General features: G+C 46.4%; 51 protein-coding genes (1 of these 51 only partly in view). 21 read left to right on the top strand and 30 right to left on the bottom strand.

The features are described 5' to 3' along the window. Window positions 1-95: 95 nt before the first annotated feature. The 4 genes from lysA to GGU45_RS19125 all read right to left on the bottom strand — a co-directional run bounded on the left by lysA (window position 96) and on the right by GGU45_RS19125 (window position 3,519). Complete coding sequence (lysA, locus tag GGU45_RS19140) at window positions 96-1,307, bottom strand: diaminopimelate decarboxylase (protein WP_435227502.1); 1,212 nt, start codon at window positions 1,305-1,307, stop codon at window positions 96-98. 64 nt (window positions 1,308-1,371) lie between these two features. Then, a complete protein-coding gene (gene scpB, locus GGU45_RS19135) occupies window positions 1,372-2,259 on the bottom strand; it encodes an SMC-Scp complex subunit ScpB (protein ID WP_435227501.1) in 888 nt (295 codons plus the stop codon). 76 nt (window positions 2,260-2,335) lie between these two features. Continuing rightward, window positions 2,336-3,217, bottom strand: a complete 882-nt coding sequence (gene atpG, locus GGU45_RS19130; protein ID WP_435227499.1) for an ATP synthase F1 subunit gamma — start codon at window positions 3,215-3,217, stop codon at window positions 2,336-2,338. 140 nt (window positions 3,218-3,357) lie between these two features. Next, window positions 3,358-3,519, bottom strand: coding sequence for a phosphodiester glycosidase family protein (locus tag GGU45_RS19125; protein ID WP_435227497.1), 162 nt, complete (start codon window positions 3,517-3,519; stop codon window positions 3,358-3,360). A gap of 168 nt (window positions 3,520-3,687) precedes the next feature. Here GGU45_RS19125 and GGU45_RS19120 point away from each other — a divergent pair, with 168 nt between their 5' ends. Then, window positions 3,688-4,287 carry a hypothetical protein gene (locus GGU45_RS19120; RefSeq protein WP_435227496.1) on the top strand — a complete coding sequence of 200 codons (600 nt, stop codon included), beginning with the start codon at window positions 3,688-3,690 and terminating at the stop codon, window positions 4,285-4,287. On the opposite strand, the gene GGU45_RS19115 is transcribed toward GGU45_RS19120, so the two are convergent. Further along, window positions 4,277-5,311: a hypothetical protein gene (locus GGU45_RS19115; protein WP_435227494.1), complete on the bottom strand. Its 1,035-nt coding sequence runs from the start codon at window positions 5,309-5,311 to the stop codon at window positions 4,277-4,279. The two genes, GGU45_RS19120 and GGU45_RS19115, sit on opposite strands and share 11 nt — an antisense overlap. 199 nt (window positions 5,312-5,510) lie before the next feature. Here GGU45_RS19115 and GGU45_RS19110 point away from each other — a divergent pair, with 199 nt between their 5' ends. Both GGU45_RS19110 and GGU45_RS19105 read left to right on the top strand, forming a co-directional pair. Beyond that, on the top strand, window positions 5,511-6,116 hold the full coding sequence (locus GGU45_RS19110) for an ankyrin repeat domain-containing protein (protein ID WP_435227492.1): 606 nt from the start codon (window positions 5,511-5,513) through the stop codon (window positions 6,114-6,116). A gap of 53 nt (window positions 6,117-6,169) precedes the next feature. Then, window positions 6,170-6,556, top strand: coding sequence for a hypothetical protein (locus tag GGU45_RS19105; protein ID WP_435227490.1), 387 nt, complete (start codon window positions 6,170-6,172; stop codon window positions 6,554-6,556). Between the two features lie 166 nt (window positions 6,557-6,722). On the opposite strand, the gene GGU45_RS19100 is transcribed toward GGU45_RS19105, so the two are convergent. The 6 genes from GGU45_RS19100 to GGU45_RS19075 all read right to left on the bottom strand — a co-directional run bounded on the left by GGU45_RS19100 (window position 6,723) and on the right by GGU45_RS19075 (window position 17,911). Then, window positions 6,723-7,157 (bottom strand): DUF3467 domain-containing protein, encoded by a 435-nt coding sequence (locus GGU45_RS19100; protein ID WP_435227488.1) that lies wholly within the window; start codon window positions 7,155-7,157, stop codon window positions 6,723-6,725. Beyond that, on the bottom strand, window positions 7,114-8,685 hold the full coding sequence (locus GGU45_RS19095; RefSeq protein ID WP_435227486.1) for a SusD/RagB family nutrient-binding outer membrane lipoprotein: 1,572 nt from the start codon (window positions 8,683-8,685) through the stop codon (window positions 7,114-7,116). Before GGU45_RS19095 ends, GGU45_RS19100 begins: the two co-directional genes overlap by 44 nt. Window positions 8,686-8,711: 26 nt before the next feature. Next, window positions 8,712-11,873: a SusC/RagA family TonB-linked outer membrane protein gene (locus tag GGU45_RS19090; protein WP_435227484.1), complete on the bottom strand. Its 3,162-nt coding sequence runs from the start codon at window positions 11,871-11,873 to the stop codon at window positions 8,712-8,714. Window positions 11,874-12,428: 555 nt separating this feature from the next. Then, window positions 12,429-13,238 carry a hypothetical protein gene (locus GGU45_RS19085; RefSeq protein ID WP_435227482.1) on the bottom strand — a complete coding sequence of 270 codons (810 nt, stop codon included), beginning with the start codon at window positions 13,236-13,238 and terminating at the stop codon, window positions 12,429-12,431. A gap of 16 nt (window positions 13,239-13,254) precedes the next feature. After that, window positions 13,255-14,754, bottom strand: coding sequence for a RagB/SusD family nutrient uptake outer membrane protein (locus tag GGU45_RS19080; RefSeq protein ID WP_435227480.1), 1,500 nt, complete (start codon window positions 14,752-14,754; stop codon window positions 13,255-13,257). 22 nt (window positions 14,755-14,776) lie between these two features. Continuing rightward, window positions 14,777-17,911 carry a SusC/RagA family TonB-linked outer membrane protein gene (locus tag GGU45_RS19075; RefSeq protein WP_435227478.1) on the bottom strand — a complete coding sequence of 1,045 codons (3,135 nt, stop codon included), beginning with the start codon at window positions 17,909-17,911 and terminating at the stop codon, window positions 14,777-14,779. A gap of 287 nt (window positions 17,912-18,198) precedes the next feature. Here GGU45_RS19075 and folD point away from each other — a divergent pair, with 287 nt between their 5' ends. Both folD and GGU45_RS19065 read left to right on the top strand, forming a co-directional pair. After that, window positions 18,199-19,167, top strand: coding sequence for a bifunctional methylenetetrahydrofolate dehydrogenase/methenyltetrahydrofolate cyclohydrolase FolD (gene folD, locus GGU45_RS19070; protein WP_435227476.1), 969 nt, complete (start codon window positions 18,199-18,201; stop codon window positions 19,165-19,167). A 239-nt stretch (window positions 19,168-19,406) separates the two neighbouring features. Further along, on the top strand, window positions 19,407-19,988 hold the full coding sequence (locus GGU45_RS19065) for a 7-carboxy-7-deazaguanine synthase QueE (RefSeq protein WP_435227474.1): 582 nt from the start codon (window positions 19,407-19,409) through the stop codon (window positions 19,986-19,988). Between the two features lie 123 nt (window positions 19,989-20,111). On the opposite strand, the gene ruvX is transcribed toward GGU45_RS19065, so the two are convergent. The 4 genes from ruvX to GGU45_RS19045 all read right to left on the bottom strand — a co-directional run bounded on the left by ruvX (window position 20,112) and on the right by GGU45_RS19045 (window position 22,917). Beyond that, a complete protein-coding gene (ruvX, locus tag GGU45_RS19060) occupies window positions 20,112-20,528 on the bottom strand; it encodes a Holliday junction resolvase RuvX (protein WP_435227472.1) in 417 nt (138 codons plus the stop codon). Window positions 20,529-20,594: 66 nt separating this feature from the next. Beyond that, window positions 20,595-21,530: a UbiA-like polyprenyltransferase gene (locus GGU45_RS19055; RefSeq protein ID WP_435227470.1), complete on the bottom strand. Its 936-nt coding sequence runs from the start codon at window positions 21,528-21,530 to the stop codon at window positions 20,595-20,597. 197 nt (window positions 21,531-21,727) lie between these two features. Beyond that, a complete protein-coding gene (locus tag GGU45_RS19050; RefSeq protein ID WP_435227468.1) occupies window positions 21,728-22,255 on the bottom strand; it encodes an RNA methyltransferase in 528 nt (175 codons plus the stop codon). A 92-nt stretch (window positions 22,256-22,347) separates the two neighbouring features. Beyond that, complete coding sequence (locus GGU45_RS19045; protein WP_435227466.1) at window positions 22,348-22,917, bottom strand: putative outer membrane beta-barrel protein; 570 nt, start codon at window positions 22,915-22,917, stop codon at window positions 22,348-22,350. Window positions 22,918-23,027: 110 nt separating this feature from the next. Between GGU45_RS19045 and mutS the strand changes: the two genes are divergently transcribed. The 6 genes from mutS to GGU45_RS19015 all read left to right on the top strand — a co-directional run bounded on the left by mutS (window position 23,028) and on the right by GGU45_RS19015 (window position 29,549). Next, window positions 23,028-25,655, top strand: coding sequence for a DNA mismatch repair protein MutS (gene mutS, locus GGU45_RS19040; RefSeq protein ID WP_435227464.1), 2,628 nt, complete (start codon window positions 23,028-23,030; stop codon window positions 25,653-25,655). 60 nt (window positions 25,656-25,715) lie between these two features. Further along, window positions 25,716-26,423, top strand: a complete 708-nt coding sequence (locus tag GGU45_RS19035; RefSeq protein ID WP_435227462.1) for a hypothetical protein — start codon at window positions 25,716-25,718, stop codon at window positions 26,421-26,423. A 248-nt stretch (window positions 26,424-26,671) separates the two neighbouring features. Next, window positions 26,672-26,959, top strand: coding sequence for an HTH domain-containing protein (locus GGU45_RS19030; protein ID WP_435227460.1), 288 nt, complete (start codon window positions 26,672-26,674; stop codon window positions 26,957-26,959). 142 nt (window positions 26,960-27,101) lie between these two features. Next, window positions 27,102-27,845, top strand: coding sequence for a bacillithiol biosynthesis deacetylase BshB1 (gene bshB1, locus GGU45_RS19025; RefSeq protein ID WP_435227458.1), 744 nt, complete (start codon window positions 27,102-27,104; stop codon window positions 27,843-27,845). A 99-nt stretch (window positions 27,846-27,944) separates the two neighbouring features. Continuing rightward, the gene (locus GGU45_RS19020) at window positions 27,945-29,027 is read left to right on the top strand and encodes a fatty acid desaturase family protein (RefSeq protein ID WP_435227456.1); all 1,083 of its coding nucleotides are present in this window, start codon (window positions 27,945-27,947) and stop codon (window positions 29,025-29,027) included. A 99-nt stretch (window positions 29,028-29,126) separates the two neighbouring features. Further along, the gene (locus GGU45_RS19015; protein WP_435227454.1) at window positions 29,127-29,549 is read left to right on the top strand and encodes a VOC family protein; all 423 of its coding nucleotides are present in this window, start codon (window positions 29,127-29,129) and stop codon (window positions 29,547-29,549) included. A 254-nt stretch (window positions 29,550-29,803) separates the two neighbouring features. Here the strand turns inward: GGU45_RS19015 and ruvA are convergent, their stop codons facing one another. Next, window positions 29,804-30,391: a Holliday junction branch migration protein RuvA gene (ruvA, locus tag GGU45_RS19010; RefSeq protein WP_435227452.1), complete on the bottom strand. Its 588-nt coding sequence runs from the start codon at window positions 30,389-30,391 to the stop codon at window positions 29,804-29,806. Between the two features lie 101 nt (window positions 30,392-30,492). On the opposite strand from ruvA, the gene GGU45_RS19005 reads away from it, so the two are divergent. Next, a complete protein-coding gene (locus tag GGU45_RS19005) occupies window positions 30,493-31,500 on the top strand; it encodes a beta-ketoacyl-ACP synthase III (protein ID WP_435227450.1) in 1,008 nt (335 codons plus the stop codon). Window positions 31,501-31,971: 471 nt separating this feature from the next. Here the strand turns inward: GGU45_RS19005 and GGU45_RS19000 are convergent, their stop codons facing one another. The 4 genes from GGU45_RS19000 to GGU45_RS18985 form a co-directional block, all read right to left on the bottom strand. After that, complete coding sequence (locus GGU45_RS19000; protein WP_435227448.1) at window positions 31,972-33,105, bottom strand: lipoprotein N-acyltransferase Lnb domain-containing protein; 1,134 nt, start codon at window positions 33,103-33,105, stop codon at window positions 31,972-31,974. A gap of 13 nt (window positions 33,106-33,118) precedes the next feature. Further along, the gene (locus GGU45_RS18995) at window positions 33,119-33,655 is read right to left on the bottom strand and encodes a YceI family protein (protein WP_435227446.1); all 537 of its coding nucleotides are present in this window, start codon (window positions 33,653-33,655) and stop codon (window positions 33,119-33,121) included. A gap of 52 nt (window positions 33,656-33,707) precedes the next feature. Next, the gene (locus GGU45_RS18990) at window positions 33,708-34,070 is read right to left on the bottom strand and encodes a CoA-binding protein (RefSeq protein ID WP_435227444.1); all 363 of its coding nucleotides are present in this window, start codon (window positions 34,068-34,070) and stop codon (window positions 33,708-33,710) included. Window positions 34,071-34,150: 80 nt separating this feature from the next. Next, window positions 34,151-35,770, bottom strand: a complete 1,620-nt coding sequence (locus GGU45_RS18985) for a pyruvate dehydrogenase complex dihydrolipoamide acetyltransferase (protein ID WP_435227442.1) — start codon at window positions 35,768-35,770, stop codon at window positions 34,151-34,153. A gap of 126 nt (window positions 35,771-35,896) precedes the next feature. Between GGU45_RS18985 and GGU45_RS18980 the strand changes: the two genes are divergently transcribed. After that, window positions 35,897-36,544, top strand: a complete 648-nt coding sequence (locus GGU45_RS18980; protein ID WP_435227440.1) for a hypothetical protein — start codon at window positions 35,897-35,899, stop codon at window positions 36,542-36,544. A gap of 78 nt (window positions 36,545-36,622) precedes the next feature. Here the strand turns inward: GGU45_RS18980 and GGU45_RS18975 are convergent, their stop codons facing one another. The 5 genes from GGU45_RS18975 to GGU45_RS18955 form a co-directional block, all read right to left on the bottom strand. Beyond that, complete coding sequence (locus GGU45_RS18975; protein ID WP_435227438.1) at window positions 36,623-36,931, bottom strand: rhodanese-like domain-containing protein; 309 nt, start codon at window positions 36,929-36,931, stop codon at window positions 36,623-36,625. Window positions 36,932-36,951: 20 nt separating this feature from the next. Continuing rightward, on the bottom strand, window positions 36,952-37,794 hold the full coding sequence (locus tag GGU45_RS18970) for a PASTA domain-containing protein (protein ID WP_435227436.1): 843 nt from the start codon (window positions 37,792-37,794) through the stop codon (window positions 36,952-36,954). 175 nt (window positions 37,795-37,969) lie between these two features. After that, complete coding sequence (locus GGU45_RS18965) at window positions 37,970-38,959, bottom strand: D-alanine--D-alanine ligase (protein WP_435227434.1); 990 nt, start codon at window positions 38,957-38,959, stop codon at window positions 37,970-37,972. Between the two features lie 9 nt (window positions 38,960-38,968). Further along, entirely contained in the window at window positions 38,969-39,346 is a 378-nt protein-coding gene (locus GGU45_RS18960; RefSeq protein ID WP_435227432.1) for a DUF5618 family protein, read from the bottom strand. Window positions 39,347-39,362: 16 nt separating this feature from the next. Then, complete coding sequence (locus tag GGU45_RS18955) at window positions 39,363-39,710, bottom strand: 4Fe-4S dicluster domain-containing protein (protein WP_435227430.1); 348 nt, start codon at window positions 39,708-39,710, stop codon at window positions 39,363-39,365. Window positions 39,711-39,780: 70 nt separating this feature from the next. On the opposite strand from GGU45_RS18955, the gene GGU45_RS18950 reads away from it, so the two are divergent. The 3 genes from GGU45_RS18950 (at window position 39,781) to GGU45_RS18940 (ending at window position 43,604) form a co-directional block, all read left to right on the top strand. Continuing rightward, window positions 39,781-40,824 (top strand): acyl-CoA reductase, encoded by a 1,044-nt coding sequence (locus GGU45_RS18950; RefSeq protein WP_435227428.1) that lies wholly within the window; start codon window positions 39,781-39,783, stop codon window positions 40,822-40,824. A gap of 131 nt (window positions 40,825-40,955) precedes the next feature. Next, a complete protein-coding gene (locus GGU45_RS18945) occupies window positions 40,956-42,521 on the top strand; it encodes a trypsin-like peptidase domain-containing protein (protein ID WP_435227426.1) in 1,566 nt (521 codons plus the stop codon). Window positions 42,522-42,734: 213 nt separating this feature from the next. After that, entirely contained in the window at window positions 42,735-43,604 is an 870-nt protein-coding gene (locus tag GGU45_RS18940; protein WP_435227424.1) for a universal stress protein, read from the top strand. 132 nt (window positions 43,605-43,736) lie between these two features. Here the strand turns inward: GGU45_RS18940 and GGU45_RS18935 are convergent, their stop codons facing one another. From GGU45_RS18935 to GGU45_RS18920, 4 genes are all read right to left on the bottom strand, one after another. Beyond that, complete coding sequence (locus GGU45_RS18935; protein WP_435227421.1) at window positions 43,737-44,390, bottom strand: alpha/beta fold hydrolase; 654 nt, start codon at window positions 44,388-44,390, stop codon at window positions 43,737-43,739. Window positions 44,391-44,505: 115 nt separating this feature from the next. Next, window positions 44,506-45,828: an aspartate kinase gene (locus tag GGU45_RS18930; RefSeq protein ID WP_435227419.1), complete on the bottom strand. Its 1,323-nt coding sequence runs from the start codon at window positions 45,826-45,828 to the stop codon at window positions 44,506-44,508. Between the two features lie 107 nt (window positions 45,829-45,935). Further along, a complete protein-coding gene (locus tag GGU45_RS18925) occupies window positions 45,936-47,015 on the bottom strand; it encodes an Ldh family oxidoreductase (protein WP_435227417.1) in 1,080 nt (359 codons plus the stop codon). Between the two features lie 123 nt (window positions 47,016-47,138). Continuing rightward, window positions 47,139-47,552: a single-stranded DNA-binding protein gene (locus tag GGU45_RS18920; RefSeq protein WP_435227415.1), complete on the bottom strand. Its 414-nt coding sequence runs from the start codon at window positions 47,550-47,552 to the stop codon at window positions 47,139-47,141. Between the two features lie 213 nt (window positions 47,553-47,765). On the opposite strand from GGU45_RS18920, the gene mnmA reads away from it, so the two are divergent. Genes mnmA through GGU45_RS18895 form a run of 5 tightly spaced genes read left to right on the top strand, consistent with a single transcriptional unit; the run spans window position 47,766 to window position 51,494 of the window. Further along, window positions 47,766-48,884, top strand: coding sequence for a tRNA 2-thiouridine(34) synthase MnmA (gene mnmA / locus GGU45_RS18915; RefSeq protein ID WP_435227413.1), 1,119 nt, complete (start codon window positions 47,766-47,768; stop codon window positions 48,882-48,884). Between the two features lie 22 nt (window positions 48,885-48,906). Continuing rightward, window positions 48,907-49,674 (top strand): hypothetical protein, encoded by a 768-nt coding sequence (locus GGU45_RS18910; RefSeq protein ID WP_435227411.1) that lies wholly within the window; start codon window positions 48,907-48,909, stop codon window positions 49,672-49,674. Between the two features lie 50 nt (window positions 49,675-49,724). Further along, window positions 49,725-50,057 carry a DMT family transporter gene (locus GGU45_RS18905; RefSeq protein WP_435227409.1) on the top strand — a complete coding sequence of 111 codons (333 nt, stop codon included), beginning with the start codon at window positions 49,725-49,727 and terminating at the stop codon, window positions 50,055-50,057. Then, a complete protein-coding gene (locus GGU45_RS18900; RefSeq protein WP_435227504.1) occupies window positions 50,029-50,394 on the top strand; it encodes an NUDIX domain-containing protein in 366 nt (121 codons plus the stop codon). The genes GGU45_RS18905 and GGU45_RS18900 overlap by 29 nt, the downstream gene beginning before the upstream one ends. Window positions 50,395-50,420: 26 nt before the next feature. Then, on the top strand, window positions 50,421-51,494 hold the full coding sequence (locus GGU45_RS18895; RefSeq protein WP_435227407.1) for a glycoside hydrolase family 18 protein: 1,074 nt from the start codon (window positions 50,421-50,423) through the stop codon (window positions 51,492-51,494). A gap of 117 nt (window positions 51,495-51,611) precedes the next feature. Here GGU45_RS18895 and GGU45_RS18890 read toward each other — a convergent pair whose 3' ends face one another. After that, window positions 51,612-52,448: the 3' end of a choice-of-anchor Q domain-containing protein gene (locus tag GGU45_RS18890; RefSeq protein ID WP_435227405.1), read on the bottom strand. 1,611 nt of this gene lie beyond the right edge of the window; 837 of the gene's 2,448 nt are visible here — the last part of the coding sequence; its start codon lies beyond the right edge, outside the window; the stop codon is at window positions 51,612-51,614.

Below are 52,448 nucleotides of genomic sequence, written 5' to 3'. Positions count from 1 at the left end.
GAAATCAGAAATCAGAAATCAGAAATCAGAAATCAGAAATCAGAAATCAGAAATCAGAAATCAGAAATCAGAAATCAGAAATCAGAAATCAGAAATCAGAAATCCACCACCACCTGGTTACGGGTCAGGTCTTCCAGCGTATCGCTTTTGCGGATCAGTTGCGCCTTCCCCTTACGAACGATTACTTCAGCGGGACGGAATCTCGAATTAAAGGTAGAAGCCATTTCATATCCGTAGGCGCCGGCATTATAGAATACCAGCAGGTCGCCCTCCCGTACTTCCGGCAATGGCCGGTCCCAGGCAAATGTATCCGTTTCGCAAATATTGCCCACAACAGAATAAGGTTTCACCGCACCACCAGGATTACCCAGGTTTTCAATCCGGTGATACGCATCATAAAACATAGGACGGATCAGGTGATTAAAACCGCTGTTGATGCTCACAAATGTAGTAGCCGCTGTTTCTTTCAACAGATTAACGGAAGTAATCAGGTATCCCGATTCACTTACCATAAACTTACCCGGCTCAAACCATATTTCCAGTCCGCGGGCAGTATCATGGGCGTCAAAGGCTGCCAAAACCTTTTGAGAAAGTTCTTCAATATTAATAACCGGATCACCTTCCCTATACCCCACTTTAAATCCACCGCCCAGGTCGATCGACTTCAGGTCCGGAAAATGCGGAATAATGTCAAACAATACATCTATTCCTTTTATAAAAATGTCGGCATCTTTTATGTCGCTTCCGGTATGGATATGCAGATTCTGGATCCGGATACCATAGATTTTTACAAGCTCCTGCAATTGGGGCAACTGCTCTACAGGGATCCCAAATTTACTGCGGTCGTGTCCCGTTGATATTTTGAGATTACCGCCGGCCATAATATTCGGACGCAGCCTTACTCCCACCGGGTATTGCCCACCATATTTTTCACCCAGTTTTTGAAGATTATAAAGACTATCAATATTTACAAATACACCCAGTTTTAAAGCCTCTTCAATTTCAGAAAAATGAATACCATTGCTGGTATATAATACCCTTGAAGGCTCAAAACCCGCTTGCAGGGCCAGTTTTACTTCATTGATAGAACTACAGTCAACATTTGCTCCCAGCCTGTGAATAAACCGAAGCACACTCAGGTTCGTGAGCGCCTTTGCCGCATAAAATATTTTTACCCGCCCGCCTTCAAAAGCAGTACACAATCGCTGGTACTGTTTTTCGATCTTATCCGCATTATACACATATACGGGGGTCCCAAATTCTTTTGCAATTTGGATCAGCTGTTCGTTTGTTAATTGTTCGCTCATAATGGTATTTACAAAAAAAGCAGTAAAAATACTGCTACATAAAAATAATATTCCGGGGCAGCAGTTATTCTCCCTCCGGCTTTTCCGAATCGTCTGCCTTTTGCTCTTCGTCATCTGCCGCTTCCCCGGTTGTTGCCTCACCTTCAGCCGGTGATTCATCCTCCCCGGCTCCAGCGGCTTCCGTTATCCCGGTTTCCGGCGTTCCCCCCTGCCCGTCTGACATCGTTTCGTCTCCGACTTCAGGGAATGCAGCCGTTTCTACAGTTGTTTCGGCGTCTGTTCCTGCGGTTTCGATCAACTCGCCATTCCCGGCAACAACAAGCGGATGACCGCCATCACCGGCTAAACTGCCCGGTGCAATGGCATTACCTTCCTCATCCACCGGTGTTGGCAAAATCTCCTGTTCTGCCAGCACTTCCTTTATTTTGGGCAATTCTTCTGCTGAATTGATACCAAAGTAATCCATGAACGTTTTTGATGTGGCATATACCAGCGGATGACCGGGCAGCTTTTCGTTACGACCGCTGATAATGACCAGTTCCTTCTCCAACAGTTTCTGAATGGCATAATCGGCGCTTACGCCCCTGATGGCTTCAATTTCTCCTTTAGTTACCGGTTGTTTGTAAGCAATAATCGACAAAGTTTCCAGCGCTGCCGGCGACAGGCGTTTCATAAACTTGTCGCCATTGATTTGTGCCACCGTTTTATGATACTCTTTTTTGGTAAGGAACTGCCAGCCGCCGCCGCTCACACGCACTTCGAACGGATAAAACTCCGAATCATATTTTTCTACAATGCCCCCGATCGATGCTTCCACCTGGTCCAGCGTGATCTTGTCTTCCATAAAGCCAAAAGCGCTGTTAAGCAGATCCGTTAACTCCAGCGGGGTCAGCGGCTTGTCGCTTGCAAAGATCAACGCTTCAATATGGGGGATCAGGCCGGTAATTTCCATGACGAGAGTTTGATGTTAAAAATTTGAAGTTTGAGATTTTGAACATCAGACCAAAAACTTCAAACCTCAAACCTGATTATCCCTGCAATGCAGCAGCGCCGCTTACTATTTCCGTTAACTCGGTAGTAATAGCAGCCTGCCTTGCACGGTTATAAGAGAGCTTAAGATTACGCAACATTTCATTGGCGTTCTCTGATGCCTTATCCATCGAGGTCATCCGCGCTCCGTGCTCCGAAGCATTGGAATCCAGCACCGCCTTAAACAGCTGTGTATTCAGGATCTTGGGCATCAGTTCTGCAATAAGGTCTTCTTTATTGGGATCAAAAACAAAGTCGGCCTTTGCCACCCCCTCCTTTTTCTCCACTTTGGGAATCGGCAAAAACGGCTCCACCGTAAAAATCTGAGTAGCCGCATTCCGAAACTGGCTGTACACAATTTCAACGGCGTCAAATTGCTTTTCTTCAAAAGCCTTCATGGCTTCTGTTGCTATTTTCTGCACATTCTCAAAAGAGAGTTGCAGGAAAATATCTTTATAGGTATCATCTGTTTTATACCCTAACTTGGTCAGCGCCTCATAACCCTTCTTGCCCAGGTTCCAGATCGTCACATTTCCTTTATCAAACTGGTTTTGATATTTTTCACGGATCAGCGACCGGGTCAGCTTAACCACATTGGTATTGAAAGCGCCGGCCAATCCGCGATCGCTGGTAATAGCAATGATCAGCACTTTTTCAACAGGGCGCTCAGCAGCCAGCGCCATTTCAGTGTCTCCATCATTATTGCTTACAATATTGCTCAGCATTTCCTGTAATTTCTGCGCATACGGCCGCATTTGAACGATGGCATCCTGCGCACGGCGGAATTTTGCAGCACTTACCATTTTCATTGCCTTGGTGATCTGCTGCATGCTTTGTACCGAACTGATGCGATTACGAACCTCTTTTAACTGACCTGCCATAGTTTTCTGACTGTTTTAATGCTGAATACCCGTGATTTTAAGGCGCAAAAGTAAGCGCTAATCGCCAGATTTCCACATCTGGACGCAGTAAATTGAACACCTTGTGGAAAAAGGGCGGATAAATTCGACCAAAAAACAAACTACTTACTGTAATACAATACGTTAGCAACCGATCGCTCGCCTGCATGATCCCATTTTTTATTGTCGGAGGGATGATTAATCACCCCTCTTTTCCGGGTCCACAAAGTGGAGGAACCACCACCATCAAAATTAATGATGGAAATGCAATGTTTTTGCCCCATTATTTTGATTAAAGAAAACTATAATGTAACTTTAATACGGGGTTGTTATTCTCATAAACAGACTGTTTTTAAATAAAACTGCGCGTATCTCTGATACACCCGGGGGAATATAGCTGTTGCCGGGCGTATTGACCATTTTGTACCTTACTGACCATTAAACGATTGACCATGCTACAGTTAACCAGCCGTGCGCTGCTATTTCAACTGCTTCTTGCCGTAACCCTCGTTACACAGGGGCAATCCTTAAAAACCAAACAGGAAACAGGATATTTCAATATTACGACACCCGCTGAGATCCAGGTGATGCGTTCTATCGACTCTGCGATGCTTAATGACGGGAATGCGCGGTTTAAGGCAGGATTTGAGCTTCATACGATCAATGGCTATTTCGTTAACCCCCAGTTCTCCGTAGGCGTGGGCGTTGGTATCCAGTACTCCAACTATAACTATTACCCGGTAACCGATACATCTGCAAAAAGCGCCCGAATCAGCACCCTACCCGTGTTTGCCGACCTGCGGTATTACCCCCGCAACAGTATTAATGGCGCCCTGTTTCTTATAAACGCCGGTTACGCTCCGGCCTTAAGTGTTAGTGTTGCCGAACATAAACCTTTTTTGAATGGCGGCGCGTTTTTAAAACTGGGGGCGGCCTATAAATTTTATCTGAGCAACTTTATTTCTTTTGTTCCCTCTCTTAATTTTAAAGCGCAGCGATATGGGGAACATACGGTAACCGGAGCCGTTTTAGGATTGGGGTTCATGTTTTGAGCCGCTTCCGCATCTGTTCCGTTTTGCGGCCAATAAGCCAGAACGAGAGCGCCAGCAGCGCAAAGAAAATACCCTTGTTGGTCTTATCCCAGAAATATTCAAAATACCGGGTGTAAATATTGAGCAGGAAAAACAGCAACACCAGATCTCTAAAAACAGCATCCTTCCATTTATAGGCAACGACGATCAGCCCTGCCAGCAAAATAGTATATCCCAGTGCCCAGGGAAATAAACGCCCCTGCCGGATATTGCTCCACAGATCATAACTCAGGTTGCCGGATACGGACAAAAACAGTCCGGAAAGCAAAAAGAATATCCACAGGAAATAGACCGTAATCTCATAAAAGGGCATCTTGCAAACCTGTTGCTTACGCAAAAAACCAACAAGCGCCAGCAGCAAGCCGGCCAGCAGGGTCATCCGCAGGGGATAGTTCATCCCCAGAAAATAATCGTGCGCCGGCCCGGACCATTCCCAGGTTTGGATGCCCCAGCTTACCACCAATGCCAGCAAAGCACATACCCAAATAAGCCCCGACTTCAGGTAGCGGGCAACGGCCACATAACTGAGGGCCAGTACAAATACAACCAGGCCGTAAAACCGGTGTCCTTCTCCCAGGCTACGGGTAAGATAGGTAATGGCCACTCCCAGGCTCAACACCGCCAGTATATTAAAGCTTTCGTTGCTCAGCGAAGCATCGGGGAATTTCTGCTTTCGCTTTCCGGCAAACCAGATCAATACCACAGAAAGTATCAGGAAGATTCCGCCAATCAATACCTCTGAAAAGGCGAAGAAACGCCGCATCCGTTCAATCCATTTCTCATCCAGCACAATAGCTCCAAATGCAAGAATGGCGCAGGATACGGCTGCAACAAACGCATAAAATGTAAAGGAGCCCAGGTCGTCCTTATGAACATTAACAGAGTTTCGTAACTGCGCGGCCTTCTCCGCATCAACCGCCTGCGCTGCTTCCCATTGGTCGATAGCATTCAGAATTACGTCCGCATCTTTTTTTGATACCCGCATATTCCAAAGTTCGCAATAAAAACTATAAAAACAGGCCCGACATAAAAAACAAACGTTCGGTACCGAAGTTGCAATCAAACTTAAACCCAGTGAAAAAAACAGACCTTTCAGGACCGGTACAGCCACTGCGTATGCTTAAAACAGCTTACTATTGCACCCGGTAATTTTGCGCAAAAAAACCAGGTTCAAATAAAACAGGATGAAAGCAACAATCGATCTTTTCAAATGCATCAGTGAAGGCCATACCGGGTATATAAAAGAGGCCCTTAGCCGCAATCCCAACCTCGAACGTACCAATCCGGAGGGACAAACGGCCCTGCTTTATGCTTTGTATAAAAAGGATACCGAAACCGCACTGCTGTTGATCGGCCACGGGGCAAATGTGAACGCAAAGGACCAGGTGGGCAACACACCCTTCCTGTATGCCGGTGCGCAGGGCTATACCAGTGTGGTGAACGCCTGTCTGCAACACGGCGCCGATTTTACCATTTTTAACCGTTACGGCGGTACGGCCCTGATACCGGCGGCCGAAAAAGCCCATTTAGAAACCGTAAAACTGCTGGCCGCAACACCCGGCTTTCCCATCGACCATGTTAACAACCTGGGATGGACGGCCCTGCTGGAGGCTATTATTTTAGGCGAAGGTGACGATACACATGCCCCGGTTATTGCCGCATTAATTGCCGGTGGCTGCGATGTAAACCTCCCCGATAAAAAAGGCATCAGTCCCCTTGCGCACGCGCAGCGCCTGGAGTATAAAAAAATAGGCGCTCTCCTTGAGACGGCCGGGGCCCAGGTTCCATAACAACCTTTCACCACTTCGGGTCGTCATACAAAAGAGTAAACTTTTTATGGAAGATGAAAAAGATCAGCGGTATCCTGTTATTAATGATGACTACGCTTTCCCTGAAAGCGCAACAAATTGAGAGTATTCATTTTAACCTGTATACGGATAGTCTGAAGAAGGGCACACACAATTATATTAATGTAGATGGTAAAATGAGCGATGGCAGCTGGCGACCTATGACCCAAAAGGAGCTGAAATTCAGTTCCGACTATGGCAAATTTGACGGCAATAGCCTGGTACTGCCCGATGAGCCTTCTGTAAAAAAAGTAGCAGTAACCATAACACTAAAGAATAATCCCAAGATGACCCGGGATATTACCATCTGGATCAAACAAAAACCGGATCCTCCTTTGACGAAGCCCGGAACGGAAACACATATACGCCCCGGAAGACGGTAACCACTGTTTGAGGTTTCGTGTTCAAGGTTCAACGTTAAATCCGCGTTTACTTACATTCGGGGATGCCTGTTGCTCAATCCCACTTGCTATTTCCTATTCCTCGTTAACATTTGAATCCTGTTAGCACCGAACATTCAACATTGAACGTTAAACCTGAAACAAAAATTTACGCCTGCGCCGTAGGGCCGCCAAAATTCACCGGCAATGCCACTTCATCCAGGTCTTTGATCACACCCTGTGTGGCCTCAAATTTCTCCACATTATCGATCAGCGCTTTCATAAAACGCTTGGCATGCTGGGGTGTAAAAACGATCCTCGATTTTACTTTGCTCTTGGGGGTACCCGGCATTACATTTACAAAGTCGATCACAAATTCGGCCATAGAATGGGTAATAATGGCCAGGTTTGCATAGGTGCCTTCCGCTACTTCCTCTGAAATCTCTATATTTAACTGGTTGGGTTGTTGATCATTCATTTTATCCGGGTTTGAAACGAAGGTAATAAAAAAGACGCCACCCCCAAAAAGCGGAGCGGCGTCTTCAACTATTTCGCTGGTTTTAGCGGCTTCCGCCTGCCCACCAAACGTTTTCTGTGTACACATAGCTGCCGTCTCCAAAGGCAGCCTTAATAGCCTGGTTGGCCGTTACATCAGAGTTTCCGTAAGTATAACGAAGCGGAAACTTATTCTGTGCATTCAGCGGGTTTGCCAGCCCGATAAAATCTGCCTGGCCCAGGGCCTTCAACCGGCGGTAATCATTAAAAGCCTCTGTTGATTCCCCGGACGCACCAAAAAATGCCAGGTATTTTTGTAATACCACTTCCTTCAGCGCATTCTGTGCAAAACGGGGCAAAACACTTGTGGTAAAGTAGTTATCAGCTACGCTCTCCGAAAGGTTCGGGGCTACCTTTACACCAAAACCCGCCCCACCTGACTCAATTGAATTTTGCAGGTTGGCAAAGGCTGCAACAATGGCATCATGAAGCGGTGCCGATGCTTCCAGATTGCGGTTTAGACGAACCAGGGCCTCTGCTTTCAGGAACAGCAGTTCATGATAACTCAATAACAGAGTTGGAGCCGTTGAAGCATAATCCACTACTGCAATCGGGTAGGTGTATTGCACCTGCTCTGCCTCACCATTTGGCACTCCGCTGGTGATTGCTGCATCATTCGTTAACAATTTGCCGGCATAGGTAACAAATAACTGGCTGCCTCTTGGATCATTCATATTTTTGAATTTCGTAGCAAGACTTTTACTTACGCCAAGCATATCTCTCGAATTGGAGATACCATAAAGCGGGTTGATGTTTGAAGACCCGTCATACATATCAAATTTCATCTCCTCTGAAGCATCCGCAAAAGACTTATCTACATAACCCAGAATTTTATTTAAGTCGCCATTTACATCTGTGGAAACCTTTAATGTGTGCATCAGGTACCGGGCTTTTAAGCCATATGCGGCCTTAGTCCACCGTTCAGCATCAGCACCATAAATCAGGTCCTGGCTGGGATTGCTTTCAATTCCTTCAATTATAGACCCGTCCGAACCTGCCAATTGCGTAATGGCTTCGTCCAGTAATTTTTGAATTTCCGTGTACAGGTCCGATTGTTTATCAATGGCGGGCTGCATGTATTTGGGAGTACCATCCTCATTCATAATACCGGTTTGCTGGTAAGGCACATCCCCGTACATGTCGGTTAAAACGCCCAGGTTATAAGCCAGCAGCACTTTTGCGATCCCCCCGGTAACTTCATTACCTTCTTCTGATCCGCCCTGTGATGTTTTGCTCACCACAATTTTGAGCGCCTTTATGTTATTGTACACCCCATCCCAGCTATTATTATAGGTGGTGGCGGAAGTAGGCTGTGTGATCCGGTTTTCGGATTGGTAGGCCTGGTTCCAAACCCCGCCTTCATGTTCCAGGTAAATGGATGCATATAAGGAAACATCGCCTCCTACTACACTAAACGCCGTAGCTGTCATTGCATCTGTCAAGACAAACCGTGCCGGTACATCCTGGGCATGATTCCGGTCCCTGTTCACTTCATCCATCGCCTTCTTGGAGCAGGAAGTCAAAAGGCAACCGACCACAGCGACCATGATGATATTAAAAATATTTATTTTTTTCATCTTCGTTGTTTTAAATTAGAGTTTAGTTAGAATTGCAGGTTCAGGCCAATACCAAAACTGGTGGTTTGGGGTAAGGTAAACCGTTCAAAAGCGCCTGCCATATTGGTATTCCCCTGGGTAGATTCCGGATCTAACTGCGGGTTATTCGTCCACAGCAGGATATTGCGGGCAAAGCCATTTACCGCTAACCCCAACCGGGCTTTCTTCAGCACCTGGTACCTTAACGCCAGTTCCCTTAACTTCACAAAGGAACTTCCATAGATGCTGCTTTCATCAATGGAGTTGAGCGTTTGATAATAGGTTTGTATATTATTATATCCTTCTATTTTAATATCACCAACGGTACCGTCTTCTTTTACAACATTCTTCAGTACCACCTCATTTTTCGCTCTTGCATCCCCCGTTAACTTGCTGGCCCCATAGTTATCCAGCAGGTTGGTGGTACCACTGTATTGCTGGCCGCCGTTTTTCCATTCCACCACAGATGTCAATGTGAGGTTTTTGTACCGGAGCCGGGTATTACCGCCCAGAATAAAATCAGGCGCAGCTACCCCAATCACGCCGTCTTCACCCACCAAAGGAATGCCATCCTCTCCATAGATGACCTGTCCCTTATCATTCCGCTTGAACTTGGTACCATAGATAACCGGGAATTTATCGCCAATACCCGCGCGTACCTGGGGCGTGGTAAACCCACCCAGGAAGATACTTTCCACTTCCGGAGCCAGCTCATCTACGTAGTTATCAATTTTTGAAAAGTTCACCCCAAGGCTCCATTCCAGATCGCTCTGCCGGATAATGTTTGCAGTAATCGTGGCTTCATGCGCATTAGTATGAATTTTACCGCCATTGGTCATGAAATTATTGGCACCTGTAGATCCTGCCAGTGGGATAGCAAAGATCTGGTCGTTTACATTCTGCCGGGAGTAGGTATAGTTCAGCTCAATTACATTGTGAAAGAAGTTCAGGTCTGCCCCTATTTCATAAGAATTGGTATTCTGAGGTTTCAGGTTAGGATCGTAAATGGTGGTGCTGGGAATATAGGCTTTAACCGAGCCTTCTCCAATAGGATAAAAAATGGGCGTACCGCTATAAAAACCGCCGCCATAGGATGGGATTGAATAATAATTAGGCAGGAAAGTTCCGGCCTGGCCAACCTGCGCAACGGAGAGGCGCAGTTTACCATAATTCAGCACATCGTTGCCTTTAAGCCCTGCCAGTTCGGTAAATACAAAGCCCAGCGAGGCAGACGGGTAAAAGAAATCCCTGTTTTTTGAAGGCATGGAAGATACCCGGTCATAACGGCCGGTTAATCCCAGGTACAGCATGTTCAGATACGACAATGAAAGGTTGGCAAAAGTACCAACAGTTCTGTATTTGGTAAATGTTGACGTGGCATCTTTAGTACCGGTATTGTCTATATGGTTCCACCCGCCAAAAGCAAAGTCCTGACCATATTGCGATTTATAATTCGTAACCTGGTTTACAAACTCATTTCCCACCAGGGCGTTTAGTTTGAAATCGTTGCTCAGGTCCCATTTCAGGTTCCCGGTTAATAATGAATTAAAGCCGGTGTTCGTAAAACTATACTGCGTAATATTAGACGCTCTGGATGGGGAGCCAAAGCCCCAGATGTCTTCATAATTGGTGGTATAAGCATCGGTTCCCAATTGATATTTTACATCCAGGGTTGTTTTGTCGTTAAACCTTGTATTATACATCACATAACCATTTCCAAAGAAACGGTTGGTTTGTTCCGTAAACGTATTGTTATTAACACCCCAGTAAGGGTTCACAAATGATCCGCCTCGGTAGCCAACCGGCGTATATAAATCACCTTCAGCATGGCTGGGAATACCCGCCAGATCGTAGCTTGCAGGAGCGGGGTAAATAGTTGCAATCAACCCGTCATTTGCAGAGGGTGCCTTTTTAATATTGGAGTTGACAAAATTACCGCTAAACCCGGCTTTAAAATGATCGGACAGTTTTGTTTCCGCCGCTAATTTGGCATTGTACCGGTCCATTCCGGTTTTTGGTACAATACCGGTTTGGTTGGTGGCGGCCAGGCTTAATGCATAAGAGCCCTGGTCCGTGGCGTTCACTACTCCAATAGAGTTATTAAAAGTAAGTCCTGTATTAAAAAACTCTTTTATGTTATCATAAACCGCGGGGGTTACCCAGGGGTCCAACCCTGCGCTGGCGCGCTGCGGCACGTAATACATCCCCGGATGTTTGCCATCGGCAGCGGTGTAGTCATTATCTGTTTCTCCACCATATTTAGGGTCCTTTGGCAGATCCTCAATCTTAGGTCCGTAAGAAGTAGAAGCAGTAGGGTTGAAAACACCTTTTGAGCCCTGTGCATAGGTCGTTTGCACGCTCGGGAACCGGGATATCCGGTCGAAACTCACGGTGGAGTTAAAGGTGATTTGCGGTCTTCCTTTTGCAGCGCCTTTTCCGCTTTTAGTGGTAATCAAAACCACACCATTAGATGCCCTGATACCGTAAAGCGCAGAAGCAGCCTGTCCTTTCAGTATTTCAACATTGGCAATATCATTAGGATCAATATCCACGCCCCTGTTTGCATAGTCGGTACCAGTAACACTATTGCCGGTGCCCAGGTCTGGCCCGGAGGAAATCGGCATCCCGTCTACTACATACAACGGAGAGTTGTCGCCTGTAAATGAGCGCGCGCCACGAATGGTGATCAGGGTGGAGGCGCCCGGCATACCGCTGGATGGTACAATGTCGACCCCGGAAACCTTACCCTGAAGGGCGCCGGCAAAGCTGGTATTGGCGGCTTCAACCAGCTGATCTGCTTTCAGCGATTGGGTAGCGTAGCCCAGTGCGCGCTTTTCTCTTGATACGCCCAGGGCCGTCACCACCACTTCACTGATTGTTTGGTCTTTTCCGCCCGCAAGCACAATGCTCATCGGGGTGGCTGTGGCCGTTATGGCCTGTTCCTCGAACCCTGCAGCAGAAATTTGCAGTTGGGCACCGGGCTTTGCATTGATGCTGAAGTTGCCCTCGGCATCTGCGGATACGGCGTTTTTTGTTCCTTTTTCAGAAACGGTCGCAAAGGGAATCGCATTTCCCGATTCGTCTTTAACGGTACCTGTCAGGGCCTTCGTTTGTGCAAAGGCCAGCATGGAACAGGTAATGAGTGCTAATAGCATTACAAGTTTTCTCATGGATTTTTTTTTGTTAATAGAATAAACTTTAGTCAATCATAGCGAGGTTGATACATCTTTACTTCTGCCGAAATAACTATGCAAAGTACAACGTTTTAACAAATTGTTGATATACCTTTAACCTTTACAAAACCCTAACAGTCGTTAATTAATAAGCGAAATAGTTGCATAGCTAACGTTTTTGTTTGATTTACAATAAATTGCATTTAGATAGCTATTATTTGAAAAAATCAAAAAATTGATTCAAATCAAGCAGTTTTTTTTGAAAAATCACAAAATAATAGCAAAATCAAATATAACGATGTAGTTGTCTGATGTATCCGATACAACAGGAAGTGTACTATTTTTATTTTTCATAGGATAAGGATGATGCCATTTTACGCCTCAAGCATATAGAATTCTAAGAAGCTGCTTGCCGGTGGCGCTTAAATTCCATTTTTTGACAGCATCCTAACATACATACAATATTTTTCAAAATAGTTGCTGGACATACCTCATAAAAAAACAGCCGCCCATCAATGACGGCGGCCGTTTTCAAATTCCAGGAAAGAATATCTATTTTTTTCTCAGTTTTAAAACATAATTCCCGTAGTCATCCTCTCCCGCTGTAAAATTAAGTCTCACACTAATGGTTTTATCGCAGGGAACAACTACATTAGAAGTTGAACTGACACTGGCAGCCGAGTATAGTGTGGCATCGAACACGCTGTATCCCCCTATCACCGTTTTAGCAACAGATGTTGCAAAGGTATTTGGGTTTACTACTATGGGCAAATCCTTGTGACTAAGATCGGTAGGATATGGGAAGTAAATAGTATTGCCACTTACCTTAAGTGTTACAACATCCCCAATAGCAAAATCCTTCCAATCATCCTGGACAATCACAAAATCGCCGGAAAAATCCGACATAACAAGCGGGCAAAATTTTTGCATTACTAAAGTATACGTGCTTGCACCACTAAAAGGAGTCACACCTGTTCCCCCTGTTATATTAAAAATCAATGTGTCCTTTCCCCGCGAAGTATATCCGGAAAAAAGCCCATCCACTTCGATAGAATCCACAGCACTGCCTGCAGGAATAACAACCGATCCATTTTTAACAATATTATACTGTTGTCCTGCTGTCGCTCCGGATGGAGAAGACACAGTATAGCTAATTGTCCGGTCTTCTGAAGTAACATTGGTAAGTCCAACCGGTATTTTAAATTTAGATGAAGGATCATTCCTAATGGCGTAAGTTCCTGATGCAGACAAAAATTCAGCCCTGGTAGTTGGCTTGTTTAGCTCGCTATTCCGTTTACAGGCAATTATCAAAACAACCGCCATACAAATAAAAGAAACAATTTTAGTTATACCTAACTTCATAATAAATTATTTTAGTCTATAAAGGATTTTGATCGGCAGCACTCAACGCCTCGTTTGCATCTATTTCGCTCTGTGGTATCTGCCAGCGCCATTTATTATTATTAGCTGGAATATTTAACATACTCCAGTGATTTCCATCACGCTCCAACGGATGTTGATAGCGTTTTAAATCAAAGTACATTACCCCGATTTCACCATACAGCTCCTTTCGCCGCTCAAGCAATATTTCATCAATAATATCATCCTTGGCCGTTGTAGCTGATTTTAATGCTGCAGGGTCTCTTTGCGATTGCAGAGCAAACAATTCATCCTTTGCCGGGTTTAGCTGTCCCGTTTGTGCCAATGCCTCCGCCTTTATAAGATGCATTTCTGCAGACCGCATCAATACATAATCACCAGACTGAGAAGCATTGTCCCGAAATTTAATAGTCACCCATCTTTTCCATGGTGAAGACGCACTTTGATCAGGTGCTCCTATAAAACAATTGCGCATATCCGTTGCACTGAATAGCGACACGAAACTGGAGTTCACATATATATCATTATACCTCGCTTTGAAAGAAGCATTAGGCGTATTAGTAGGCTCAATATAACCAAACCAACCTGCATACAGATGAGATTGAGATGCATTAAAGATCAGCCCCCACATCCACTCGTTATTTGAAACGCTATTAAAACCGCCTTTGTACCCATCTGTGTCCATTAAAGGGAAGCCGGTCATTGCCAAGTTCGCATTGTCGAGCGCTTTGGTCCAAAGTGTTTGGTCACTCATTGCCATCTCCTGGTACACTTCTGCTAAAATCCCTGCGGCTACATTTTTATTGATACGGTATTTGGATGACCGGGTTGTAGGCAGATTGGCTACTGCATAATCCAGATCTCCAACAATAGCAGCATATATTTCCTTAAGAGTTGCCAGAGGATTACCCGAGGTATTGGCATCGGTGGGTTCAAAATATAAGGGCACTGCTTTTGCATCGGGGTTCACTGCGTAACTAAACTGATAGGTCCGGCATAAATTAAAATAAGCATACGCTCTCAAAGCCTTTGCTTCGGCCATTAACTGATTCTTTACCGATTCTCCTTCAGGGACAGCAGATATATTCTTAATAATACTATTGGCATTGTTGATTACTTTAAAAAACAATTGCCAGGTTGTATTATTTCTGGCGGCAGTGGCTATCCTCCCATAGGTATTGTCTGTCCAGGCAGACTCATACAGCCACCAGTTTCCGGGGTCGGAGAATAAATCATTCCCATGCAGTTCAAATGTAAATTGCCAGGACTTTACTCCATACATATTTTGTCGTGCATCTGAACTCGAAAATTCACGAAGTAATCCATAGATACCGGTCAGCGCATTTTCAACGCCGGCTTTAGATCCAAAAATAACCGTAGGATCTAAAGAACCATCGGCAGGTTTTACTTCATTTAAAAAACTCTTCTTACAAGATGCAGCCGAAATAGCGATCAACAGCATCACTAAAACAACACGCCTTTTTGTTATTAAAAACATATTAATTCTTTTTTATAAAAAATTATAATTGAATATTCACACCGCCTGAAACCGTTTTATATATTGCAGAGGTATTATTTGTAACACCGCTTAAACCGGCTTCAGGATCCAATCCTTTACGTGCCGAAAAAGTAAAAGGGTTTTGCATATTTACAAAGAACCGGATGCCCTCAATTTTAGCACGCTCTAAAATCCTTTTGGGTATATTATACCCCAAAGTAATATTTCTCACCCGCGCATAACTTGCATCAAATAAGAAACGTGTTGAGACACTGGTAGCCTGATAGTCTGTAGCATCTGCCGTTAATTTGGGGGTTCTTCCATCTCCCGGATTAGAGGGGCTTTGCCACCTGTTAAGAATATCAGTTGTCCAGTTGGACCCGTAAGATAACCCAGTAGCGCTGTACATGAGTCCCGCATAGTCGCCATCATACACTTTCCCTCCATAACTTACCGAAATCAAGACCGATAAATCAAACCCTTTATAAGAGAAATTATTGGTAATACCTCCCGCCCAATCCGGCAGTGAACTTCCCTTATAATACCGGGTAGCCTCCGACCAGGTTTTAGTAGGAATTTTATCAGTAATGATTCCATCCTTGTCTTTTACGTCCTTATACCACATTGGCCTTCCATCTGCAGCATCTACACCTGCATACTCCCTGATATAAAAGTTATATAAGGACTCATCTACAATCAGGTTACTATAATTTGAACCCGGAACCGACTCCTGCGGTAATCTGGTTATCTTATTTTTGATCTTGGAAAAATTCAGGCTGGTTGTCCAGTTAAACCCTGATGGACTTGCGATATTCTTTGTTGTTAAATCAATTTCAATACCCGAGTTTTTAACCGCTCCTATGTTTGCGGTAACATTGTTGATCCCACTTGATGGAGGTAAGGGTTTATCAAAAATAAGGTCGTCTGAAATCCGGTTAAAATAGGTAACTGATCCGGAAATTCTATCCCGAAACAAACCAAAATCAAGGCCGATGTCCAATGTTTTTTGCTTTTCCCAAGTCAAATCACCATTCGTAACAGAAGACACAACGGAACCTGCATAATCGGCAAGGTTCCAATCGGCACTGTATAAACCTAAGTAAGGAAAGTAGCCTGAAGTGCTTTGGTTACCAGTAGTACCATAGCTAATCCTTAGTTTTAATTCATTAACACTGGGTGCGTTAAAAAAGGCTTCTTTATCGATGTTCCAGGAACCGCCTATAGAATAAAAGGCGCCCCATCTCACACTGTCGGCAAATCTTGTCGAAGCATCTGTTCGCGCGGAAAGCGACAGGTGGTACCGGTCTAATAAGTCATAATTTAATCTGCCAAAATAGCTTTCCATCCTGTTGTTATAGGCCGATGACGAAGCCGTTGCCGGATTGGCGCCATAGTCCAATTCAGTAACATTGGGGAAGGTAAATCCTCGTTTTTCAGCTATCACATTTTGTACACGGTATTTATATGCTTCCATCCCCGCAATGGCGTTGATATGATGGATTTCGGCGATCTTTTTATCGTAAGTCAGCGTATTTGTAAACGTCTGTGAGGTGGTAATATCCCTTTCCTTGTTGCTTCGGCCGCCATAAGCAGCGCCATCACCAAGGAATGGGTTATAATACTGATCTCCTGAATACACATAGTAGTCAACAGCATATTGGGTTCTAAACTTCAACCCACTAATAATCTGTGCTTCGCCATATCCTATAACAGATGTAATAAACCGGTCATAGGAAGTATTGTTTAATTTTAACGCCCCCAGCGCATTACTTCCCGTACCATAAGGCCTTTTTAATGGTCCGTTATTTCCGTAATCAAAAATTTTCTCCCCTTTGGCATCCAGCGTATATTGCCCGGTAGCAGGGTCTAGCAGATAAGCAGGAAATATGCTGGAGGTTCCTCTTATCCATCCAATTGCATTAGAATAAGAAGAGCCCCCCTGAGCTGGATAGGACTGTGTTGAATAGGACACACTTGTATTTACGCCTGTCGTTAACCAGCTGTTAATTTTACTATCCAGCTTTAATCTCGTATTATAACGTTTAAAGTTAGAAGTAACTACAAGTCCCTGATCATTGAGACTCTGTCCGGAAATATAAAACCGGTTTTTTTCATTGCCGCCCGATACTGAAAGATTAAAATCTTTTCGAAGACCGGTTTCAAGCAATTGCTTTGTCCAATCTTCATTCCAAAGCGTTTTGACACCACTCGCCAAGTTTCCATTAGCGTCTATCGGCTGTGCTACCCCAAAAGGATTATACACCAGTTTGCTCACAACCACTTTTGATGCATAATCTCCTGCAGAAGCAGCACCGATGCCTGAAACTAAGCCAGGATTGGCTAACGCCTCATTTTTGAGCGCCTCCCAGGTGAGGCGGTAAATTTGCTCAGCATTGACATAGTCATAATCGTGAACGGCTCTTGTCGATGATCCAACCAGCGCAGATGCCTGAATCTTGGTATTCCCTCGTCCCTGCTTTGTTGTAATCTGCAGTATCCCGTTAGCAGCCCTTGATCCATACAGGGCCGTTGATGATGCATCTTTTAAAACAGTGATGCTCTCTATATCTGAGGGATTAATACTATTCATATTTCCTCCGTAAGGAGCTCCGTCAAGCAAAATAAGGGGGTCCGATGAAGCATTCACGGATCCTATTCCCCTGATCCTTATTGTTGCATTTTGCCCAGGTTGGCCATTTGAATTTACTGCCAAAATGCCGCTTGCCTGGCCCTGTAATAAATTAGATACGGAACTAACCTGAAGATTCTTAATCGATTCCGATCCAATCGTAGAGGCCGTTCCTGTAAATGCCTTTTTCCGGGTGGAGCCATACGCCGTAATGATTATTTCCTCCGCCACTTGACTTTTGTCAGCTTTCAGCACAATATTCAGAGGGCCGTTTCCTTCCACTTTTAATTCAAGCGGTTCGAAACCTGTTGCAGAGACAACCAGATATGCCCCCTTTTTTACTTCAATTTGGAAATTACCTGAAACATCGGCAGCAACCGAATTGGTGGTTCCCCGTTCGTTAATTGTAGCAAAAGGAAGAGCTCCTCCTGATCCATCGGTAACCTGTCCCTTTACGGGCATTTTTTGCGAAAAAGCAATAGCAGAAAATGCCATAAGCATTGTCAAGAGCAATACAATTTTTCTCATGTACTTTTTTTTGTTAATCGATTTATTTAGTCAATTCTTTGAAGGTTACAGTTTCATTAAACAGTTGTTAGTCAAATAAGCATCGTCAACCCTCATAGCCCGCAAAATACATTTTTTTAACAGTTAATTTATTCTTTTTTAACCTTTCATTATAAAAATATTCTTTAAAATACCGACCGTTAGTTGCTTAAACAACCTTACAAATTGATTCTTATCAATTTATACAAAATCAAAAAAATTGAATATTATCAAAAAAATTGATCAAAATCAACCCGTATTTTGAAAATATGTCAACAAGTTTTTACCCCCGGCAGCCTTTTGCCCACCGGGATAAAATTTTTATCCCCGCTCCCAAACTTTATGTAGGTTTGCAGCCTATGCAACTACTGAACGGAAAAGAAACAGCAAAAGTGATCCTGGATACCCTTGAAATTGATGTGGCCCAACGCGCCGCTACGGGTAAAAAAGTGCCGCACCTGGCGGCCATCCTGGTGGGTAATAACGGCGCCAGCGAAACCTATGTAGCCTCTAAAGTGAAGGCCTGCAATGAAATTGGCTTTGTATCAACCCTCATCCACTTTGACGAAGACGTTACCGAACTTAAACTCCTGGAGAAAATAGAAGAACTCAATGAAGATATGGACGTTGACGGCATCCTGGTACAATTACCGCTGCCGGAACATATTTCAGAGAAAAAAGTGATTGAAACCATTGATCCTTCTAAAGATGTGGATGGGTTTCACCCGGTGAATATCGGCAAAATGACCCTGGGAGAAAAAGACGCCTACGTTTCCGCCACCCCTTATGGAATTATGCTGCTGCTGGAGCATCATAAGATCGAAACAAAGGGAAAACACGCCGTGGTGATTGGTAGAAGCCATATCGTTGGTCGCCCCATGAGCATCCTGCTGAGCAATAATACTAACCCCGGCAACTGCACCGTTACCCTTTGCCATTCAAAAACAACCAACCTCAGGGAAATTTGCCTGCAGGCAGATATTATTGTTGCCGCTATTGGCATCCCCGAATTTGTTAAAGCCGATATGGTAAAAGAAGGAGCGGTTGTAATTGATGTGGGTATTACCCGGATCAAAGACGCTACAAAAAAATCGGGCCACCGCCTGGTGGGTGATGTGGACTTTAAAAATGTAGCACCCAAAACAAGCTTTATTACACCGGTTCCGGGAGGCGTAGGCCCCATGACCATCGCAGCTTTAATGAAGAATACTTTTAAGGCCTGTGATGAGCGCAATTAAGGTTTAAAGTTCAAGGTTTCACGTTAGATCCGTTTTTATTCTCGATGGACTGTTCGCTGTTTCTTGTTTGAAGTTTGAGGTTCAATATTAACCGGGTCCTTCGTATATTAGTAGGTTTTGTCAGAAATCAGAAATCAGAAATCAGAAATCAGAAATCAAACATCAGACATCAAACATCAAACATCAGACATCAGACATCAGATACCGCCCCAGTAATATTTAACGGCACCTACCCGGTGATGGAACATTTTTATACCATCCAGGGCGAGGGCTACCACCAGGGCAAAGCGGCCTATTTTATCCGGCTGGGAGGATGCGATGTGGGATGCACCTGGTGCGATGTAAAGGAGAGCTGGCCGTTTGATGCTCATCCGCAATGGCCCTTAGCCAATATTGTTGAGGCTGTTAAAAAAACGCCGGCCCGCATGGCCGTGATCACCGGAGGCGAACCGTTGCTGCACCCGCTGCTGCCACTCACAACAGCGCTCCGCGAAAACGGGATTGCCACCAATATTGAAACATCCGGATCGGCTCCGTTGTCGGGCGAGTGGGACTGGATCTGCCTCTCTCCCAAAAAATTCAAACAACCTCTGCCCGGCATCCTGCCCATGGCCCATGAATTAAAAGTTATCGTTTATAATAAAACGGATTTTGCCTGGGGCGAAGAATTTGCAGCACAGGTATCGCCGGAATGCAAACTCTACCTGCAGCCGGAATGGAGCAAAGCCGCCCAAATGACGCCGCTTATTATTGACTATATTAAGGAACATCCCCAATGGGAACTGAGCTTGCAGATCCATAAGTATATTAATGTGCCTTGAGTTGCCAGCATTCAGATTCTATATTAATGCCACTGAAACGCGGAAACACAGATTCTTTTAATGCTACAACAATAGCCGGCCTGATACCGAACAACCTGAAGCTTTTAAACTTTAAACAATAACCTAAACACCCGTCCGGCCCAGGTATTCCTGCAATATAATGGTAGCCGCAATCTCGTCTACCAGGGCTTTGTTTCTGCGCTCCTTCTTTTTCAGCCCCATTTCCAGCATGGCATCCTTCGCCATTTTGGAGGTATACCGTTCATCGACCCCCTCAAGGGGAAGATCCGGAAAATGCTTTTTAATTTCTTTGATGGCTTTTTTTACCAGCGGCGTGGCATGCGTGTCTGTATCATCCCAGTTTTTGGGCTCACCGATGATGATTTTTTCCACCGGCTCCTGCAGAAAATATTTTTTCAGAAAAGGAATCAGCTCCCTCGAGTCGATAGTCGTTAGTCCCGTGGCAATAATCTGCATGGGGTCCGTTACTGCAATACCGGTACGCTTTAAACCATAATCGATAGCTATAATCCTGGACATTAAAATATAGAATAAGAAATGTAAAATTATGAATGAGAAAGCAGAATGGAGCGTCTATCTGTAACCTTAAAAACGGAACCTGAAAAACATATCAGCGATCACAAAAACAGCAAACACCACCGAAGCAATGCCATTGGCCGTCATAAAAGCGAGGTTCACCCGGCGCAGATCTCCGGGTTTTACAATACTATGCTGGTAAACCAGCATCCCCACAAACACCGCTACCCCACCCCAGTACAGCATTCCGAACCCGCCTCTAAAGGCTGCCGCAATAACAGCTACAGCGCTTAACAGGTGCAGGAATTCAGACACCCGGAGCGCCTTCCTGCCCCCCAGTACCGCGGGTATAGAATACAATTCATTAGAGCGGTCAAAGGTTTCATCCTGCAAAGCATAAATAATATCGAATCCGCTCACCCAAAAAAGAACAGCAAAGGAAAAAAGAACCGGGAGGGTATCAAACACTCCCGTAACCGCCAGGTAAGCGCCAATGGGGGCCAGCGATAATCCCAGGCCCAGCACCAGGTGGCACAAAGCCGTAAACCGTTTGGTATAACTGTATCCTAATACAACAAGCAATGCAACAGGCGATAAATAAAAACAAAGACTGTTGATAAAATAAGCAGCCACAATAAACAATACACTGTTCAATATGGTAAACCACAATACATTTTGGGCAGAGAGGGTTCCGGCAGGTATTTCCCGTACCGCCGTGCGCGGGTTTAGCGCGTCATACCTGCGATCCAGGTAACGGTTAAAGGACATAGCCGCATTACGGGCAAAAACCATACATAATAATACAAGGAGGAAGAGCCAGCCTTTTTCCCTGAAAAGATACAGGGATTTGTTCCACATGGTGGGTAGGATGCCGGTGGCATTGGGCGACTGATCGCTGATATCCATACTCCGGATGCCCAGGAAAAAACCGATAAATGCAAAAGGCATAGCAAAAATGGTGTGTGAAAACTTTACAAGACTCAGGTAATTCTTTGTAACAGACATTCGGCAAATGTAGGGTTCTTCAGGCAACCGGCAAGCAGGCTCTGTTTAGCTTTGAGCATAGGGAATTGAGAATTGAAAATCGGGGATCAGGAATCCTGCCCTAAACTCCAAGAGAACATCAGATCTAACCTTAAACTTTAAACGTGAAACACTCCCTAACCATTAGAAGAACACCAGGCACCAAAACGAAGCTAACGTTAAACTTTTATACGTACCAGCTCCCAAAGTACCACCCCCGCTGCTGTAGCAATATTAAGCGAATGCTTCATACCTAATTGCGGTATCTCCAGGCAGCCGTCGCACAATGCAATGGTTGCCTGCTCCACCCCGCTCACCTCGTTTCCAAAAACTACGGCAATTTTTGTTTGTCCATCCCATTGCAGCTGATGCAATTTCCTGCTTTGTGCTACCTGCTCTACCGCCCATACACTATAACCATCCAGTCGCAATGCGGCAATAGCATCTTCCGCATTGGCGAAATGCTGCCAGCTAACGGATTCCTCCGCTCCCAGGGCCGTTTTTTTCACTTCCTTATGGGGTGGTTTGGCAGAATAACCGGTGATATAGATAGCTTCAACTAAAAAGGCATCGCTGGTCCTGAAAACGCTGCCAACATTATAGGCACTGCGGATATTCTCCAGCACAACGATGATCGGCATCTTTTCAGATTCCCGGAACTCCGCTACCGATTTCCGCCCCAACTCATCCATACTCAACTTTCGCATGGCGCAAAAATAAACGGATAGCTGTTATTCTGCAATAAAAACCGCCCCGGAATGTCCGGGGCGGCCTGCAAATTATATACACTGCGGATCAGTTACCGCATATCCTCCCGTACCTGTTTCAGTTTGGACCCGGGCAAATGGATCTGAAAACCCAGGCTCAAACTGGGTGCAAAAGCCGCACTTTTATTACCAGCGCCGGTTATAAAATTGGCCTTGGCTAACAACTCAAGCGCCACGTTCTCGGTTACAAAATAAGCCAGTCCCGGCCCAATACCGCCTTCAAAGCCATTGGTGGAATTGCCGCCCCCGTTGGTTCCTCCTATTCCGGCATTGGCTTCCCCAAAAAAGCGGGTCTGTTTTACCAGGCTTACCTGATCTTCGCCAAAATAATACCGCGCCATGGGGCCTACAAAATAATTAAAAGATGGCCCCCGGCCCCTTCCGGCATCAACCCCAAAACGTACTTCTCCTCCTAATGCAACATTATCCTGTATAAACCATGCAGCCTTGGGCGACAGGTTAAACTTAAAACTTTTTTCTGTTGTGTTTCCACTTACATTGGCAATACTACCGCCGATAATGTAATAACCCTTCTGCGTCTGCGCCTGCGCAGCTAATGCCATCGTAGCAAACGCTACGGCTGAAAGCAATAATTTTTTCATAAACCTCTTATTTTGAGAACTAAGGTCCAACAATTATGCCACAACGGGTAAATGTGGTTGTAAATCAATCTGTTTATTGATAAACGCGGTTTATCCTATTTTTGCGCTCCATGGCAAAGGCTAAAAATAACAACCCGCAGGATACCCCGCTCATGCAGCAGCACAAGGCTATCAAACAAAAATACCCCGATGCTATACTGCTGTTTCGTGTGGGCGATTTTTATGAGACCTTTGGCCGGGATGCCGTTATCGCGTCCCAGGTGCTGGGTATCACCCTCACCAAAAGGAACAACGGAGCAGCAGCATCGCTGGACCTGGCGGGGTTTCCGCATCATTCGCTGGACACCTACCTGCACAAACTGGTAAAAGCCGGCTACCGCGTGGCGATCTGCGATCAGCTGGAAGATCCCAAACAGGCCAAGGGTATTGTTAAAAGAGGCGTTACGGAAATGCTGACCCCCGGTACAGCGGTTAACGACAAATTGCTGGAACATAACAGCAACAACTTCCTGGCAGGTATTCATTTTGCAGATAATGACCAGTTTGGCCTGGCCTTCCTGGACCTGTCTACCGGGGAGTTTTTTGTAGCCGAGGGCGACCGTGAGTATGCCGATAAGCTCCTGCAAAGCTTTCGCCCGGCCGAAGTTATTTTTCAGCGGCACCAGCAAAAGAAATACAAAGAATATTTTGGCAGTAAAACCTATATCTACACGCTGGACGAATGGATCTTTGATAAGAATTATACCGAGGATGTTTTATTGAAACACTTTCAGACGCATTCGCTGAAAGGATTTGGCATTGCCGCCCTGGAGAACGGCATCATTGCCGCCGGTGCCGTAATCCATTACCTCAAAGACACGGAACATCCCAACCTGCAGCATATCATCGCTATTGGCAGCATCCACAAAAACGAATTTTTATGGATGGATAAGTTCACCATCCGGAACCTGGAACTGGCCGGTGGATCTGCCGATAATCACACCCTGCTGAAGGTTCTTGACAATACGGTATCACCCATGGGCGCCCGCCTGCTGAAACGATGGATCATTTTTCCGTTGATTGACCTGCATAAAATAAATGAGCGGCTGGATGTGGTGGAAGTCCTGATCAAAGATCCGGAACTCCGGCAGGCGTTGATGCAATCCATCAAACTCTGTGGCGATATTGAACGGCTGGTAGCTAAAATTCCCACTAAAAAAATCAACCCGAGAGAAGTATTGCAGCTTGCCCGCGGTTTGCAACAGGTAGCGCTCATTAAACAGCTTTGCCTGGCCCAGACCAATCCTTATCTCCGGCGGATGGGCGATGCCCTAAATCCCTGCCCCGTTATTGCAGAAAAAATCTTCAGGAAAATCGTTGAGCTGCCTCCTGCTACCATCATCAGGGGCGGTGTCATCCAAAACGGCATCCTGCATGAGCTGGATGAGCTGCGTACCATTTCCAGGGATGGCAAGGCCTACCTTACACAACTTCAGGTAAAGGAGGCTGAGCAAACCGGCATCAGTTCCTTAAAAGTAGGATTCAACAATGTATTTGGCTACTACCTGGAAGTAACCAATGTACATAAGAACAAAGTACCCGAAAACTGGATCCGTAAACAGACGCTGGCCAACGCGGAGCGCTATATTACACCGGAACTAAAGGAATATGAAGAAAAGATCACAGGCGCCGAAGAAAAGATACTGCAGCACGAACTGCAATTGTACGACCAGCTGCTGAATGAACTGTCTGACTACCTGGCCCCCATCCAGGCCAATGGCAACCTCATCGCCGTTCTGGATTGTCTGGGCTGTTTTGCCCACAATGCCATTCACTACCAGTACAAAAAACCTACCCTGCACGAGGCAGCCACCTGGAGCATAAAGGAAGGCCGGCACCCGGTTATCGAGCGCAACCTGCCGGTTGGGGAAACCTATATACACAACGACCTGGAGCTGAATAAAACAGAACAGCAGATCATTATTCTTACAGGCCCCAACATGAGCGGTAAATCGGCGCTGCTGCGCCAGACGGCACTCATTACCCTGATGGCCCATATGGGAAGTTTTGTACCGGCCACGGAAGCGCAAATATCGCTGACCGATAAAATTTTTACCCGGGTAGGCGCCTCCGATAACCTCAGCGGGGGCGAAAGTACTTTTATGGTGGAGATGAACGAGACCGCCTCCATCATCAATAACATTACGGACAAAAGCATGGTGCTGCTGGACGAGATCGGCCGGGGCACTTCTACCTACGATGGAATCTCCATTGCCTGGAGTATCGCAGAATATCTGCATCAATCACCCCATCAGCCCAAAACCCTGTTTGCAACACACTATCACGAATTGAATGAACTGGAGGAAAAACTGGAGCGGGTAAAAAACTATCATGTCACCAATAAGGAGGTTGGCAATAAGATCATTTTTCTCCGCAAACTGGCCCGGGGCGGCAGTACGCATAGCTTCGGGATCCACGTAGCCAAAATGGCCGGCATGCCCCCCGCACTGATCCGGCGGGCCAATGAGATATTAAGCCAGCTGGAAAACAAACATGTAAACGAGGCAGATGAAGATCCGAGAACAATAAAAGAAAAGATCAAAGATGTAAATGCCCCCAAGTTTCAGCTTTCGATCTTTGATGCACACAGCGAAACCTTTGACCAGATCCGCAAAGCCCTGGCTGATATTGATATTAACCGGCTAACGCCTGTGGAAGCATTGTTGAAATTACAGGAAATCAAGGCGAAGATCCAATAATGGCGGGGTTGTTGCGTATAACTACCCCAATGCGTCTTTATTAAAAAGCTGCTGAACGATATGGATCATTTTTGCAAACAATTACACTTCATTTGGGGGCCGCTCCTTGCCTGCTGCCTTCTTTTTTCTTCCTGCCAAAAGGAAGACCTGAGACCGGGACCTGTCATTGACCCCATCGAGGGCCGCTTACTTTCTGCGGACACCCTCAGGTCCGGCAGCTTGCTGGGCCTGCATATTGGCACAGACCACCAAACGGTTTATGAAAAAATTAAACAGATTGCATTAGAAAAAAATATCGACATTCTTTGGGTCACGAACACCCAGTTTACGGGAATTGAAAAACTAAAAGGAAAACTGGGGTACTACGCGGATCTTCAGCTGAGCAACAAGTGGGCTCCTTCCGAATTCATATTATTCCAAATCGAAAACGACCGGATAAAAGCCATTTATAACCCGGAGGGCCGGCAGCTGGCGCGGTGGCCGCTGGGGCGGCAATACCGGTATACCATTTCTGTTGGGGATGCCACGGATGCCGCATACGGAAAAATGCTGCAACTTCAGTCAACCAAAAAATATAAAAATTATTTCTCGGCTATTTCCGCTTTTGCAAAGTTTATCAGCAAGCCTTACGACAGCCGGATGGCTGCTTCGTCTGAATGGTATTTAAATTACCGGCAGCCCGATCAAAAAACAATTACCAGGAATACCCTGCTTTTTAAAGGAGGTTTTTTGCAGGAAATACGGACGCTGGTGCAGGCAGCGCCTTAAGCACTGAGATTACTGACATTAAATTCCCGGCTCTGTCCATTTGAAAATCATCAAATTTCAAACAGGAATCAGGCATAGCTTGAAATCAAAGACCGGCGCTTCCTGTCTATCACAAAATTGAAAATCCAAAATCGAGAATCCAGAATCCAGGATCTGGTATCCAGGATCGAAAACCAGCCAAACTCTTTAGAATTATAAATCTTGCTGAAAACGCCGGGTTTGGATTTGGGAAAATGGAATCCGGCTGGATGCAATTTAGCAAGCGTAAGCCATTGATTGAACAAGGTATAAATTTTACCAGGATCGAGTTCATTTTTTCGCAGAAAGGTGGTCAGAAACCATTATTAAGCAAACGCCAGATAGAAATATTAGGGATGTTAAAAGAAGCTCCTTCTGTGAGCAGGAAATCATTAGCGGCGGCTTTTGAAATCAACGAATCGGCCATACAAAAACATTTGGATGCATTAAAAACAAAGAGGGTCATTGAACGGAAGGGTGCTTCCAGGGGAGGACAATGGGTTATTAAGGAACAATGAAACATTAAAAGCCTGTTTAAATTTTAAATAAGCTCTAAGTATTGCCTCCCCAGCAATTGAACTTTCTTGCCTTTTCTTTTGTTTCTTTGCCAATAGATACAAACAGGTTGCTTCAATACAAAACAAAAACAAACATTCGTTAATGAAACTGGATATACTCGCTATTGGCGTTCATCCCGATGATGTGGAACTGTGCTGCGCCGGAACCCTGCTCCGGGAAATACAATCCGGTAAAAGGGCTGGTATTATCGACCTTACGCAGGGGGAACTGGGCACCAGGGGTACAAAAGAGACCCGGCACCGGGAAGCAGCAGTTGCCGCAGAAATTATGGGGGTTGCCGTACGCGAAAACCTCAAAATGCGCGATGGTTTTTTCCGCAATGATGAGGAGCACCAGCTCCGGCTGATCAAAGTGATCCGGAAATACCGGCCTAACATTATACTGGGCAATGTATTAGAAGACCGGCATCCGGATCATGGCCGCGCCGGCCACCTGATCAACGATGCCTGCTTTTTATCCGGGCTATCAAAGATAGAAACGACCGGTGATGATGGTAAGCCGCAGGAAAAATGGCGTCCCTCCTATTTTTTTCAATATATGCAGGACTGGTATCATGAGCCCAATGTGCTGATCGATATTACCCAGGTAATCGACATCAAAATGAAAGCCATTGAGGCCTATGCAACCCAGTTTTACACAGGCCAGACAGACCCTAATGATCCTGAACCTCAAACTTATATCTCTACTCCCGGGTTCCGGGAGAGCATTCTGGCCCGGAGCCGGATGCTTGGGAAACGCATCGGGGTACAGTATGCGGAGGGGCTGCTGACCACAAAAGTGATCGGCATGGAAAATCTGTCATCTGTAATACTCAATGAAACCTGATAAAACGTTAAAATAAAAGAAAATATTTTACCATAATTTGCAACAGTGGGCTGACGCATTTTGATTACCTTTGCAGCCCAATATTAAATATATCTGACAATGGCTTTCCCAAAGTTTGCAACTCCTCCGCCTCCCTCATTTCATACGGTTTTAAAAAATCGGATACACGATTATTTTGAATCAAAAGGGGTGCGCAGTACCGGCAACTTACGGCTGTACTCCAAGGCCTTATTCCTGGTGGTTGGTTTTCTGGCTACTTATATTCACCTGGTGTTTTTTACACCTTCCACTACATGGGCCATTGTTGAATGTCTGCTGCTGGGTCTTTTTACCTCGGCTATCGGGTTTAACATCATGCATGACGGAGCCCATGGAAGCTTTAGCAGCAAACCCTGGGTAAATACCCTGGCGGCCTCCTCCTTAAACTTCCTTGGCGCCAATACTTTTATGTGGAAAATGAAACACAATGTGATTCACCATGCCTATACTAACATCGATGGTATTGATGACGACCTGGATGCCAAACCTTTTTTGAGGTTATGCGAAACTCAGAAATATTACAAGATGCACCGCTATCAGCATCTGTATTTCTGGGCGGCCTATTCCCTGCTGTATCTTTTCTGGATCTTTTTCTCTGATTATAAAAAATACTTTACCGGGAAAGTGGGTGATATCCCTTTAAAGAAAATGAAGGCAAAGGACCATATCACTTTTTGGGGATTTAAGCTTCTGCATATTTTTCTGTTTGTTGGATTCCCCATCTACATGCTGGGCTTAGAGGATTGGTTGATTGGCTTCCTTGTATATACGCTTTTTTCCGGATTTGTATTGAGCGTTGTTTTTCAGCTGGCCCATACGGTAGAACATACGCATTTCCCCATTGTTAATACCCAAAACAACAAGGTTGATGATGAGTGGGCTATTCATCAATTAAAAACCACCGCAAATTTTGCAACCCGCAACCGGTTGGCCTGCTGGTTTATGGGTGGCCTGAACTTCCAGGTAGAGCATCACCTGTTTCCGAAAATCTCCCATATCCACTATCCCCGGATCAATAAGATTATTAAGAATACCTGTGCCGAGTTCAAAGTAAACTATATCGAATACCCCCAGGTGCGTCATGCGTTTGTATCGCATGTGTCTTATCTGAAAGAACTGAGCAGGCCGGAAAGCGCGCATTAACGGTGGTGGCAAAAGATAAAATCAATATATTTGGCTGTACTAATGTTTGCCGTTATGAAAAAAGTTCAGTCAACGCTTATTTTATTTATCTTGTCAGTAATGAGCCTATCTGCACAGGAAACTAAAAAAACAGTGGTATTATCCAACCACCAGGCTATTTATGTAACCGATCTTAAAAAAGCAGCGGCCTTTTATGCAAATATTATTGGGCTGGAGCAGGTAGCCGAGCCCTTTAAAATAGGGAAGCATGCATGGTTTAAGACGGGGCCCAAAACAACGCTGCACATTATCCTGGGCGCCGATAAGCCCAAAGAATACTTTAAAAATAACCACATGTGCTTCTCCGTACCATCGCTGGAGAACTTTATCCGCAAGCTGGATCAAAATAAAGTTCCCTATGAAGATGTGAGCGGCAAACGATCGGCAGTTACCAACCGCGTAGATGGTGTAAAGCAGATCTGGCTTCGCGATCCGGACAACTACTGGATCGAGATCAACAATGATCCGGCGATATTTGAGTAATTTGCCGTGGAGGTCGTTTTTAGTGAAAAGTGAGATATACGCCAGGGGTCGGTCCGCTGCCTTCAGTTATCAATCATTAGCGATCAGGTGCAGTCCAGAGATCCGGGTGCTTGATTTCTGATATTGGGACCCTTAGCATTTCGGTATTTGCTTCCCTGCTGTCTGTGGCAGTACAAATCCGCGATTGAAAACTCCGCTTCAAACGCCAAACCATCCCCAACATGAAACGTTGAACCTTTAAACCTGAAACTACATTAAATCCCTTTCAGTGCTTTTTTTACCAGCTGCTCCAGGCTGATTTCCGGTTCGAGTCCAAGCACTTTTTCTACGGCCTGTTCCGCCTGGCTGCGCTGGATACCTAATGCCTGCAGGGCTTCCGCAGCATCCTGCCTTACCGATGGAGCAGTAGCGGGGCTAAGCGCAACCGGAAGATCGATATGCAATTTCCCCAGTTTATCTTTTAGCTCCAGCACGGCACGTTCCGCCGTCTTCTTGCCGATACCCTTAATCCGCTCAAGGCTTTTTGCATCGCCATAAGTGATCGCTTTCACAATCTCATCCGGCTTCATATAAGAAAGGATCAGCCTTGCCGTGCCGGCGCCAATCCCCGATACACTTATTAACCCCAGGAAAATATCTTTTTCCTTACTGTCGGCAAAGCCATACAAAAGCTGTGCGTCTTCTCTTATGATCTGGTGTGTAAAAAGCAGGCCTTCCTTTTGCGTTTCAATCTTTGAATACGTGTTCAGGCTGATGTGTACCTCGTAGCCTACTCCATTAACATCGATGATTACAGAGGATGGCGTTTTGTTTACGAACCCCCCTTTCAGATATGCATACATACCGCAAATGTAATTTTCTAATTTCTAATTTCAGGTTTCTCATTTCTGATTTCAAATTCCCGCGCATTCACCCTAACTTTGGCGCTAAATTTTTTTACCAGATGAGCAACAAAGTTACAGCAGCCATAACGGCGGTGGGCGGATATGTTCCTGAAGACAGGTTAACCAATCTGGACCTGGAGAAAATTGTAGACACTACAGACGAATGGATCCGTACCCGGACGGGCATTGAGGAGCGCAGGATACTGAGGGGGGAAGGAAAAGGTATATCTGAAATGGTAGTACCTGCCGTACTGCGGCTTTGTGAAAAACGAGGCATTGATCCGATGGAGATCGATTGCCTGATTGTTGCCACCGTTACCCCCGATATGGTTTTTCCGGCTACAGCCAATCTTGTTTGCAACAAGATCGGTGCCAAAAATGCCTGGGGTTTCGATGTTTCTGCAGCCTGCTCCGGTTTTTTATACACGCTGACCCTGGGGGCTTCACTGATCGAAAGCGGACGTTATAAAAAAGTGGTGGTGGTGGGTGCCGATAAGATGAGCTCAATTATCGACTATACCGACCGTGCCACCTGCATTATTTTTGGCGATGGCGCCGGCGCAGTACTGCTGGAGCCTTCCTCAAACGGACATGGAATAAAGGACAGCCTCCTCAAGAGCGATGGCAGTGGTGCGCAGTACCTGAAAATGAAAGCCGGCGGGTCGATGTATCCGGCAAGCGCCGAAACCGTTGCAGCACGGGAGCACTATGCTTACCAGGAAGGAAAGACCGTTTTTAAATTTGCAGTTACGGGTATGGCAGAAGTAAGTGCCCAGCTGTTGGAACGCAACCAGCTGACCGGTGATGATATTGCATGGCTTGTACCGCACCAGGCCAACCTTCGTATTATTGATGCCACGGCCCAGCGCATGGGCCTCCCCCACGAAAAAGTGATGATCAATATTCATAAATTCGGAAACACAACTGCGGCAACCATCCCCCTTTGTCTTTGGGAATGGGAAAATAAATTAAGAACCGGCGATAAGATCGTTTTGGCGGCCTTTGGCGGAGGCTTTACCTGGGGCGCTACCCTTGTGGAATGGGCTTATAACCCTAAGGAAATGTAAAACTATCCAATTCGGAATTTTAAATGCAAAAGGAGTACTCATCCCGGTCCTAAACCGACAGGTTTTGGGTAGCTTTTTCTATGCGCTATCAGCTTTTAAATCATATTTACCCCATTCCGGAAATCGGACATCAGGTACAAAACCGGAGCTAACCTCAAACTTGAAACATTAAACGTGAAACCTTCCCCCGGGTTGCCTTGTCCGTATGTCGCCCAAAAAACAAGGGCCGTAGTCAATGGTAAATAGATCACCAGATATTAAACGATGTGCTGAACGCTAAGCGCTAAATGCTAAACGCTGATATCAGGCACGGGAACTGAGAATGCAACACAAGATTGATCGTGATCTCAGTGTCTCATCTCCCGATTCTCAATTTTCAACGCTGGACTCATGGAAAGAATCCACTCAAAGGATTTCGAAAGAACTTTGAACATTAAACCTTGAACACTCCTTAATTACCGTTGCCTGGTTTTATTGGGATATGCTATCTTTTATATAATACCCGTAAATAACCAGCAACGCCGCCAGCAGCGGCGCTATTTCTTTTAAGGGTAACTGTTGCACACCCAAAAAATGGACTATAAGCGCTGCAACAAGCCCGCCAATGGCTAATATGCAGCAATACTTCCGGAGCCGGCTCCGCTTTGAAAAAGCAATAAAAACATTAGGTGGAAAAGCCCATAAAATATTCCAGTTACGGGCGCAGGCCTGATGATTGGTGCAGTACCACATAAACAGCAACTGCAATCCCAGTAACCCGGTGATTAAAAGAAACGCAATATCCACACCGCAATTAAACCGCTTTAAGGGTTTTATAAAGTGTACAGATAGCACCAGCGCAAACAACGCTAAAAACACTAAGAATACCGGGCTCACTCCCCTAACCGCCTTGTGCGCGCCTCCTTCAAAAATGCTTTGGCCAGCTGTTAGCGGCCTCCCATTATACTGTGCATGCTGCAAACCGGTGTAAAGATAACCCGGTAAAAACATGGCCTGCCAATTGCTCATCTGCGCATCTACCGGACTGCCCAATATAAGATCAATACCAAAACGCTGCCATGGTTTGCCGGCCAGGTTACCATCAACCACCTGCCGGAAGCTCATCTTTTGCGCGCCTGGAAGGGTTCCATATTGAAACGAAGGCCCCAGTACACGCGGAAAAATATCCCGTACCCGTGTAGCACAATTATCAAAAAGAAAATCATACCGGTAAGCCCTGTTCCGGGGTAAAAAATTTGTTTCGAGAAAGTTCCGCACTTTTATTTTGTCCAAAGGATCCAGGTACAGCACCTGTTCCGCCACACTCCGGCCTTCCTCCTCATAGGTATTCAAAAAACTGTCAAAGTCCTCCTTATCCAGGAAATATAATAGTTTACCTAACGTAAATTTTGAATAAAACGCGGGGTCTGCAAAATCAAAAGTACCATAGTTATATACCACATCCGTACCCCCGGCGCTATCCGTGATCCTGATAGCTGTATGTCCAAAGGAAGCATACAATGCATCTCCCGTTCCGCAGGTAAGAACACTGATCCGGAGTTGTGCCTTTGTGCCCAAAGCACCGGCCAACAGCAATAGCAGCCCAACCAGTCGTATTGGTACCATCAAATGCCGGGGCTTATTTCTTGGCTAAAACGGAAAGCATAACGGTTACCTTGTCCGACATGGTTATGCTGCTCCGGCCAACCTTATAATCCAGCCGGTTCAGTGAAAAATTAGAGCTTAGCAAAAAGCCTCCTTCCACCGGTTTAGTAATAAAATCAAATTTAATATTGCGGGCTACCCCATGCATGGTAAGCACGGCTTCGGCATAGTAAACGCCCCCCTGCTTGGGAAGGATCCGGGTAGATTTGATGCGAATCTCGGGATATTGCGCTGCGTCAAAAAAATCAGTCTGTTTCAAATGATTGTCCCTTTTCTCAATGCCGGTGCTGATCGTACTCACATCCACCGTTACGTCAAAACTGCTTTTGCTCCAATCTGCGGGGTTGATGACGATGCTGCCTTTTAATCCTTTAAAACTACCCTCCACATCCATGCCCATATTCCGGATTACAAATGCAACTTTACTTTCGGCCTCAACAGGTTTTAACGATTGGGCGGGCACGCATTGGAACACAAGGATTGCAGCCAGTATCAGTGCTATTTTTATCATCTGCTTATTTTTTATTGATTTTTATGGACGAGCGCTTTCCGGGGTTGATCATTTAAAACTGATTGGTAGTCAATAATACCAGGGTGCAGGCTTCAACCGGCTCAATACCATGTTCTTTAACCTTTTGCGCCAGGGCATTATTTTCCGCGCCGGGGTTAAAGATAATTCTTTTGGGGTGCAACTCCAGAATATAGGCTTCATATTGCTGCTGATGCAAGGGGTTCAGGTAAACGGTTACCGTGTCTACATCCTGTTCCTTTGGTTGTACCGTTTGTATAGCAACGTCATCAATCTGCCCTTCCCGCTTGCCGATAGCAACGACTTCATGGCCATGTGACCGCAGGCGCTTTACCGCCATGTTGCTGTAACGCTCAGGGTTTTCCGAAGCACCCAGTACCACTGTTTTTTTGTTCATACATTTTTTCCCGTATAATAGAACAGGCTGCCCCTTAAAAAGGTTGCAGCCTGTTTGTTTTATTTTCCGTTTATTTTACTTTAAACCAGCATCCGAAGGGGCTCTTCCAGCAACTCTTTCAGTGTTTGAAGAAAGGCTGCCCCTTTAGCGCCATCCACCACCCGGTGGTCGCAACTCAATGTCACCTTCATGATATTTCCCGGCACAACAGCACCGTTCTTTACAACGGGTACCTGTGAAATACCGCCGATCGCTAAAATACAAGCGTCTGGCGGGTTAATGATGGCCGTAAATTCATCGATACCAAACATACCCAGGTTAGAGATTGTAAATGTGCTTCCTTCCCAATCGGCCGGCTGCAGTTTTTTATCTTTTGCCTTCCTGGCATATTCCTTTACTTCGGTTGCAATCTGCGACAATGATTTTGCATCTGCGAAACGCACTACCGGCACCAGCAGGCCCTCTTCTACCGCTACAGCTACACCGATATTTATGTGATGGTTAATGCGGATCTTATCTCCCAGCCAGCTACTGTTTACAGCCGGATGCTTCTTTAATGCAACCGCGCAGGCCTTTAAAACAAAATCATTAAAGGATATTTTTACAGGGCTTGTTTCATTGATCTTTGCCCGGCTTGCCACTGCGCTGTCCATATCAATTTGCATGGTCAGATAGAAGTGGGGGGCCGAATACTTACTTTCTGCCAGCCGCTTTGCAATTACTTTGCGCATTTGCGAAACCGGAACTTCCTCAAAACTTACCTGCCCGGCTGGTACGGATACCGGTGCAACTGCTCCGGTCACACCCGTTTCCGGGGCTGCAGCTAATGCCGGCTGATAGTTATCAATATCTGATTTAATGATTCGTCCATTGTCGCCACTGCCCTTTACACTATTCAGATCTACCCCTTTTTCGGCCGCCAGTTTTTTCGCCAGCGGTGAGGCTTTTATACGGCCATCCGCCGCTTCGGGGGCTGTTTCCGCTGCGGGTGGTGCGGCCTGGGCTGCTGCGGGCGCAGCTACGTCATTGTTTGTTGCAGCCTCCGAAGCCGGGGCAGCTCCGCCTTTAACTGCAGCAACTACTGCTTCTACATCTACTTTACCCGCTTCGCCAATAATGCAAAGCAGATCGTTCACCTGTATCTTTTCTCCTTTTGCCGCTCCCTGGTAAAGCAAGGTTCCGTTCTTATAGCTTTCCAGTTCCATGGTGGCTTTATCGGTTTCAATTTCTGCCAGCAGGTCCCCTTTTTTCACCGGGTCTCCCACATTTTTTGCCCAGCTGGCAATAACACCTTCCGTCATGGTATCGCTCAAACGGGGCATTAATACCACTTCTTCCATTTTTGAGATATCCACCGGGGCTGCTGCCGCTGCCGCGGGTTCCCCCCTGGGGGCTTCTTTAGGAGCTGCCGCTGTGGGGGTTCCGCTGCCATTTCCACCCATGAGACCGGAGATATCCTCTCCTGCTTCGCCTACTATCGCCAACAAGTCATCTACCTGTAATTTACTTCCTTTGGGAGCGCCCAGGTGAAGAATAACTCCATCTTTATAGCTCTCCAACTCCATCGTGGCTTTGTCCGTTTCAATCTCTGCCAGCAAATCGCCTTTTTTAACAGGATCTCCTACTTTTTTATGCCAATCTGCGATAACTCCTTCTGTCATGGTATCACTCAAACGGGGCATTAATATCTTCTCAGCCATTACCTAATTTATTTTCGCCGAAATTAAGATAAAATGATGAATTTGCAGGAAAAGATCAGGAGCTCCATTTTTTTGTACGCAACCATTTCCCTAATTTGGCGCGTCTGTACAAAGTATTGAATAGAAATGAAAAAAACAGTTTTAACAGTATTGACGGGGTTGCTGTTAACCACCGCAATTTGGGGGCAGAAAAAACTGACTGAGGCCACCATTTATTATGACATCGTCATTAATACCGGCAATGAAAAGCCGGGCAAGGCCGATATGCTGGATGGCGCCACCAATGTCATTTACCTGAAAGGGAATGACAGCCGGGCAGACATGATCAGTTCACTGGGCACACAGTCTGTAATCATTGATGGTAAAACCGGGGGCGTTACCATTTTAAAGGACTATGGTGAAAAATATATGATGAAGCTCACCGCAGCCGACTGGAAAAATCATAATAAGAAAAACGAGAACATTTCTTACACCGTTGAAAACGAATTTAAGACCATTGCCAATTACAACTGCCAGAAAGCTACCGGCAAAATGACCGATGGAACCGTTTTTACCGTTTATTTTACCAAAGACCTTATCCCGGTGAACACCGAGTTCCAATACCTTAACAAGAACCTTCCGGGGCTGGTGATGGAATATGGCGCGTCTGATGGCAAAACAAAAGTGACGTATACGGTTTCCAGTATTGACTTTGGGGCCGTACCGCTGTCAAAATTCGATCTCCCGGAATCCGGGTACCGGATCGTTCCCTATACCGAAAAAAGCAAAAAGTGAGGATAGTCCCAATAACAGGGCGGATGTCTAAAGTATGACATCCGCCCTGTTATTATTTTATAAAGTGGTTGCTCTGCTTTACTGCCCAAATGCATCTTGCCAGGCCAGGATACCCCCTTCTACATTAACGGTATTTTTGAACCCCATAGCATCCAGCATCAGGCAGGCCGCAGCGCTCCGTTTTCCACTACGGCAGTGTATGATCACTTCATCTTCCTTTAACGGCTCCAGTTCCTCCACTTCCATATTCTGTATTTTACCCAGGGGAATCAGCTGACCGCCAATATTGTACTCGTCATATTCTGCCGGCTCTCTTACATCAACCAGGTTGATTTTTTCGCCGCCGTCAATCCTTTTTTTCAGTTCCTGAACAGTGATGGTATTCATGTTTCTGTATTTTAAACGTTTTATTCCGGTTTAGCCGGGGGCTCTTCCTTCGAAAGTGAGTCTTTCCTGCTGTCACTGCCCGTTGAATCCATAACCGGCCGCTCCAGGCTTAACCAGACATCCACGATCTGACCGGGACGAATGGACCGGGAGTTGCCTTCTGCATCGTACCGCTCGGGGCTTTGCCGGTACACAAAAGCAGCGGCGGTATCTGTAACTCCGGCTGAAGGGATCACCGATCCCAGCCCGATACCTTTACCTTCCAGGAGGTCCTTTGCTTCGGTATAGGTAAGCCCTACCAGGTTGGGTACCAGGAAGGATGTACCCAGTCCGCTTCCGATAATCAGATCAACCCGGGAGCCTTGCCTTATCTTGGCCCCCGGCTGGATAGCCACACCGTTGTACTGCTGTTCCAGTACCGTATTCTTTGCAAAATCCGGTTTAAACGTGGTATCGCCCAGCTTGAGCCCCATATTAGTCAGCGTAAACTCCGCACTTCTTAAACTATAGCCTACGATATTCGGCATTTCAACCAGCGGAGGCTCCGCACGGTTAATGGTCAGATACACGGTTCTGTTTGACTTTACTACCTCGTACTCATCGGGTACCTGCCGTACTACCTGTAATGGTTTTAATGTATCGTTAAATACACTGTCCTGCACCACCAGCTCAAAGCCGGCATCGGTCAGGATTTTTTCTGCCTGCGCCAGTGTTTTTCCCAACAGCGGGGGTACCGTTTTTGCGTCATCATGGTGTGTAAGCCATCCCAGAGAAAGAATCACTATCGAAAAAATGGCCAGCGCCAGGATGATGCCGGCAAGTATATTTACCCAAAGTGGTCTTCTTGTTATAAAACGGAACATGTATTGATTATTCTTGGTAAATATAGGATAATTCGGCTATCGGCTTTAGGCAATTTGAAGATTTGAGGATTTGGAAATGTGGAAATGTGAAAATGTGGAAATGTGGAAACCAGGTATGGAACGGCAGCGAACGTGAAACTTTGAACCGGAAACGCTAAACCCGAACCTCCTCTTTCTAAGCGAAACATTCTTCCACAAGAAGACTGTAAAAATCGGTGAGCGATACTCCTGCTGCCGCAACCTGCTGTGGCACAATACTGGCGGCACTCTGCCCGGGAATGGTATTTACCTCCAGCATATAGGGCCGGTCTTCCGTTTCGTTATAAATAAAATCGATCCGCACCACACCGCGACAATTAAACACTTCATAAACCCTTGTTGCAGCCTCCCTTACTTTTTGAGCAATGGGAGCAGCTACTACAGCGGGGGTTATCTCCGTAGATTTTCCTTCATATTTTGCTTCAAAGTCGAAAAAACTTTTGCTGTCGTGCGCCTTCACCTCTGTAAGCGGAAGCACACGGATGGCGCCGTGCGACTTGTACACACCCACGGTAAATTCGCGCCCCGCAATCATTTCCTCCACCAATACCTGGGTATCTTCCCCAAATGCCTTTTCTATGGCTGCCTCCAGTTCATCCACCCCTGTTACCTTGCTCATACCTATGCTGGAGCCGCCGTTATTGGGTTTTACAAATACCGGGAGTTGCAACTGGCCGGCGATGGTGGCCGCTGCTACCGGGGTATGGGCAAACAGGTGCAGGGAATTAGCCACCGCAATACCCGCCATTTTGGCTATGGCAACGGCATATCTTTTATTAAAGGTAATGGCCGAAGTAGCGGCATCACAACCGGTATATGGGACACCCAGCATATCCAGGTAGCCCTGAAGCTTTCCATCCTCGCCCGGAGTGCCGTGCATACCAATCAGCACGGCATCAAAGCGAATTTTCTGTCCGTTTTCGACGATCGAAAAATCATCACGGAACACCGTTGTTTTTACACCTGTGCTATCGGTATAAAACCAACCTTCAGGATTAATGTCCACCACATAAACGTTGTACTTTTCCCGGTCCAGGTTCTTTTCTATTGTAGCAGCACTTTTATAGGAAATCACCGCTTCGCCCGAAAGTCCGCCGGTTACCAATGCAATATTCTTCTTCTGCATAAATGATTGTTAATTACGCCTCGTGGTTTCCACCCATTTAATAATTCTTTCGGCATCGTCCAGTCCGGCCTTGGCTACTTTAGCATTGGGATTGCCATCGTAGCCCATAGCCAAATGCAGGGTATCGTAGGCGCTGACAAAGTAGCTGAGCATTTTTTTATTTTCTAACGACAGCTGATCCCGGTACCACTCTACATTTTTCCGGCCTTTTTTTCCATCCGCAAAAACGCTGTCTAATGCCACCAGCACTGCACTGTAGGCCGCATGGCCCGCCAGCTTTACGTATTTTTTATCGGTATAAAAATGTTCCAACTTTCCGGCCTTTTCCGAAAGTATCGCTTTTGCATTAGCCATATACCGTTTGGCTTCTTCAATTGGTGTATTCATAATATTGGTTTTTTTCTTAAAGATGCAGCTTCTCTTTTTTGGCCAGCAGCTCTTCCACTGTTTCCTGGTACATTTCATCAGGTACACAGCAGTCTACCGGGCAAACGGATGCACACTGGGGTTCTTCATGAAAGCCCTGACACTCTGTACATTTATCCGGAACAATATAGTAGGTATCATCGCTGATGGGCGCGTTTTTAAAATGAGAATCCACCACATTGCCATTAAACAATTTATATTCCCCTGTAACGGTATTTCCATCGGAGATGGTCCACTCCACCCCGCCTTCATAGATGGCATTGTTTGGGCATTCCGGCTCACAAGCTCCGCAGTTTATACACTCTTCTGTTATTTTTATAGCCATAATCTATTAAAATTATTTGATTGAACGTAAGCTGTAATCTATTTATTTTGTACAAAATTAATCATTGAAGATGACATTATCACAACGCATCCGCTTATTGGTCAAATTGGGTGCTTATATGCAGGGCAACAGTGAAGCCTGGCAGGATACAAAAGAACGGGCCTTCCGGAGCAACGGATGGTTTTTACCGGATTTTATTAACCGGTCTGTACAAAATATTGCCGCCGCATTCCTGCAGGAGCCCCTGCTAAAGAGCTGGACGGAAGCTTACCCGCGCCTTGCGGCAGCGGACCAGGAACCCCGGCTTGTGGGGCTGGTGATGGCCGGAAATATACCGCTGGTCGGATTTCATGACCTGCTCTGTGTTTTTATATCGGGGCATCATTGTTTGGTGAAGGCTTCATCGAAGGACGAAACACTGATCCACCACCTGGTAGCCCAAATGATTTCCTGGGAGCCGGAGGTAGCTGAACGGATCCGTTTTTCTACCCTGCTAAAAGGCTGCGATGCCTATATTGCTACCGGCAGCGATAATACCGCCGGCTATTTTGATTATTATTTTGCAAAATATCCACACCTCATCCGCCGCAACCGTACTTCCGTGGCAATACTTACGGGCAATGAAACCCAGGCCGGGCTTGGCGCACTGGCGGATGATATCTGTCTTTATTTTGGCAGGGGCTGCCGCAATGTAACCCAGGTTTACGTACCGGAGCAATATGATTTTGAGCCGTTATTAGAGGCTTTAAAAAAATATGACTACCTGGCCGATGTGCATAAATACAAAAACAACTACGATTATAACCTGGCCTTATACCTGCTCAATAACCGGTTTTATATGAGCACACCGGCCCTATTGCTGGTAGAAGACGCAGGACTGTTTTCGCCCGTGAGCCAGCTGAACTATTCGTTCTACAACAACCGGTCTGCGCTGATGAATGAGCTGGCCGCCAACCCATCGGTACAGTGCATGACAGGCGATGACGGCATCCCGTTTGGGAGCGCCCAGTCGCCGGCGCTTAACCAGTATGCAGATGGTGAGGATACCCTTGCCTTTTTAATTTCCCTGAATGAGGGTACCTTTAACAAAACAGCGTTTCACAATGAAGGCTGAACAAAGTACGAAGACTTTAGTAAAACTTTGTTAAACTGATTGTCTGCGCTTCCGAATGTCCAACACAGTTTGTTACTTTGTATGAGCAGTGCATAATTTTTGAAAATGAAACTTTTAAATTGAATCGTAAAATGAAATTGAAACAAATTCTTTTAGTGATTGTGATCAGCGTGCTGTCTGCCTTTGCCGGCATTTTCCTTTATGGAAAGTTTGCGCGCAATGGCAACGGCACCGTAGGTGTGCCTGTAGATGGAAAATTACCGGCAAACTATGCCAGCTTCTTCGACAATAAGGGAAACGCAGCCGAACCCACCGATTTTACAAAGGCATCCGAATCGGCTATCCCTGCCGTAGTGCATATTAAAACAAAAATACCGGCTAAAAAGCTGGACAACGGACTACCCCGCAGGGGCCAGAGCGGCGATCCTTTTGAGGATTTTTTTGGCGACATGTTTGGCCTGGGTCCCCAAATGCGTCCCGAACAGCGTGCTTCGGGTAGCGGCGTTATCATCAGCCAGGATGGCTATATTGTTACCAATAACCACGTGGTTTCTGATGGCGGTGATGGCGTGGCGTCCGAAATAAAGGTAACCCTGAACGAGGGACGCAAAACCTATACAGCCAAAGTGGTTGGGCGCGATCCAAGCACCGATATTGCCGTTTTGAAAGTTGAGGCCAATAACCTTCCTTACATGATCTATGGCAATTCTGATGATGTAAAACTGGGGCAATGGGTGCTGGCGGTTGGTTATCCCTTCAACCTGGAAGCTACGGTTACAGCCGGTATCATTAGCGCCAAGGGCCGCAGCATTGGCATTAACGGGCAGCAGAGTATGTCGCCGGTAGAGTCTTTTATTCAAACCGATGCGGCCGTAAACCAGGGCAATAGCGGCGGCGCGCTGATCAATACCAATGGGCAGCTGGTGGGGATCAATTCGGCCATACTGGCTCCAAGCGGTACTTATGCCGGTTATTCTTTTGCCATACCGGTTAATATTGTAAAAAAAGTGGTAAACGACATTATCAAATACGGTGATGTAAAACGCGGCTACCTGGGCATCAGCTATTTTGACGAACAAAAAACCCCGGGTGAAAATGAGCGGCGCCTCAAACTGTCGGGCCTGCAGAGCGGAGATGGCGTATATGTACTGGAAGCACCGGCCGATGGCGGCGCCTCAAAAGCCGGGGTAAAGCGGGGCGATATTATTACCAAAGTAAACGGCACACCTGTTTCTTCCGGGTTACAGATGTCCGGAATTATTGCCAGCGCGCAGCCGGGCGACAAAGTAAAACTGACCTACCTGAGGGGCGGGAAGGAAGTTTCGGCAAACGTAACACTGTCCGACAAACCGAGCGCCAGCAAACTCACCAACGCCGATCAGATTGCAGATCAGCTGGGTGTTGAACTGGGCAATGTAGATGCTAAAAGAGCGGAGCAACTGCGCCTGCATGGCGGAGGGGTTGAAATCAAAAACATCCGTCCTAATGGCCTGTTGAGCAAAAGCCGGATCGACAAGGGCTTTATAATTACCGCAGCGAACGGGCAGCGTGTAAAATCAATTGATGAACTTGCAAAAGTGCTGGCCGGCAGCCGGAGCAGCAAAATTGAACTGGAGGGTATTTACCCGGGCTACAGCGGCCAGTACTCCTACCAGATCAATCTCAATGGAGATGATGAAGATTCTGGTTCTTTCTAAACAGAATAAAGCATTCTGATATACGGAAGGCCCGCGGTTTGCGGGTCTTCTTTTTTTTTTGGTATATTTATGGTAGTATATCAACAAGGTTACCGGTATTTATCATTGATAACAGAAGCGGTGTTGCAGCAGAAATTCCCCGGGCAGGTTTTTTCAGGCAAAGTATTGTTGAGGAGACATGATCCTGCAGCCCCCAAGCATAAAAAATTCTGTATGAAAAAGATCCTGGTGCTTACCGATTTTTCTGAAAATGCGGCGCATGCCGTTCATTACGCGCTGCGCCTTGCTCCGTTTTGGCAAATAGAGGAACTGGCACTGCTGCATGTATACGAGCCCCCGGTTCTTTTGAGGTCAGACCCTCCGGGCAGCATTGGCATTGAAGGTACAACAGGGCTTATGGATTATACACTGATGACCGAACAGGCCGCAGTGCTGAAGGAAAGTGGCCTGGAAAAAATGAGCGCCCTTGAGGCACAGCTGGCAGCCCGCTATCCAATGGTAACCATTACCACCCTGGTTATGGAAGGTTTTTTGGGAGATGCCGCCAATGAGCTGTCAGAAAAAGAGGGGTACGATCTTGTAGTGATGGGTATTACCGGAAAATCAGGACTCGAAAAAATACTCATCGGTAGCAATGCGATAAAAGCCATTGAAAGCTTGCACCAGCCGCTGCTGATTGTTCCTCCCAAACCGGCAAATACCGTTCCCGACAAAATAGCACTGGCATCGGACCTGGAGCTTTTGAGCGCGTCAACCATCGGGCACCTGGAACAATTAATGACCAACCTGCCGGTTAAGGAGCTGCAGATGGTTACCATTAATAAAAATCCTGCGGATGCGGCCAACCAGGAAAAAGTAAGTGCGCTAAAAGCCCAGCTGCACCGGATGAATCCAGTGGTGCATTTTGTGGAGGCGTCACATATAGAAGCCGGCCTTGAAAGTTTTGTAACCGGGCATCATATCTCGCTTCTGGCATTTGTGCATCATGAGCGCAGTTTTTTGGGACAGTTATTCCATAAAAGCATTAGTAAACAGATCGCATGGAATACCACCATACCCGTTTTGCGGTTAAGGGATGAATAGGGCTTATAGCGTCAATGAATAAAAAATGAAACACTCAATGAAAAATGCAGAAGCCGGTCCGGTTAGGCAGGGTTTAAGTTTATACGGAACAGAGATAAAAAATTGAACAGACCGGTTATAAAAGTCACAAATTCATCCTCTCCTCAGTACCAGGCTGATAATGGCGCTGATCTCTGCCGCACGGTTCCATACCATCATATGGGTACCTCCTTTTATTATATAATCCGGCCTCATGTTTTTTACTGGCAGGATGCGGTCCTTGTCTCCATGAATATGCACTACATTTTTAAAATCAGCCGTATTTCTCCAGTTCACGATCTTATCGAAGGACCATTTTACATAGTTGAGGTTTGCCGTTTTGCGATAGGTATTTGCAAATTCCCGTTCATCGGCGGTATAAGCCCCCAGCCTTCTGTTGGCGATCCTGAAGGCTATGCTACTTTGCTGTATCCTTTTTATGGGGACTATGTGGTTTAAGCCGAGCTGGCCTGCAAACCGCATATACCAGGGCAGTTCTGACCGGTATTTTACGCTGGATAAAAGGATTACCTGCCGGATACTTTTGAACCCTGCAATTTCGAGGGCCAGCATACCACCAAACGAAATGCCCGCCAGTACGGCGTTTTCTTCTTTAATTCTCATGGCCATCCGCCGCGCGTAGGCATTAAAGGTTTCACCAGGTTCAGGATCCAGCCAATTCAGGAAACAGAGGTGGACATTGTCCAGGGACAGGTTGCCGTAAATACGCTCATCAACCCCAAAACCCGGTATGCAATAAAGGTTCAATGACTTTTTGTTTTCAGCTATCAGATCTCAGAATCCAGACATCATATCGAGTATGAAACCCTATCAGGATCCTACGTAAAACTTTAAACCTTAAACTTTAAACGCTTCCTCCCCGCTAATCCAATCCAAACATTCCCTTGTTGAGCTGTTTCAGCAGGTGCAGTTTTTCGTCGGCCGCCACCAGGAGCGATATATTATGCTGGCTTCCACCATAAGACACCATACGAATGGGCACGTTGCGGATGGAGCCAAACAATTTTTTGATAATTTCTTCCGTTTCATTGATCCGGTACCCCACTACAGAAACAATCGTCTGGTCCCTGTCTATGGATACGGTGCCCAATACTTCCAGCTCTTTTATGATTTGCTCCAGGTGCTCGGCATTGTCAATTGTAAGTGAAACAGCTACTTCGGATGTAGTGATCATATCAATCGAGGTCTTGTATTTTTCAAACACCTCAAATACTTTTCTTAAGAAGCCATAGGCCAGCAGCATCCGGCTGCTTTTTATGCGGATGGCGTAAATATTATCTTTTGCCGCTACTGCTTTTACCCCGGCGCCCGAAGGTTCCTGGGTAATAAGGGTGCCTTTTGCTCCCGGCTCCATTGTATTGAGCAGTTTCACCGGTATCTTGTACTGCTGTGCAGGCCATATTGACGCAGGGTGCAGGATTTTTGCACCAAAATAGGCCAGTTCTGCCGCTTCCTCAAAGCTGAGCTGTTCTACCGGCTTTGTAGTGCCCACAACCCGGGGATCGTTGTTATGCATGCCGTCAATATCCGTCCAGATTTCACAAACAGATGCGCTGATTGCCGCTGCAATCAATGAAGCGGTGTAGTCGCTGCCGCCTCGTTTCAGGTTATCGACCTCGCCCCGCGCATTGCGGCAGATATAGCCCTGTGTTACCAGGATCTTCTTATCGGTATGTTGATTCAGCAGCTGCGTTAACTTGATGCGGATGCTGCCGATCTGCGGTTCTTCATTTTCATCGATACTCATAAACTCCAATGCCGGCAGCAGGGCATAGGCTTCGCCCTGCTCTTCAAGATAAACAGAGAATATTTTTGTAGAAAGCAATTCTCCCTGCGCAAGAATATCCTTGCTCAGCGCTTCGCTAAAAGATATCTTTAAGATGATATTTAAAAACTCAAAATGTTCGTCAACAATGGCCTGTGCTTTTTTCAGCGCTGTTTCGGAAGACAACAGTTCCTTTATAAATTGATTGTAATGATCCTGCAGGTTGTTGATGGTTTGCTGGGCAGTATGCCGGTCGCCCCGGGCAATAGCATTCCCGATTTCAACCAGTGCGTTTGTCGTACCGGAAAGTGCGGAAAGCACTACTACGGCAGTTTCATTTTGATTTTGTAAAAGCGATGCAATATGTTTCATCCGCTCTGGTTTACCAACACTGGTACCTCCAAATTTCATTACCTTCATGGCTCTTCTTATTTATTTCTTTTTACTGTTTGGTTTTGTTACTGCTTCTTCCAAGTCCTTTTGCCCGGTCGCAAATTTCGCAAAAAATCGCCAGTTAGCAGCATCCTTTAAAATATTACACCTAGTTTTTCTCCAAGCGCTTTCAGATCTGCTGCTACCACGGGCAGCAGCGGAATGCCGGCTGTCCGTCGCTCTGCCTCGATTTCCCGCTCGGGATCGCCGGGAATCAATACCCGTTCCTGTCCGCTGATTGTATCCGCATTGCGGAACCCGCTGATCCAGTCATCCATATCCCGCTTGTACTCCGCCACCGTCCGGAAGGCATCCACACGCATGGCGCCAAAAAAATGCCCGATTCCCTTTCCCGGCTGCCGGAGCGGCATCGGCACATAAGCCGGAAACGGGGGCACCCAGGGAGCATAATTGGCTCCGCTTAATAATGCCGAAAAAATATCGACCACTGCACCCAATGCATAGCCTTTATGGCTGCCATGCTCCCGGTCTCCGCCAAGCGGCAGTAAGGCGCCTCCATTTTTAAGGATACCTGCATCTGTGGTGTCCCGGCCTTGCGCGTCCTGTACCCAACCCGTAGGGGCTGCCTCATTTTTGCGCTGTAATATTTCCAGCTTTCCATTTGCCGCGGTGGTGGTGGCCAGGTCTGCTACAAACGCCGGTTCATTGCCGGCAGGAGCCGCCACACAGATGGGATTGGTACCCAGCATTTTTGATGTGGAGAATGTAGGCGCTACCAGTGGGCTGGCATTGGTCATGGAAATACCGATCATATCATGCTCCAGCGCCCTCATAGCATGGGCCGCGGCTATGCCGTAGTGGTTGCTGTGCTGAACGCTTACCCAACCAGTGCCTACCTGCCGCGCTTTTTCAATGGCCAGTTCCATGGCATAGGGTGCTACTACCAGCCCCAGGCCACTGTCGCCATCCACCACCGCAGTGGAAGGCGTTTCATGCAACACTTTTATCTGGGGCGTTGCGTTTACCCGGCCGGCCTCCCATAGCCGTACATACCCGGTAAGACGGGCAACGCCGTGAGAGTCCACACCGCGCAAATCTGCGGAGAGCAGTACGGTTGCCGCAGTTGCAGCATCTGTATCGGGACAACCTATCTTCTTAAAAATCCGGATGGTAAAATCGAGTAATTGCTGATAAGCAAATGTGGTATCCTGCATGATCACAAAGTAACAATAAAGAAGCGGAAAAATAAATTAGCCGGAAGGCGGAAAAACGGGGAAGGTCTTTTTTGGGTTATTCCTTACTTACCGTGTTACCGCCTTACCGGCTATCAGAATTTTTTAAAACGGGAGATCATCTGCGGCATCCCCACCCGCGGGCACCGCACTGGCCGTGCCTGTATTATAACTGCTGTTGGCAACCGGCACACCACCCTCGCCCTTTGCGCCCAGCAGCTGCACTTCCCGCACCCGCAGCGACAGCACGGCGCCATTGGTGCCGTCTGCACGGGTAAAACTTCTTACTTCCGGGTTTCCTTCGGCATACACCTGTTTTCCCTTGGTAAGATATTGGGATATGGCAGTACGGTCCGTCCACCAGGCGCAGTCTACCCAGGTGGTCTTTTCCTGGTTATTGCCCTGAGCATCGCGAAACCGTTCCGTATGGGCCACCGTAAAATTGATAACGCTTTTCCCATTCACATTATTTACCACACAATCCTTTCCCAGGTTCCCGATAATCTGCATCTTTAACATAGTGCTCAAATTTTGATTTAGTAAAAATAATTTAGCAAGATAGTATTTTCAGACAGAATCACCTAAAATTTTACCAAACCGCGATAATCTCCGTAAACAATGATTTACAGCACTTTACAACCCTTTCTTTCAAAGAAAAAAGCAGGCGGCGCTACCCCCGCCATCCCCATATCCTAATTGCAGAATCTTCATTTATCTTTGCAAATTAATATTATGAGCAAGAAAGGAAAAGTTTTAGTGGCCATGAGCGGTGGCATTGACAGTACGGTGGCTGCACTGATGCTGAACGATCAGGGCTATGAAGTGATCGGCATTACCATGAAAACATGGGATTATACCGGTAGCGGCGGCGGAAAAAAGGAGACGGGCTGCTGCAATGTGGATAGCTTTAATGATGCCCGTATGGCGGCCGTTCAGCATGGTTTCCCCCATTTTATTTTAGATATCCGCGAGGAGTTTGGCGATTTTGTGGTGAATGATTTCGTAGAAGAATACCTGGCCGGGCGCACACCAAACCCCTGTGTACTGTGTAATACCCATATTAAATGGCGGGCTTTGCTAAAAAGGGCCGATGCCCTGGGATGCGATTTTATTGCTACCGGTCACTATGCAAAAGTGCGCCGGCACGATAATGGCCGTTATGTGATCAGCAAGGCGGTGGACCATACCAAGGACCAAAGCTATGTGCTTTGGGGGGTGGATCAGGCATTGCTGGCCCGCACTATTTTGCCCCTGGGTGGTTTTCATAAAACAGAGATCCGGCAAATGGCGATGGACTACGGCTATCCCGAGTTAGCCAAAAAAAGCGAAAGTTATGAGATCTGCTTTGTTCCGGACAATGACTACCGCGGTTTCTTAAAAAGACGGGTTGAAGGTTTGGAAGAGCGCGTTAATGGTGGTAATTTCATCGACAAAAACGGAAAAGTGCTGGGCAAACACAAAGGATATCCCTTTTATACCATCGGGCAGCGGAAGGGACTTGATATTGCACTGGGGCGGCCGGTATTTGTAACGGAGATTAACCCCGGTGACAATACGGTTGTTTTAGGCGAGGAAGAGGATCTGGAAAAGAATGAAATGCTGGTAACCCGGATCAATTATATCAAATACGACACTTTAACCCCAGGGATGGAAGCCGTTACAAAAATCCGTTATAAAGACGCCGGAACCCTGTCCAACCTGTACATGGAGGGTGATGCAGTGAAGGTTTCTTTTTACCAGGACGCCAAGGGGGTAGCCCCGGGGCAAAGTGCGGTATTTTATGAAGGCGATGATGTAATTGGCGGGGGCATTATCCAGGCCGGAAGAAAACTTCCTTTACCCGTTATCTGAAATATAACAATCCAAACGTGCAATGAGCAAATTGTATAACCTGCTGTTTTTACTCCTGACCATACTTTTTTTTTCCTGCGGGGAAAAGAATGCAGATTTTACTCCTGCATCCCGGGTTAGCGATTATTTGCCGGTACAGATTGGCAAGTTTATTACGTACCGCATCGATTCTACCGTATTTGTGAAAAGCGGCAGCAAGATGGAGGTACACTCATACCAGGTAATGCACCGTATTGTTGATACTTCCCGGGACAACCTGCAACGCCTCACCTATATTGTACAACGCAGTATCCGCAATGCGGATGGCAGCAGCAGCTGGGCAAACAACGGACAGTATTATATTACCCCTCTTGAAAGCAGTATTGAAGTGGTTGAAGACAACCTGCGTGTTGTAAAAATCAGCAGCCCCATGTTAACGGGCAGCGCATGGAAGGGCAATGCCTATCTTCCGCTGGGGCCTTATGAAGCTGTTTTTGGTACCCAGGCAGGCAAGGAAATGAATACCTGGAAGTTTAAATACACAAGCCGGGGAGATACTTCCATTGAAGGACAGCAATACAAGGATGTGTGGAGCATCGAACAGTCCAACTCCATCACCAACCTTCCCCCTCCTCCTACAAATCCGGGTTACGGTTCCATGGAAGTTTCATCAGAAAAGTACGCCAGGGGAATTGGCCTGGTTTACCGCAATTGCCAGATCTACGATTTTCAGCCGGGATATGGCGATAATGGCTATCAACCCACGTACGCCGGGTTTGGCATTACGATGTGGATGATCGATCATAACTAGGCGCCTGGGCCAATATTTAAAACCGGACGCTGTTATACAAATTGTATGCAATGAAAAATTATATTTTCCTGTTTCTTGCCATTATCTTTGAAGCCATTGCTACCTCTATGCTGAAAACATCAGAACAGTTTACCAAGCTGGCTCCAAGCATTGTTACTATAGTTTGTTATGCCGGTGCTTTTTACTTCCTAAGCCTTACTTTAAAAACAATACCTGTGGGCATTGCCTATGCCATCTGGTCTGCCGTTGGCATTGTTTTGATCACAATTGTGGGAATGCTGGTCTTTAAGCAAATACCCGACCTTCCTGCTATTATCGGGCTCCTGTTTATTATTGCCGGGGTAATGATTATCAATATTTTTTCGAAGACCGCCGGACGCTGACCGGGAGCCTGTTAGCTGCGGCAAAATTGAAGATGGGGAAGCCGCCGTTCTCTCCCTGAAAAGGGAGATCCGGGAAGAGCTGAACCTTGAGCTGCATACAGACGACCTGACCTATTTTGGTTATATTACCGCCCCTGCCTACGGGGAGGCACCTCATATACAGGACTGCTTTCTTTATACGCTCCGGGAAACGGTTCAACCCGGAAACGAGATCCTGGCAATAGCCTATTTTGATGAGGAAACCTATAAGAAAGAGCCGGCACAGGTTCCGGGTGTTTTACAACTATTTGCACAATTAAAACAGAACAGGCAGCATGATACCGGCAGTTATGATTAAATTACGCCTGAAAAAACGTTTGCCAATTGAAATCACAGATCCTCCTTTTGCTTCTTCTCCTGACAGGTACCGGGATTCGTGCCCAGCATCAGGGCTATAAAGTAGTAGCCTATTATTCCGGCGACAGTGCCACCTTACGGCAGTATGATCTTAAGAAGATCACACACCTGATTTACGGTTTTGCTCACCTGGATAGTACCGGCCGCCTAGCCATATTCCGGCGCAAGGACACTGCGGTTCTCCGTGCCTTCAAAACCATAAAAAAGCAGTACCCGCATATCCGTACGCTGATTGCTCTGGGAGGATGGGGTGGCTGCAAACCCTGCTCCGGAACATTTGGCCATGCAGACAGCACTGCATTGTTTTCTGTTTCCGTAAAAAAATTCCTGCATGCATTTGAGCTGGATGGCATTGACCTGGACTGGGAATATCCCGCCCTGCCCGGTGTTCCGGGGCATCCATTTTCCCCGGCAGACCGGCCCGATTTTACCCGGCTGGTGCTCAGCCTCCGGAAGGAACTGGGCAAACAAAAACTCGTAACCTTTGCGGCCGGAGGTTTCCTCAAATACCTGGACCAATCCGTTGAATGGGCCAAAGTTGAAAAGGCGGTCGATTTTGTTAACCTGATGACCTATGACCTGGTGCATGGCTATTCTGAACGTACCGGTCACCAGTCATCGCTTTATTCTGCGCTGCCGGGAGAAGAATCTGTAGACCGGTGTGTGCAATTCTTCAGATCCATCAATTTTCCGCTGCACAAGATCATCGCAGGCGTTCCGTTTTATGTACGGAGTTTCCAGGTAGATACTGCAGCCAATAACGGGCTTTTTCAGCCTGCCCGGTTCCTGTACATGCGTGGCTACCGGTTTAATACCGATTCACTGACCGCTGCAAACGGCTTTCAACGATATTGGGACGACCGGGCCAAAGTGCCCTATTGGTTCAATCCTGCACGCGGGGTCTTTATAACAGGCGATGATCCCCAATCACTCCGGTACAAAACAGCTTATATAAGGCAGCACCATTTGGGTGGCATTATGTTCTGGGAGCTGTTCTACGATACTTTCCGGAACGGACTGCTCGATCAGCTGCAATTTTAGCCCGGCTTGTTGCCCGGTACCGCATACCCGTCCGGCATCCAGCGTTCAGCTTTTAGCCGCTGACGGCCGATAGCCAATAGCGCCGGATATCCCTGCCATTAATTGGCAGAGGGGGCACTAATCTTCCCGCACGGCCTGAATTACTTTTGATATCCGCTCTGTGCCGTTTTTATCTACCTGAACGATGCGTACAAACAGCTTTCCGCTATTTATATTTTTGAAAATATCTTTCTTGCTGCAGGAGTACAACAGGGCACATGCCATAACCACGGCTATCGCCGTCACATACCTGCAGCGCCCCCCCACCACACTCAGCAACAGCAATCCTGCCCCCAGGCTTGCCGCAGTAAGCGGTATAGCGCTGTCATATTCCAATGCCCTGTCGCTATTGCCATAGGCTGTCCTGCTCTGTATGGTTTGTACTGTTCTCCAGTTTTTACCATCCGCAGAAAGCTGTACTAAAAAATGATCGTTATCCGTTTCCGTTTCGGTAGTCCAGCTTACCAGCAGCCGGTCACCTTTTATAACAGCACTGAAGGCGCCAAGGGTGACCGGTAAAGCTCCCCCCTGGAACTCGTAAGCGCCCATATCAATGGCCGGCCCCATCAACCGGGGCTGGCCGGCAAGGTCTTTGGTATTGGCCGTTAACCCGGAAAACAGGCTGTTGTTGCCAGCACCGATTGCAGGTGAAGCGGCCAACAAGGTGTAATCTCCGGTAGCGTAATCGCGAAAAATATGGACAAGCGTAATGCCCGAAGCATTGATATTACCGGGTCCGATGCCCTTATTATCCTCCACTAAAGAATACCGGGCAGTATACCCGGTCACCAACTCATCACCGCCATCAAGATAGCGTATATAAACATTACCATAAACAATGGAATTTGTAAAATGAAATTCGCCGTTGCCGGGATTGATATAAATTGCATTGGGCGTATTACCGGCAATAGTAAC

The organism is Niabella hirudinis (assembly GCF_051201075.1).
GTDB classification, from domain to species: Bacteria; Bacteroidota; Bacteroidia; order Chitinophagales; family Chitinophagaceae; genus Niabella; species Niabella hirudinis.
The sequence above is the reverse complement of the archived record's forward strand: the minus strand, read 5'-3'. Positions and strand labels throughout refer to the sequence as shown.

What these genes read in the sequence shown, in the direction of transcription:
- lysA (WP_435227502.1), bottom strand. Translation starts at nt 1,307, where the DNA reads ATGAGCGAACAATTAACAAACGAACAGCTGATCCAAATTGCAAAAGAA.
- scpB (WP_435227501.1), bottom strand. Translation starts at nt 2,259, where the DNA reads ATGGAAATTACCGGCCTGATCCCCCATATTGAAGCGTTGATCTTTGCA.
- atpG (WP_435227499.1), bottom strand. Translation starts at nt 3,217, where the DNA reads ATGGCAGGTCAGTTAAAAGAGGTTCGTAATCGCATCAGTTCGGTACAA.
- GGU45_RS19125 (WP_435227497.1), bottom strand. Translation starts at nt 3,519, where the DNA reads ATGGGGCAAAAACATTGCATTTCCATCATTAATTTTGATGGTGGTGGT.
- GGU45_RS19120 (WP_435227496.1), top strand. Translation starts at nt 3,688, where the DNA reads ATGCTACAGTTAACCAGCCGTGCGCTGCTATTTCAACTGCTTCTTGCC.
- GGU45_RS19115 (WP_435227494.1), bottom strand. Translation starts at nt 5,311, where the DNA reads ATGCGGGTATCAAAAAAAGATGCGGACGTAATTCTGAATGCTATCGAC.
- GGU45_RS19110 (WP_435227492.1), top strand. Translation starts at nt 5,511, where the DNA reads ATGAAAGCAACAATCGATCTTTTCAAATGCATCAGTGAAGGCCATACC.
- GGU45_RS19105 (WP_435227490.1), top strand. Translation starts at nt 6,170, where the DNA reads ATGAAAAAGATCAGCGGTATCCTGTTATTAATGATGACTACGCTTTCC.
- GGU45_RS19100 (WP_435227488.1), bottom strand. Translation starts at nt 7,157, where the DNA reads ATGTGTACACAGAAAACGTTTGGTGGGCAGGCGGAAGCCGCTAAAACC.
- GGU45_RS19095 (WP_435227486.1), bottom strand. Translation starts at nt 8,685, where the DNA reads ATGAAAAAAATAAATATTTTTAATATCATCATGGTCGCTGTGGTCGGT.
- GGU45_RS19090 (WP_435227484.1), bottom strand. Translation starts at nt 11,873, where the DNA reads ATGAGAAAACTTGTAATGCTATTAGCACTCATTACCTGTTCCATGCTG.
- GGU45_RS19085 (WP_435227482.1), bottom strand. Translation starts at nt 13,238, where the DNA reads ATGAAGTTAGGTATAACTAAAATTGTTTCTTTTATTTGTATGGCGGTT.
- GGU45_RS19080 (WP_435227480.1), bottom strand. Translation starts at nt 14,754, where the DNA reads ATGTTTTTAATAACAAAAAGGCGTGTTGTTTTAGTGATGCTGTTGATC.
- GGU45_RS19075 (WP_435227478.1), bottom strand. Translation starts at nt 17,911, where the DNA reads ATGAGAAAAATTGTATTGCTCTTGACAATGCTTATGGCATTTTCTGCT.
- folD (WP_435227476.1), top strand. Translation starts at nt 18,199, where the DNA reads ATGTCAACAAGTTTTTACCCCCGGCAGCCTTTTGCCCACCGGGATAAA.
- GGU45_RS19065 (WP_435227474.1), top strand. Translation starts at nt 19,407, where the DNA reads ATGGAACATTTTTATACCATCCAGGGCGAGGGCTACCACCAGGGCAAA.
- ruvX (WP_435227472.1), bottom strand. Translation starts at nt 20,528, where the DNA reads ATGTCCAGGATTATAGCTATCGATTATGGTTTAAAGCGTACCGGTATT.
- GGU45_RS19055 (WP_435227470.1), bottom strand. Translation starts at nt 21,530, where the DNA reads ATGTCTGTTACAAAGAATTACCTGAGTCTTGTAAAGTTTTCACACACC.
- GGU45_RS19050 (WP_435227468.1), bottom strand. Translation starts at nt 22,255, where the DNA reads ATGCGAAAGTTGAGTATGGATGAGTTGGGGCGGAAATCGGTAGCGGAG.
- GGU45_RS19045 (WP_435227466.1), bottom strand. Translation starts at nt 22,917, where the DNA reads ATGAAAAAATTATTGCTTTCAGCCGTAGCGTTTGCTACGATGGCATTA.
- mutS (WP_435227464.1), top strand. Translation starts at nt 23,028, where the DNA reads ATGGCAAAGGCTAAAAATAACAACCCGCAGGATACCCCGCTCATGCAG.
- GGU45_RS19035 (WP_435227462.1), top strand. Translation starts at nt 25,716, where the DNA reads ATGGATCATTTTTGCAAACAATTACACTTCATTTGGGGGCCGCTCCTT.
- GGU45_RS19030 (WP_435227460.1), top strand. Translation starts at nt 26,672, where the DNA reads ATGCAATTTAGCAAGCGTAAGCCATTGATTGAACAAGGTATAAATTTT.
- bshB1 (WP_435227458.1), top strand. Translation starts at nt 27,102, where the DNA reads ATGAAACTGGATATACTCGCTATTGGCGTTCATCCCGATGATGTGGAA.
- GGU45_RS19020 (WP_435227456.1), top strand. Translation starts at nt 27,945, where the DNA reads ATGGCTTTCCCAAAGTTTGCAACTCCTCCGCCTCCCTCATTTCATACG.
- GGU45_RS19015 (WP_435227454.1), top strand. Translation starts at nt 29,127, where the DNA reads ATGAGCCTATCTGCACAGGAAACTAAAAAAACAGTGGTATTATCCAAC.
- ruvA (WP_435227452.1), bottom strand. Translation starts at nt 30,391, where the DNA reads ATGTATGCATATCTGAAAGGGGGGTTCGTAAACAAAACGCCATCCTCT.
- GGU45_RS19005 (WP_435227450.1), top strand. Translation starts at nt 30,493, where the DNA reads ATGAGCAACAAAGTTACAGCAGCCATAACGGCGGTGGGCGGATATGTT.
- GGU45_RS19000 (WP_435227448.1), bottom strand. Translation starts at nt 33,105, where the DNA reads ATGGTACCAATACGACTGGTTGGGCTGCTATTGCTGTTGGCCGGTGCT.
- GGU45_RS18995 (WP_435227446.1), bottom strand. Translation starts at nt 33,655, where the DNA reads ATGATAAAAATAGCACTGATACTGGCTGCAATCCTTGTGTTCCAATGC.
- GGU45_RS18990 (WP_435227444.1), bottom strand. Translation starts at nt 34,070, where the DNA reads ATGAACAAAAAAACAGTGGTACTGGGTGCTTCGGAAAACCCTGAGCGT.
- GGU45_RS18985 (WP_435227442.1), bottom strand. Translation starts at nt 35,770, where the DNA reads ATGGCTGAGAAGATATTAATGCCCCGTTTGAGTGATACCATGACAGAA.
- GGU45_RS18980 (WP_435227440.1), top strand. Translation starts at nt 35,897, where the DNA reads ATGAAAAAAACAGTTTTAACAGTATTGACGGGGTTGCTGTTAACCACC.
- GGU45_RS18975 (WP_435227438.1), bottom strand. Translation starts at nt 36,931, where the DNA reads ATGAATACCATCACTGTTCAGGAACTGAAAAAAAGGATTGACGGCGGC.
- GGU45_RS18970 (WP_435227436.1), bottom strand. Translation starts at nt 37,794, where the DNA reads ATGTTCCGTTTTATAACAAGAAGACCACTTTGGGTAAATATACTTGCC.
- GGU45_RS18965 (WP_435227434.1), bottom strand. Translation starts at nt 38,959, where the DNA reads ATGCAGAAGAAGAATATTGCATTGGTAACCGGCGGACTTTCGGGCGAA.
- GGU45_RS18960 (WP_435227432.1), bottom strand. Translation starts at nt 39,346, where the DNA reads ATGAATACACCAATTGAAGAAGCCAAACGGTATATGGCTAATGCAAAA.
- GGU45_RS18955 (WP_435227430.1), bottom strand. Translation starts at nt 39,710, where the DNA reads ATGGCTATAAAAATAACAGAAGAGTGTATAAACTGCGGAGCTTGTGAG.
- GGU45_RS18950 (WP_435227428.1), top strand. Translation starts at nt 39,781, where the DNA reads ATGACATTATCACAACGCATCCGCTTATTGGTCAAATTGGGTGCTTAT.
- GGU45_RS18945 (WP_435227426.1), top strand. Translation starts at nt 40,956, where the DNA reads ATGAAATTGAAACAAATTCTTTTAGTGATTGTGATCAGCGTGCTGTCT.
- GGU45_RS18940 (WP_435227424.1), top strand. Translation starts at nt 42,735, where the DNA reads ATGAAAAAGATCCTGGTGCTTACCGATTTTTCTGAAAATGCGGCGCAT.
- GGU45_RS18930 (WP_435227419.1), bottom strand. Translation starts at nt 45,828, where the DNA reads ATGAAGGTAATGAAATTTGGAGGTACCAGTGTTGGTAAACCAGAGCGG.
- GGU45_RS18925 (WP_435227417.1), bottom strand. Translation starts at nt 47,015, where the DNA reads ATGCAGGATACCACATTTGCTTATCAGCAATTACTCGATTTTACCATC.
- GGU45_RS18920 (WP_435227415.1), bottom strand. Translation starts at nt 47,552, where the DNA reads ATGTTAAAGATGCAGATTATCGGGAACCTGGGAAAGGATTGTGTGGTA.
- mnmA (WP_435227413.1), top strand. Translation starts at nt 47,766, where the DNA reads ATGAGCAAGAAAGGAAAAGTTTTAGTGGCCATGAGCGGTGGCATTGAC.
- GGU45_RS18910 (WP_435227411.1), top strand. Translation starts at nt 48,907, where the DNA reads ATGAGCAAATTGTATAACCTGCTGTTTTTACTCCTGACCATACTTTTT.
- GGU45_RS18905 (WP_435227409.1), top strand. Translation starts at nt 49,725, where the DNA reads ATGAAAAATTATATTTTCCTGTTTCTTGCCATTATCTTTGAAGCCATT.